At 45.1% G+C, this 56,399-nt stretch carries 67 protein-coding genes and 2 pseudogenes; 12 read left to right on the top strand and 57 right to left on the bottom strand.

Going from position 1 to position 56,399, the window contains the following annotated elements; genetic code table 11:
- Positions 1–201: 201 nt before the first annotated feature.
- The 44 genes from CU635_RS06230 to CU635_RS06020 form a co-directional block, all read right to left on the bottom strand.
- Complete coding sequence (locus CU635_RS06230; protein WP_101576315.1) at positions 202–5,451, bottom strand: LPD38 domain-containing protein; 5,250 nt, start codon at positions 5,449–5,451, stop codon at positions 202–204.
- Between the two features lie 10 nt (positions 5,452–5,461).
- Positions 5,462–6,259: a hypothetical protein gene (locus tag CU635_RS06225; RefSeq protein WP_101576314.1), complete on the bottom strand. Its 798-nt coding sequence runs from the start codon at positions 6,257–6,259 to the stop codon at positions 5,462–5,464.
- Positions 6,260–6,595: a hypothetical protein gene (locus CU635_RS06220; RefSeq protein WP_101576313.1), complete on the bottom strand. Its 336-nt coding sequence runs from the start codon at positions 6,593–6,595 to the stop codon at positions 6,260–6,262. It abuts the gene before it with no gap.
- An 8-nt stretch (positions 6,596–6,603) separates the two neighbouring features.
- A complete protein-coding gene (locus CU635_RS06215) occupies positions 6,604–7,122 on the bottom strand; it encodes a hypothetical protein (RefSeq protein WP_101576312.1) in 519 nt (172 codons plus the stop codon).
- A gap of 14 nt (positions 7,123–7,136) precedes the next feature.
- Positions 7,137–8,399, bottom strand: coding sequence for a hypothetical protein (locus tag CU635_RS06210; protein ID WP_142382804.1), 1,263 nt, complete (start codon positions 8,397–8,399; stop codon positions 7,137–7,139).
- Positions 8,400–8,704: 305 nt separating this feature from the next.
- A complete protein-coding gene (locus CU635_RS06205) occupies positions 8,705–9,280 on the bottom strand; it encodes a phage adaptor protein (RefSeq protein WP_101576310.1) in 576 nt (191 codons plus the stop codon).
- Positions 9,281–9,313: 33 nt separating this feature from the next.
- A complete protein-coding gene (locus CU635_RS06200; protein ID WP_101576309.1) occupies positions 9,314–9,571 on the bottom strand; it encodes a hypothetical protein in 258 nt (85 codons plus the stop codon).
- A gap of 31 nt (positions 9,572–9,602) precedes the next feature.
- Complete coding sequence (locus tag CU635_RS06195; RefSeq protein ID WP_101576308.1) at positions 9,603–10,334, bottom strand: hypothetical protein; 732 nt, start codon at positions 10,332–10,334, stop codon at positions 9,603–9,605.
- Positions 10,318–10,560, bottom strand: a complete 243-nt coding sequence (locus CU635_RS06190) for a hypothetical protein (protein WP_101576307.1) — start codon at positions 10,558–10,560, stop codon at positions 10,318–10,320. Before CU635_RS06190 ends, CU635_RS06195 begins: the two co-directional genes overlap by 17 nt.
- Before the next feature lie 12 nt (positions 10,561–10,572).
- On the bottom strand, positions 10,573–10,965 hold the full coding sequence (locus CU635_RS06185; RefSeq protein ID WP_101576306.1) for a hypothetical protein: 393 nt from the start codon (positions 10,963–10,965) through the stop codon (positions 10,573–10,575).
- A 48-nt stretch (positions 10,966–11,013) separates the two neighbouring features.
- Positions 11,014–12,162 (bottom strand): SU10 major capsid protein, encoded by a 1,149-nt coding sequence (locus CU635_RS06180; protein WP_101576305.1) that lies wholly within the window; start codon positions 12,160–12,162, stop codon positions 11,014–11,016.
- 16 nt (positions 12,163–12,178) lie between these two features.
- Entirely contained in the window at positions 12,179–13,012 is an 834-nt protein-coding gene (locus CU635_RS06175) for a hypothetical protein (RefSeq protein WP_101576304.1), read from the bottom strand.
- Positions 13,013–13,265: 253 nt separating this feature from the next.
- Positions 13,266–13,604, bottom strand: a complete 339-nt coding sequence (locus CU635_RS06170; protein WP_101576303.1) for a RyR domain-containing protein — start codon at positions 13,602–13,604, stop codon at positions 13,266–13,268.
- Between the two features lie 15 nt (positions 13,605–13,619).
- Entirely contained in the window at positions 13,620–13,823 is a 204-nt protein-coding gene (locus tag CU635_RS06165) for an Acb2/Tad1 domain-containing protein (RefSeq protein WP_101576336.1), read from the bottom strand.
- A 7-nt stretch (positions 13,824–13,830) separates the two neighbouring features.
- Positions 13,831–14,040, bottom strand: coding sequence for a hypothetical protein (locus tag CU635_RS06160; RefSeq protein WP_101576302.1), 210 nt, complete (start codon positions 14,038–14,040; stop codon positions 13,831–13,833).
- Positions 14,033–15,892: a portal protein gene (locus CU635_RS06155; protein ID WP_101576301.1), complete on the bottom strand. Its 1,860-nt coding sequence runs from the start codon at positions 15,890–15,892 to the stop codon at positions 14,033–14,035. Before CU635_RS06155 ends, CU635_RS06160 begins: the two co-directional genes overlap by 8 nt.
- A gap of 8 nt (positions 15,893–15,900) precedes the next feature.
- Positions 15,901–16,080, bottom strand: coding sequence for a hypothetical protein (locus tag CU635_RS06150; RefSeq protein ID WP_101576300.1), 180 nt, complete (start codon positions 16,078–16,080; stop codon positions 15,901–15,903).
- Positions 16,073–16,345, bottom strand: a complete 273-nt coding sequence (locus tag CU635_RS06145; RefSeq protein ID WP_101576299.1) for a hypothetical protein — start codon at positions 16,343–16,345, stop codon at positions 16,073–16,075. The genes CU635_RS06150 and CU635_RS06145 overlap by 8 nt, the downstream gene beginning before the upstream one ends.
- A gap of 11 nt (positions 16,346–16,356) precedes the next feature.
- The gene (locus CU635_RS06140; RefSeq protein WP_101576298.1) at positions 16,357–18,168 is read right to left on the bottom strand and encodes a terminase large subunit; all 1,812 of its coding nucleotides are present in this window, start codon (positions 18,166–18,168) and stop codon (positions 16,357–16,359) included.
- Entirely contained in the window at positions 18,165–18,689 is a 525-nt protein-coding gene (locus tag CU635_RS06135; RefSeq protein WP_101576335.1) for a terminase small subunit, read from the bottom strand. Before CU635_RS06135 ends, CU635_RS06140 begins: the two co-directional genes overlap by 4 nt.
- A 165-nt stretch (positions 18,690–18,854) precedes the next feature.
- Complete coding sequence (locus CU635_RS06130) at positions 18,855–19,388, bottom strand: hypothetical protein (protein WP_101576297.1); 534 nt, start codon at positions 19,386–19,388, stop codon at positions 18,855–18,857.
- 22 nt (positions 19,389–19,410) lie between these two features.
- Positions 19,411–20,769: a DEAD/DEAH box helicase gene (locus CU635_RS06125; RefSeq protein WP_101576296.1), complete on the bottom strand. Its 1,359-nt coding sequence runs from the start codon at positions 20,767–20,769 to the stop codon at positions 19,411–19,413.
- Positions 20,759–21,046: a VRR-NUC domain-containing protein gene (locus CU635_RS06120; protein WP_101576295.1), complete on the bottom strand. Its 288-nt coding sequence runs from the start codon at positions 21,044–21,046 to the stop codon at positions 20,759–20,761. Before CU635_RS06120 ends, CU635_RS06125 begins: the two co-directional genes overlap by 11 nt.
- A 398-nt stretch (positions 21,047–21,444) precedes the next feature.
- A complete protein-coding gene (locus tag CU635_RS06115; protein ID WP_101576294.1) occupies positions 21,445–21,651 on the bottom strand; it encodes a hypothetical protein in 207 nt (68 codons plus the stop codon).
- A gap of 27 nt (positions 21,652–21,678) precedes the next feature.
- Positions 21,679–22,440, bottom strand: coding sequence for a phosphoadenosine phosphosulfate reductase domain-containing protein (locus tag CU635_RS06110; protein ID WP_219620124.1), 762 nt, complete (start codon positions 22,438–22,440; stop codon positions 21,679–21,681).
- A gap of 51 nt (positions 22,441–22,491) precedes the next feature.
- Positions 22,492–24,927 carry a virulence-associated E family protein gene (locus CU635_RS06105; protein ID WP_245917344.1) on the bottom strand — a complete coding sequence of 812 codons (2,436 nt, stop codon included), beginning with the start codon at positions 24,925–24,927 and terminating at the stop codon, positions 22,492–22,494.
- 153 nt (positions 24,928–25,080) lie between these two features.
- Positions 25,081–25,302: a hypothetical protein gene (locus CU635_RS06100; protein ID WP_101576292.1), complete on the bottom strand. Its 222-nt coding sequence runs from the start codon at positions 25,300–25,302 to the stop codon at positions 25,081–25,083.
- 15 nt (positions 25,303–25,317) lie between these two features.
- Complete coding sequence (locus CU635_RS06095; RefSeq protein ID WP_101576291.1) at positions 25,318–25,509, bottom strand: hypothetical protein; 192 nt, start codon at positions 25,507–25,509, stop codon at positions 25,318–25,320.
- A 23-nt stretch (positions 25,510–25,532) separates the two neighbouring features.
- A complete protein-coding gene (locus CU635_RS06090) occupies positions 25,533–26,141 on the bottom strand; it encodes an HNH endonuclease signature motif containing protein (RefSeq protein ID WP_101576290.1) in 609 nt (202 codons plus the stop codon).
- Between the two features lie 6 nt (positions 26,142–26,147).
- Complete coding sequence (locus CU635_RS06085) at positions 26,148–26,378, bottom strand: hypothetical protein (RefSeq protein WP_101576289.1); 231 nt, start codon at positions 26,376–26,378, stop codon at positions 26,148–26,150.
- 6 nt (positions 26,379–26,384) lie between these two features.
- Complete coding sequence (locus tag CU635_RS06080) at positions 26,385–26,918, bottom strand: hypothetical protein (RefSeq protein ID WP_101576288.1); 534 nt, start codon at positions 26,916–26,918, stop codon at positions 26,385–26,387.
- Positions 26,919–27,055: 137 nt separating this feature from the next.
- Positions 27,056–27,472 carry a hypothetical protein gene (locus CU635_RS06075; RefSeq protein ID WP_101576287.1) on the bottom strand — a complete coding sequence of 139 codons (417 nt, stop codon included), beginning with the start codon at positions 27,470–27,472 and terminating at the stop codon, positions 27,056–27,058.
- 13 nt (positions 27,473–27,485) lie between these two features.
- Positions 27,486–28,073 carry a beta clamp domain-containing protein gene (locus tag CU635_RS06070; RefSeq protein WP_101576286.1) on the bottom strand — a complete coding sequence of 196 codons (588 nt, stop codon included), beginning with the start codon at positions 28,071–28,073 and terminating at the stop codon, positions 27,486–27,488.
- A gap of 10 nt (positions 28,074–28,083) precedes the next feature.
- Positions 28,084–30,042 (bottom strand): DNA polymerase, encoded by a 1,959-nt coding sequence (locus tag CU635_RS06065; protein WP_101576285.1) that lies wholly within the window; start codon positions 30,040–30,042, stop codon positions 28,084–28,086.
- Positions 30,042–30,407: a YopX family protein gene (locus CU635_RS06060; protein WP_101576284.1), complete on the bottom strand. Its 366-nt coding sequence runs from the start codon at positions 30,405–30,407 to the stop codon at positions 30,042–30,044. Before CU635_RS06060 ends, CU635_RS06065 begins: the two co-directional genes overlap by 1 nt.
- Before the next feature lie 64 nt (positions 30,408–30,471).
- Positions 30,472–31,035 (bottom strand): DUF2815 family protein, encoded by a 564-nt coding sequence (locus tag CU635_RS06055; protein ID WP_101576333.1) that lies wholly within the window; start codon positions 31,033–31,035, stop codon positions 30,472–30,474.
- Between the two features lie 180 nt (positions 31,036–31,215).
- Positions 31,216–32,397, bottom strand: a complete 1,182-nt coding sequence (locus tag CU635_RS06050) for a DUF2800 domain-containing protein (protein WP_101576283.1) — start codon at positions 32,395–32,397, stop codon at positions 31,216–31,218.
- Entirely contained in the window at positions 32,397–32,771 is a 375-nt protein-coding gene (locus CU635_RS06045; RefSeq protein WP_101576282.1) for a hypothetical protein, read from the bottom strand. Before CU635_RS06045 ends, CU635_RS06050 begins: the two co-directional genes overlap by 1 nt.
- A 13-nt stretch (positions 32,772–32,784) precedes the next feature.
- The gene (locus CU635_RS06040) at positions 32,785–33,180 is read right to left on the bottom strand and encodes a hypothetical protein (RefSeq protein ID WP_101576281.1); all 396 of its coding nucleotides are present in this window, start codon (positions 33,178–33,180) and stop codon (positions 32,785–32,787) included.
- A gap of 10 nt (positions 33,181–33,190) precedes the next feature.
- The gene (locus tag CU635_RS24315) at positions 33,191–33,343 is read right to left on the bottom strand and encodes a DUF6906 family protein (protein WP_219620123.1); all 153 of its coding nucleotides are present in this window, start codon (positions 33,341–33,343) and stop codon (positions 33,191–33,193) included.
- Between the two features lie 92 nt (positions 33,344–33,435).
- A complete protein-coding gene (locus CU635_RS06035) occupies positions 33,436–33,702 on the bottom strand; it encodes an AbrB/MazE/SpoVT family DNA-binding domain-containing protein (RefSeq protein WP_101576280.1) in 267 nt (88 codons plus the stop codon).
- Between the two features lie 186 nt (positions 33,703–33,888).
- The gene (locus tag CU635_RS06030; RefSeq protein ID WP_101576279.1) at positions 33,889–34,071 is read right to left on the bottom strand and encodes a hypothetical protein; all 183 of its coding nucleotides are present in this window, start codon (positions 34,069–34,071) and stop codon (positions 33,889–33,891) included.
- A gap of 16 nt (positions 34,072–34,087) precedes the next feature.
- Positions 34,088–34,303: a hypothetical protein gene (locus tag CU635_RS06025; protein ID WP_101576278.1), complete on the bottom strand. Its 216-nt coding sequence runs from the start codon at positions 34,301–34,303 to the stop codon at positions 34,088–34,090.
- A 115-nt stretch (positions 34,304–34,418) separates the two neighbouring features.
- Positions 34,419–34,670: a helix-turn-helix domain-containing protein gene (locus CU635_RS06020; RefSeq protein ID WP_101576277.1), complete on the bottom strand. Its 252-nt coding sequence runs from the start codon at positions 34,668–34,670 to the stop codon at positions 34,419–34,421.
- Between the two features lie 178 nt (positions 34,671–34,848).
- Here CU635_RS06020 and CU635_RS06015 point away from each other — a divergent pair, with 178 nt between their 5' ends.
- Positions 34,849–35,514 carry an XRE family transcriptional regulator gene (locus tag CU635_RS06015; protein WP_101576276.1) on the top strand — a complete coding sequence of 222 codons (666 nt, stop codon included), beginning with the start codon at positions 34,849–34,851 and terminating at the stop codon, positions 35,512–35,514.
- Positions 35,515–35,529: 15 nt separating this feature from the next.
- Positions 35,530–36,972 (top strand): recombinase family protein, encoded by a 1,443-nt coding sequence (locus CU635_RS06010; protein ID WP_101576275.1) that lies wholly within the window; start codon positions 35,530–35,532, stop codon positions 36,970–36,972.
- A 28-nt stretch (positions 36,973–37,000) separates the two neighbouring features.
- On the opposite strand, the gene CU635_RS06005 is transcribed toward CU635_RS06010, so the two are convergent.
- Positions 37,001–37,198 carry a competence protein ComK gene (locus CU635_RS06005; RefSeq protein WP_101576274.1) on the bottom strand — a complete coding sequence of 66 codons (198 nt, stop codon included), beginning with the start codon at positions 37,196–37,198 and terminating at the stop codon, positions 37,001–37,003.
- 193 nt (positions 37,199–37,391) lie between these two features.
- On the opposite strand from CU635_RS06005, the gene CU635_RS06000 reads away from it, so the two are divergent.
- Positions 37,392–37,628 (top strand): IDEAL domain-containing protein, encoded by a 237-nt coding sequence (locus CU635_RS06000; RefSeq protein WP_101576273.1) that lies wholly within the window; start codon positions 37,392–37,394, stop codon positions 37,626–37,628.
- 168 nt (positions 37,629–37,796) lie between these two features.
- On the opposite strand, the gene CU635_RS05995 is transcribed toward CU635_RS06000, so the two are convergent.
- The 3 genes from CU635_RS05995 to CU635_RS05985 form a co-directional block, all read right to left on the bottom strand.
- Positions 37,797–39,077, bottom strand: a complete 1,281-nt coding sequence (locus CU635_RS05995; RefSeq protein WP_101576272.1) for a M48 family metallopeptidase — start codon at positions 39,075–39,077, stop codon at positions 37,797–37,799.
- 175 nt (positions 39,078–39,252) lie between these two features.
- Entirely contained in the window at positions 39,253–39,558 is a 306-nt protein-coding gene (locus tag CU635_RS05990) for an AzlD domain-containing protein (RefSeq protein WP_101576271.1), read from the bottom strand.
- Positions 39,548–40,279 (bottom strand): AzlC family ABC transporter permease, encoded by a 732-nt coding sequence (locus CU635_RS05985; RefSeq protein ID WP_101576270.1) that lies wholly within the window; start codon positions 40,277–40,279, stop codon positions 39,548–39,550. Before CU635_RS05985 ends, CU635_RS05990 begins: the two co-directional genes overlap by 11 nt.
- A gap of 131 nt (positions 40,280–40,410) precedes the next feature.
- Here CU635_RS05985 and CU635_RS05980 point away from each other — a divergent pair, with 131 nt between their 5' ends.
- Entirely contained in the window at positions 40,411–40,962 is a 552-nt protein-coding gene (locus CU635_RS05980) for a helix-turn-helix domain-containing protein (protein ID WP_101576269.1), read from the top strand.
- Positions 40,963–41,040: 78 nt separating this feature from the next.
- Here the strand turns inward: CU635_RS05980 and CU635_RS05975 are convergent, their stop codons facing one another.
- The 5 genes from CU635_RS05975 to CU635_RS05955 all read right to left on the bottom strand — a co-directional run bounded on the left by CU635_RS05975 (position 41,041) and on the right by CU635_RS05955 (position 46,523).
- A complete protein-coding gene (locus CU635_RS05975; protein ID WP_101576332.1) occupies positions 41,041–41,835 on the bottom strand; it encodes an ABC transporter ATP-binding protein in 795 nt (264 codons plus the stop codon).
- Entirely contained in the window at positions 41,810–42,838 is a 1,029-nt protein-coding gene (locus tag CU635_RS05970; protein WP_101576268.1) for an ABC transporter permease, read from the bottom strand. The genes CU635_RS05975 and CU635_RS05970 overlap by 26 nt, the downstream gene beginning before the upstream one ends.
- Before the next feature lie 31 nt (positions 42,839–42,869).
- A complete protein-coding gene (locus tag CU635_RS05965) occupies positions 42,870–43,865 on the bottom strand; it encodes an ABC transporter substrate-binding protein (protein WP_101576267.1) in 996 nt (331 codons plus the stop codon).
- Between the two features lie 468 nt (positions 43,866–44,333).
- The gene (locus tag CU635_RS05960) at positions 44,334–45,110 is read right to left on the bottom strand and encodes an enoyl-CoA hydratase-related protein (protein WP_101576266.1); all 777 of its coding nucleotides are present in this window, start codon (positions 45,108–45,110) and stop codon (positions 44,334–44,336) included.
- 744 nt (positions 45,111–45,854) lie between these two features.
- Positions 45,855–46,523, bottom strand: a complete 669-nt coding sequence (locus CU635_RS05955; RefSeq protein WP_373270831.1) for a class I SAM-dependent methyltransferase — start codon at positions 46,521–46,523, stop codon at positions 45,855–45,857.
- Positions 46,524–46,824: 301 nt separating this feature from the next.
- Between CU635_RS05955 and CU635_RS05950 the strand changes: the two are divergent.
- Positions 46,825–47,037: pseudogene (locus tag CU635_RS05950) on the top strand (hypothetical protein); the annotation flags it as partial.
- Positions 47,038–47,471: 434 nt separating this feature from the next.
- Here CU635_RS05950 and CU635_RS05945 read toward each other — a convergent pair.
- On the bottom strand, positions 47,472–48,377 hold the full coding sequence (locus tag CU635_RS05945; RefSeq protein ID WP_180956466.1) for an endonuclease/exonuclease/phosphatase family protein: 906 nt from the start codon (positions 48,375–48,377) through the stop codon (positions 47,472–47,474).
- A 148-nt stretch (positions 48,378–48,525) separates the two neighbouring features.
- The gene (locus CU635_RS05940; RefSeq protein ID WP_101576264.1) at positions 48,526–48,834 is read right to left on the bottom strand and encodes a sortase domain-containing protein; all 309 of its coding nucleotides are present in this window, start codon (positions 48,832–48,834) and stop codon (positions 48,526–48,528) included.
- A gap of 82 nt (positions 48,835–48,916) precedes the next feature.
- Here CU635_RS05940 and CU635_RS05935 point away from each other — a divergent pair, with 82 nt between their 5' ends.
- Positions 48,917–49,474: a PhzF family phenazine biosynthesis protein gene (locus tag CU635_RS05935; RefSeq protein ID WP_245917340.1), complete on the top strand. Its 558-nt coding sequence runs from the start codon at positions 48,917–48,919 to the stop codon at positions 49,472–49,474.
- Positions 49,475–49,574: 100 nt separating this feature from the next.
- On the opposite strand, the gene CU635_RS05930 is transcribed toward CU635_RS05935, so the two are convergent.
- On the bottom strand, positions 49,575–50,267 hold the full coding sequence (locus tag CU635_RS05930) for a DUF421 domain-containing protein (RefSeq protein WP_101576262.1): 693 nt from the start codon (positions 50,265–50,267) through the stop codon (positions 49,575–49,577).
- 275 nt (positions 50,268–50,542) lie between these two features.
- Between CU635_RS05930 and CU635_RS05925 the strand changes: the two genes are divergently transcribed.
- The 4 genes from CU635_RS05925 to CU635_RS05915 all read left to right on the top strand — a co-directional run bounded on the left by CU635_RS05925 (position 50,543) and on the right by CU635_RS05915 (position 53,376).
- Entirely contained in the window at positions 50,543–50,644 is a 102-nt protein-coding gene (locus CU635_RS05925; protein WP_101576261.1) for a YjcZ family sporulation protein, read from the top strand.
- 306 nt (positions 50,645–50,950) lie between these two features.
- Positions 50,951–51,850 (top strand): VanW family protein, encoded by a 900-nt coding sequence (locus tag CU635_RS05920; protein WP_101576260.1) that lies wholly within the window; start codon positions 50,951–50,953, stop codon positions 51,848–51,850.
- 1,032 nt (positions 51,851–52,882) lie between these two features.
- Entirely contained in the window at positions 52,883–53,017 is a 135-nt protein-coding gene (locus CU635_RS24065) for a hypothetical protein (protein WP_257985631.1), read from the top strand.
- 257 nt (positions 53,018–53,274) lie between these two features.
- On the top strand, positions 53,275–53,376 hold the full coding sequence (locus tag CU635_RS05915) for a YjcZ family sporulation protein (protein WP_101576259.1): 102 nt from the start codon (positions 53,275–53,277) through the stop codon (positions 53,374–53,376).
- A gap of 78 nt (positions 53,377–53,454) precedes the next feature.
- Here CU635_RS05915 and CU635_RS05910 read toward each other — a convergent pair whose 3' ends face one another.
- Positions 53,455–54,897 (bottom strand): aminotransferase-like domain-containing protein, encoded by a 1,443-nt coding sequence (locus CU635_RS05910; RefSeq protein ID WP_101576258.1) that lies wholly within the window; start codon positions 54,895–54,897, stop codon positions 53,455–53,457.
- Between the two features lie 129 nt (positions 54,898–55,026).
- On the opposite strand from CU635_RS05910, the gene CU635_RS05905 reads away from it, so the two are divergent.
- Both CU635_RS05905 and CU635_RS05900 read left to right on the top strand, forming a co-directional pair.
- Complete coding sequence (locus tag CU635_RS05905) at positions 55,027–55,641, top strand: LysE/ArgO family amino acid transporter (protein WP_101576257.1); 615 nt, start codon at positions 55,027–55,029, stop codon at positions 55,639–55,641.
- A 39-nt stretch (positions 55,642–55,680) separates the two neighbouring features.
- Positions 55,681–56,208 (top strand): annotated as a pseudogene (locus CU635_RS05900) (class I SAM-dependent methyltransferase); the annotation flags it as partial.
- Between the last annotated feature and the right edge of the window lie 191 nt (positions 56,209–56,399).

The raw sequence follows: 56,399 nt of genomic DNA, 5'->3' as shown, positions 1-56,399 counted from the left end.
ACGGATCAGTCCTCTCTCGATTTATTCTTATACTTGGGCGGTACTTTCCACACCAGGAAAACGCCAATCCCGATTGATGCCAAACAGGTAAGAAACGCCAATCCGCTAAACACGCTTAAGGGCAGGATGGCGATTAAGAAAAGAGGGAGCAGAATCATGTACATAAAAATGAGATGATACCACCGAAAACCGTCATCAAAGCTACCGTTGTTTTTCGCCAATTTCAATCAGCGCCTCTCTTGCCATTTCATTCATCTGCCGGTCCAATTCGTCCAGTTCTCTCCGCTTCGCTTCAGGACTCATATCAAAACTGCTTTGAATCTCACGATAATCGCTGCGAATCTCGCTAATGTTCCGGCTGATTTTATTCAGGTACTTATAATCCTCGACGCGATCATATTGCACATCGTCACCTTGTTCATAGCCTTCCTGGTTACGCTTCGCCGAGTTGCGTTCTTTCGTCAACCGGTCTAGTGCATCGTAAAAGTCTGTCATGATCTGGCCACCGCCCGTGCTATCCACGGTGAACGCATTGACGACAGGAAGCTCCGACCACTTCTTGGCTTCAGCCGGCGGCAGTTTGCCGGCACCGACCGTCTGAAGACCGGCATCAAGCCCCGATGTAGCATAGCGCCCTAAGCCCGCCCCATAACCTTGGATGAAGTTATCCACCTTGTACGGAGAATAGTTCAGCGCGCCCCCAACGGTTCGTGCGGTTAAGCTCGTATTCACCCCATATTGATCTTCCGGAAGCAGGTCCTGATCCCTTCTTGGCACCACCGGTCCGCCTGTGAAAAACTTATAGTTGGTCCAGTTTTCAATGATTGGTGCCAAACCGGTGAGCATGTGCGGAATGCTGGAAATCTCAGTCGCTTGACGTTTTAAAAACTCACTCCAGGTATCCGGGTCATTTTGCTTTACATAATCAAAGATTTGTTCCACCGGATTCGCGAAGATCGGTGCCAGGTCAAACGGCTTTGGAATTCTGGCCAGTTCGTCGGTGCCCGGAATCGGAATCAGGAAAAACGAATCCTTCAGCCACTTGGGCGCATTATTGTACAGTTCTTTCTGATTTTCATTGCCCATCAGGTCCATCATCAAATAAGCGCCAACCGCCGGCAATGTGACACCTGTTAGAGCTCTTGTCGTCGTCCGAACAGGATTGTGTTTAAAAGCCCTGGCAATCCGGTCTTTCCCCTGGATGTTGGCATTCAGGAAAGCGACCGCACGGTTCCACTGCCGCATATCGGATCCAACACGGCCGAAGTCCATTAAGTCACGGGACTGGAACGCCGCCTCTTCTACAGACGCCCCCTTCCGCAAAGCACGCTTAAACTCTCCTACTTTCGTTGCTTCTTCTGACAGTTCCGAGAAAGCCTGTAAAGTCCGGATCGTTAGATTAAACAATTCTTTCGGATTGGTAATGGTGCGAAACCCTTTTTGATACCAACGGCCTTCTGTTTTAATCGTCTTCAGCGTCTCGCGAAGATAGTTACGGTCCTGGGAAAGGTAGTTCCCGTACCCGCCGCCGTTCATCGCCCACTTCTTGTAGACCTCGGACTTGTTGAAGGCCTTTCCAAGAATCACGTCCCATGCGCCTCGAGGCAAATCAATGAGCGGATTGTACCCATAGTTGGACACCACAAACGCCTGGAACTGGTCGCGGATGGGGTTTCTCAGCATAAATTCAGGTGTGAGCGTAGCACCGGCACGAAGCATTTGGGCGGGATAGGATAGGAACTGGATCACTTTGTTGGTACGGTCCTCATCGAGCTGCTGAATGGCCTCGTATAAATCTTTATCCAGCTGATACTGGACTTTCTCCCCGTTCTCGAAAACGGTGACGATGTTTTCGTTCCGGACCTGCTGCGCGCCGTCCAATCGCTCAATGTATTGCCCTGCCCCTTCAAGGTCGGCCAAACGGGAAAGCTCGAGACCCACTTTGTTTTTCTCGACCGCGTTTACGACCGCAAACGTATTTTTGATCATACTTTCAATCGGATCGATGATGTCGCGAGTAGACCCCTTAAGACGCTTTACCGGGTTGGTCAGGTTGGTGAATCCCTTGTTCCCGCCAAGGCTTGATGCAACGTCTTCATCAAAAAAACGGAAAAACGGAACATAGTTTGGATATTTGTCCTTCATGGCCTCGACCGCTTCTTTGGTGAGCACCTGGCCATCCTGCAGCATCTTCACAAGGGAATCGTTATAGGCGACAATCTGCTGCTGGATCCCTTGCATTTCGGGGGTGTCATATTTGGCATTGACCCGTTGGATTTCATCCAGCGTCATCCCTGACTCGATCCGGTTCGACTCTGCGATCATAAATAGCTGATCCTCAGTTAACTCCAGGTCGTTCCCGCGTTCCAGGGCATAGAATTGATCTTCCGTGAGCTTAATGCCGTTTGCGTTTTCAAAATCCATAATCGCCCGCGCAATGTCTTCCGTGCTTTCCATGCCCTTGATCTTTGTAGAAAGGGTTGCAGCTTCCTCCATCACCTCGTTTGCGACACGCTCTCCCATCTGCTCCAGCTCCAAAGCGTGGACAGCTGCAGCGTAATCGCCAACATCTTTCATGCTATAACCATACTGCTCGATTGGCGCCAATATGCTCTTCAGCTCGACCAACTTTTGTTCGGCAATTTTAGGTGCCCCAACGGACAACCGGGCCTTTTTATAGAGGGACTTCTCGGCCGAATTGAGCTCACCTGTGTTTTCCTTTTCGACTTTCTTCAGCCGGTCAAACTTGTCGACAAATTGGCTGTAAATCTTGTCGATGCGCTCCCCAATCGTCACCTGTTCTTTTCCGGTCCGATCGATCTTCCCGCGCAGGCGGAGCTCCGGGCCCTGTTCAATCCAGCGGTCCATGTCCTTTTGGGCCTTCAGCAAACCGTTTTTCATTTTCTTTGGCAGCACCTGATCAAAATGCTGGCTGAATGCCGGTGCTTGCTGAAGGGCCTGTTCCGGATCCGTGAGTACCAACCGAACGTATTCGGCCAGACCTTCCTGCCGGATTTGTTCTGGCGTATAATCGGCTCCCGACGTTGCCTGACCAAGCTTTAGCAGCTCATTGTCAAACGCTTCACTGCTGGTAAGTGAAAATTGCTTATCCAGGTGATGCCCGATTTCATGGGAAAGGACCTGAACGTCTCCATGCTGCCGGGTACGGATCACTTCCGGATCCACCTTGAAAAACCCTTGCACATTTTCGTCCACATTCCCCAGGCGACCGGTGCGGATCGTGACCCCGAGATTCTTCCGCATGCTGTTCATGAGCTCCCGGCGGGTAATTGGTGTTTCATAGACCTTCGGGCTGCCTGTTGCCTTTTTGAGCCGATTCACGGCGCTCTCCCAGAAGCCCATATCCTTAAACTGTCGGTCACCGGTTGGCTGACGTAGCGGGATCGCTTCACTTCGCATGGCTTGAATGTCTTCGGGCAGGACTTGTTCGGTCGCTGCTGCCGTTTGACGAATCTGTGTTTCTAGGTCAGGCGCTTGCTGTGTCTCTACTCGCGGGTCAAACCTCGTTACTTGCCCCGCTCTACCGGTACCGCTGTATGTGTCGTGAGGATCTAGCAAAATAAGCACACGATGAGGTTTATTTCCTGTTCTTGCTCCACCTGTGTGGGTAATACCGTCATATCCCACCATCTTAAGATTAATAGCGAGATTTTGGAAATCCTCAACAAATTCGCTTGTCGAAATCTGCGCATCATAAGAGAAATCTTTTATTTCATTTCTCAATTTTTGAATGGCTTCTTCTGTGGTTTTTCCTTTCTCAATCATGTTTTTCATCATATTCGTGAAATATTGCGGATCGCCTATTTCTCGTTCATAAGCATGGTCTAAAGCACCCATCGAGTCTAAAAGAGCCTTTTGCGCTTCTGGGGAAGGTGGTTTTTCCGCATCTAGCACTCTATTAACATTCACATTCGCTTCATACACAGCAGGAGTACCCGTTCTTTTTGAACGTGATTTTGCATACCCTTTGGCGATTTCGGGTTCATCCGTTAAATAGATGCCATTTCCAAATAACCCTTCGTGATTACCAACGAAAGGGTCAAGCGTGTCTGCTGTTAATTCATTGGTACCTGTTCCGTGTAACCAAGTCTTTTGATTATAAGATTGTGCAATCGTTTCAGGGGTAACATCATTAAAACCGTGTTCCCTCACGACATCATCTATTTTCGTTGATCTTGGTTTTATTTGTTCTGTCGGTGCTTGTTGAATAGGTTCATTTCTAACCGGTGGTACATTCTGCCCGATAGGTTGAATATCCTCTTGAACAGGTGCTTCGGGTTTTACTGCACCCGGACGATTTTTAATCTGCCCTTTTTGACCGTTCGGCAAGGTGTATTCAGCTGGCCGGACGAGATCGTTTCTACTGATGACTGAAGAAACAGCATCAGCTGTTTGTTGATCAGAAGGAATCACGCTCCGCATGGCCCGCCCGGCTGCTGTCTCCAATCCTTTGTTGATGGCTCTGCCGGCCCCGTACATAACCGGGTCTAAAATGGCTCCTCCTGCCACGCCTAACCCGGTCCTGACCGCGTAATCCCCAATATCGCCAGCTTCAGGGTTGGCAAGCTCATTGGTCGCTGCTATGCCTGCTTCCGTCGCTGCCCCTGCCGCCGCGCCTTTGATCGCCCTTTGCGCAAATGGATTCGTCGTGCGGGCTAACCGTGGAATCTTATTGAACGCGACATCCGCTGCCCTGTAGCCTTGTGCATACGGTGCGACGGTGGCGCCGATCATTCCGACGGTATTCAGGATATCGGTTTCTAAACCTCGATCTTTTTGCGCTGCTTTAATGACTGGATTCTTCACCTGACCAAAACGTTTTTCTTCATTTGCGGCCATTGTTTCAGTGTTTCCCGGCACAAAAAAATCTGTAGCCCCTTTTGAGATAGGAACTACAAATCTATCAACGAATCCCAGAACCCCGTTTCGGTCGTTTTGGTTCACTTGTTTTTTAGGCTTAGGCTGGGAGACTACTTTTTTCGGTTCTTCTGCCTGTTTATTCGAGGCTTCCTCATTTCGCTGCCTAAACCGCTCAGCGCTCTGTTGATTCCTTGCATCCAGCGCACGAAGAATGGCGTCGATGCCTTCACTTTTCGTTTTCGCCGCATCCTCTTTCGAATCCAGGAATGTGCGAAACTCTTTCATTTCGTACGATTTAATGCCTTGTTCGGTCGCCCATTTCTTGAACTTATCGTTATAGCTTCTGCCGTATTTTTTGATAGGCAGCTCTTTTAAGGTGTCCTTTTCCCACTGGTAGCTTTTATCCGACTCACTTTTTCCCTTATAGTACGGATCCTCATATTGGATGGCGCGGACAGGCGTTTTGGGCGCCACATAGTCCGGCTGTTTTCGTCGATCCTGTTCCTGCTTCCACAATTCGTATCCTGACTTCTTTGTAGACCCATACGGTTTAAACGGATTGATTTGCATGTGGCACCCCCTAGAACATCCTCATTTTTTGCCACGGGGTCATGTTTCTGTTCTTACCCGGTGCAGGAATGATGCCAGGAAGAATATCTTCTATCGGACGCATCGCCAATGAGCGCCCTTTATTTAAGGTCGCAGATTGTTGGGAGTAATAGCGATCTAGCGGCGTCTGTGCGCCCGCTGCTTGTTGTTGCCTGAATTGCTGGGCTGCAGGAGCCGGTTGAGCGGCGGCTGTCGTTCTGGCCGCAGTCGTTGCGCCTCCTTTCGGCTGCCGGGCATTGGATAAAGCTAATTGCTGTCGTTGCATATCAAGCGCATGGGCTTCCTGTTGCATCCGCAAGCGCTCTTGTTCCATCTCGAATTCACGAAGGCGGGCCAGCTCCTGGGCGACTAATTCCCGGATTCGGTCCGGTGCCTGCCGCTCCAGGGTGCTGATTTGTTCGGCACCCTGACTGGCCAACAAATTATATTGACCGAGAATCCCTTGATTCTTGTCGTTAATATCCCGCCGAACATTATCCTGGGCGCTCGTCGTATTGCGCAGGTTCTCGGTTAGAGAGTAGTCCAACCCGCCCGAATAAAAACCGCCTCTCCGGTTATGGAGAGCGGTGGTGCGATCATCATTGACAAGCCGATCTGTATTCAGTCTGCTGACCTGTTCGCCCAGGTATTGGTTGTTCCGGTTGATGGTGTTATCAAATTCCCGTTTTTGCATCCCTAGACTATTGTTGATCGATTGCCGTTGCTGGGCGATATCGTTTTCGACTTGCCTTCGATACCGTTCATTGATTTCAGCTTCATTAATGGCCATCTATCCCACCACCTTTAAAACATGAATGTCTGTTTCATTTAGATTTTGATTAGCTGCTAATGAGAACCAGGCCAAACGGTCAACGGGATTTGGTACGATTACATACCCCTGTTCATCGGTGTAGGAATAAAGTCTAATTCCCTCTTTACTTATCCACACTTCATAATGCATAGGCCCGTCAACCGTAAGTAGGGTTTCTTCTTCTGTTGAAATCACAACTTCGCCAGCCTGATAGAACTCCCCGGGCGACACCACAATCTCCAGTCCGTCAAAGGTTAACTCAAAATTATGCAAGCTCGTTTCCTTTGATCCCTGCACAACATGTTCGGTAATCATTCTTTCACCTACTTCCCTATCACTAAGAATTTCATTTTTAATGTCCCAGCACCGAGATTATTAGTGCCATCAGTTTTGACTATCACACCAAATCCACTCGTTGTGAGGGAAGTGTAATGTGGTAATAATAATCTATCTGCATAAGCTACCGTTTGAGTTACTTGCATAGGACTGATGTTCGGAGGGGATGCAAAAGCTGCAGCAAACAATCCTGTGCCGGAAATTGAATTAGATGTTCCGTTCGGCGCGAAAGAGACTTCGATGATTTCAATCCTTTCCCCTGCCCCTCTCACGACTACAGGTTCGAGAACATTCAATCTGGCTCCGTTAATAGGCTCAGCTGCTTGCCCTGGAGTTAAACCGTTCCATGTTCCCTGATGATCTCCTGTTTTATCCGTCTTAGCGGTATCATTTGCGTCTATTACATCGGCCAAATGCGAGATGGAGGATTCTAATTTATTCGGATCCGCTGTCATCCCCATGTTTTGGTCATTGTTTGCTAGAATGCTGCGATCTACTTTCGACATTCATATCACCTTCTTTAATCCCGCGTCATTGGTCTTACTTCATAAGACAGGTTGTAAATCTCAATCGGTTCATCACGGGCATTACTGATCTTGATCTGTGCATATTGCCCTTTCAAGAATGTGCGTAACCGTTTGGCATGGTTCACCATATCAGTGAAATTCGCATTGGCCCATTCCGCTTCGCCCCAGTTGGACACGCCCCAGGTGAAGATCTCGGTTTTCAAAGCGTTCTCCAGCTTCCATTGATTTTTATACACGTTAACCTCAATATCAATCGTGGATTTCACGTTTTGCTGCTTCGCTTCGATAAGAAGGACGTCCCAGAAATGATCGAGGCCCGTGACTTTCGGCGATAGCAGTTTACTATACCAATACATATTGATGGGCGTTCCGATTGTTTTTGCTTTATTAAACCAGTCGCTGTATAGTGTCGGGTCAAACTTCATAATATGGCCATCCGGACCGGCAAAATAGAAATTATCTTCATCGGTATAAAAAGAGGTCGCCTTGATCCCGCCAACCGGGTACCACTGCGAAAAACGAGTATCAAAGACCAGGCCTCGATATTCGTTACCTTTCTTGTAAACAAGCCAGTATTGGCCGTTCCTGAAAACGGCCACAGCATTTTTCCATTCTTCTTTTGTCACGCCAAGGTCCTGCCAGTCAATCTGCTTCACAGTCACAGACCGAGTTGAATATCTGGCCGAACTGTCGAGGGAAAGGGTATCAATTGCATACACCGCATGGACCCCATTGTCAGACACATAAAAGACTTCCTGGTTTCCGTTTGGATAAGTCACCGTCTGCACCGTCTTTGGCGCCAGGCATCCGTCCGTTGTATCCAGGAAGTCTTGTTCCCAGTTATCCCGGTCATGGCCGAACAAGACACCAATATTCCGCCGCATAAATACGATTAAAGCTCCACGATAAGTGACACACGCCTGGACTCCGTCATTCTCTCGAACCCACCGTTGATAGTCTACAGAAGGAAAGTAGTCGTAATATCCAATTTTGGAATGCCATAAGTACTCTGATCCATTCCACACCACCACACGTGTGTTGTGAACGATACAGCCTGTAGGAGCAGCTGCGTTAACCTTTGCGAGGTCATTGGAAGGTAGCGGCGCGGCATCATTCACAGCTGCAGGGATGTCTTTAACCGCCGTTCCGTCATAGAACTTCAACCATCCCCCGCACGCGATGACCAACACTTCTTTTCCGTTGACATCCTTAAACTGGGCGGTATCAATATCGGCACGATCTAACAGCTGTGTCATGGTTTGAGCGACTAGGGCGCCATTCACGAATTTGTACAGTGTACTCCCACTCGTTGCGAGAATGCTATTGTCAGCCCCTTTACGAAGATTGCAGAGCGTACCGATAGCTCCGATTGGAGCGGTCGTCACCGGAATGGAACCGGGTCGTTTGGCTAGGCTTCCCAGTGATCCAGGGAGCGCGTTCAGCATGTCACGGGCTTCGGTGTCTTCTAAATCACTAAAAGCAAGGGCGGTATTGATCCCCTGGAATTTCGGGATGTCCACCGTGACGGTTTTGGGCCGTCGGTTTGGATTACGTCTCAACATTAACCACCCCTTACCCAAGCGGCCTTCTGAATCTTCATGACCTCCAGGTTATATCGATCTTCAAAGTCTTGAGCGCCGGGCTGGTTATTGTTCTCCAGCGCGAGGCCGATCGCTTTGTAACACAGCGCCGTCTCGCCAATGGTCGGCACTTCCGGAACTTGAGAAGAGGCTGCCAGCTTCTCCGGATACCGGATATAGGCAAGCGTATACGTCTGTTCTGCTAGATTGCGAAACTCTATGACGGTTTTGCTGCCCTTATTTTTAATAAGATATCCGGCCGATAAAGACGGGTGAGAATCAATCGAAAACGTGTCAAGGTAATAGGGCTCGACCTCTTCTCCGTCCTGATCCAGCACATACAGCACACTAAAAAAGCCGGTCGGAAGATCTTGTTCTTTAGTGGTTTTGCTGTGGGTGATGGCCGTCTCGGCCTCAATTTTCAGGTCATTCACCATCGACATCAGCGCGATGTTAAAAAAATCAATCCAGACACTGTCGTTGGCCACACCGCTATTGTTATATTCATTCATCGACTTGGCCCGCTGGATCAGCTGGTTCACTGTGGAGATTCCCATGACACCACCTCCAAAATAAAAAGACAGGAGGTGTTACGCTCCTGTCTTGGTTTCTTTCTTCTCTTCTGTTTGGGCTTGTGTGTCTTTTACTTCTTTTTCTTCAAAGATTTCAACACCGAACAACCTATGCTTCTTGAGAAACGAGATTTCGCTCTTATCAGTCGTTTCATATTCCCCGCTATTAAACCGGATATGTTCGCCCGGGATCTGCAGGACAATTCCGTCCTGGACCTGGTTGCGTGCCGGTTTTACACATAACACCTGGTTATCACATTTGCTTCTAAATTTCATAGGGAAATTCCTCCTTATTTATTACTGTTTGCTAGATTACAAACCGTTTTTCTCCCGTCAACAGATCTGTAATCATCCTAACGCTATCTTTTAATTTAACTTCTAAATTAACATAATCTGTTTCAATTTTTGATAGGGTTACACCATCTGATGGTTCGGCAAAGGCTATAAAATGAGCGAAGCCGTTTGCGTCTATCAAATGCTGTATATGGATATTTTCAAAACCTATTGGCGTACGTTGAATAGTAGTGCCGCTTCTTTCCCACGATGGTCCGGTAGCCCAAGCATTTGAAACGGCGTTCCAATATCCAAGTTTTGATTTTGTACTGTTTGGCGCTGACCCTTTACCGTGCCAATTAAAAGTGAAGAAATAGGCATTGGCTTTTAACCAAGCGACTTTATCAGCGACTGTCGAAGCGGGAATCGCGCCGTACTTGCGCTCCACGTGTTCAATAAGGTTGAAGGAGAATAGGGTTTGTGCATTTTTTCCGTTAGCAGTAACATTTGGGTTAGAAAGCGTGCCATCTAATTTTTCAATTCTGCTATATTTTGCAAATCCGTGGGATTCTATATATTCATACCAGTTAGAATCGTTGGGACTTTGTAACTCACCTATATCAATATTGTTGGCTGTCGTGAGAATATACGCCTTATGCGGATTCTCCACCGTACTCCCTGCAACCTTGCCAGCAAAATCTGCTATGGAAATTAGATTCTCCACAGGTTTCCTTACTGTCCATACTCGTTTAGGTGATTTTAGCATCGTCATTACCCATTTCTAGTAACAGCATTTCCACGGTATCACCATTGATCAAGAAAACAGGATTTGCCCGATTATAAGCCACGGTGAGGTAGAACGTATCAGCAGCCGGCTGTTCATCCGATGGTTCGAACGCATCTTTAATCACTTGTAATTTCCCTTTGATATCGCTTGTTTCTAATTCCGTCAATATCATTTGACCGTTTGTATTCGGCGGTTGTTGAGGCATCCATATCCCTCCTTATGCTTTCAAGTAAACCCAGGCGCTCATAGTGTGGGCGACTGTGTCAGAGTTCACAACATTTACTCTTACATACCTTGCACGAATCTCTGTAATTGCTGCTTTTCTTTGTTGTGTACCCGACGGCATAAAATCCGACATATCTCCATGATTACTCACTCCATCATTAGACCATGACAATGTTACATTACTTGAAGTTGAAGCGTCATTTATTAATGTTGCAGCTATTTTATCAAATCCTTGCGTGTCAATCCATGAACTACTAGAAGTAGCACTCGCCCCAACACTCACCGCGTTATGCGTCTGCATCGTGGCCGCATATCGGGCCTGAATATCTACAGGATTCATGATGCTGCTTCCTGAGAGCTCTACAGGCTGTATATCTTTCGCCATCAAATCAACTCCTCAAAAAGAAAACAGGAGGGTACCCCCTCCTATTCCTTAGCTTGTCACCCCAGTGATTACCGCGTGAGTCTTAGGCAATCTTACCTCGAGCCCTGCCTCTGTGATGTACTGGTCTTCTCTTAAATCCTCATCATTTGCCTGGATGTTGGTCTCAAGCTTGGTGTCACGGCCTTTCAATGGGCGATACTTGAAGTTTTCCGGATCAAGCACCATGCCGTATGAACCATACACAGCGCCTTCAAAGAGCGGCTCATGCACTAAATTTAGAGTGCCGAAAGGGGTAACATATTTGACTACAGACAATCCAAAAGTCTTTTCCCCCTGCTCAATTTGAAGCTTACCCATAGCCCAGCCATTAATGACAGACAGCAAGCGAGCGGAAGCCAGCATGAGTTTTTCGCTTGAACCATATTTGAACACAACCTCAGCGATGTTCTGGTCGAATTCTGACTGGGTGAGTGCGCCCCCGGCGTCATATCGGTTAGCCGTTAAAAAAGAAAGCAGCCCACCCGTTGTCCTTTTTGGTTTGTTGCCTGATGTGTCCAGCTTCTTCTCCCCAAACAGGAACGAACGGGACATGTCCATCATGTGCTCGGTCCCTTTTTTCTTCTGCTGGTACGCGAGATCTTTCATGCCGTAGTTGGCTGAAGCGTTCTGGGTATTCGTCACACCGAATGGAGTCTTGAAGATTTGAGTGTAGTTGAACACTTCGATTTCATTGGTCGTCTTGATTTCACGGGTGCCGGAACCCTCCTGGTTGGCATTCCCGATGATCACGATTGGATCGTTGTCGACGATCGCTGCTGCAGCGGTCACCCCATATCCGCGTACAACCGTCAGCGTATTCACGTTTACAGCCGTAACGGCAAGAACCTCACCTGTGCGTGGAACTTTCACTAGATCTCCTACACTGAAGTAATCTCCATTGTCAACGATAATATCAGTGACTCCTGCAGCATAGCCGGCTGCATTGTTAATCGCATCCCAGCGAGCGCCAAGGTCGTCTTCTAACCAGCTGAATTTCGGGTTGTTGGCCGCTTCCGTTTTATTTTTCGCCCTTTTCATGAACGTGATGAAGGGAGTTGCCTCCGGTTGGAGAAGCGCGATCTTCTCCGACATGTCGATTTTCATTTTCGCTTGTTGTACGTTTAACGTGTCGCGAATGCCTTTTACTTGTGGTGGCATAATTGATTCCTCCTACTTATCCAAATAATCCACCTCGAGAACCGGCGTTTACAATGGATTCTGCAATCAGTTCTTCTGGTGTTTTTTCGGTTTGTTTTGGTTTGGTTGTCCGAGTTGAAGCTAATCCTTGCTTGGCACGCCTTGCCTGTTCAGCCTGGCGCTTTCCTTGCTGCTTTCCTTGCTGGTACGCTTGCGTTTTGCTTTCCCCGAATAACTCCTGGGCCGCCATCTTCAGCAACCGTTTGGATGGTTGGGAAGCAAGCGCTGAATTTCCAAAATCGTATTCCGCAATCTCATAAACCTTATCGATGAGCGATTGCATCCCCTGTTCATTGGTGATTTGAGGATACTCTTTCGCTAGGCCATCTATGTCTGTAGCCACACGGCTGTCCGCCTGCTGCTGATAGATTGGCGCCGTTTGATTCTCAACTAAGGCGTTGACAAAATGCTGCATCGTCGCAAACGGGTTTTGGTTAAACTCTTCCCAGAACACCTCATTGATGTCACGCTGAGGCTGCTGTTGCTGGTATGGCGGTTGCGGCTGTTGGTACTGCTGATTTTGTTGCTGGCGGGACTGATGAAACGTTCTTTCTAAACTCTTGTATGCGTTGATCAGATCCCCTTGAGATTTGAACTTCCCGGCGATGAGCTCTTCTTGTCCCGGCTGTTCTTCTTCACCTGGGGGAAGCTCCTCCTCGTCGTCCTCTTCAGCAGATTCAAGTTCCTCCTGAATTTCCTGCTCGTCATCCAAAATCTCTTCTTCCTGGTCTTGCGCATCTTCGGCTGTTTCTACTTCTTGTCCTTCCGGGGAAGCGTCGACAGGTGTCGAAGGTTCGAAAAAGTCTGGCATGGGGGTTCCTCCTTAAAAATAAAGGGCTGAAGAACTCTCATCTCCAGCCCAAAGATTATTAACCTCGTAATCTATTCAATGTTTCCTGCAAGCACGCTTCTAATACACTCAGCAAGCCTCTCACGTGTAGATTCTACCCTTACAATCAGAGGTTCAACAGCACCTCTGTCTGCCATTTCAACCCCTGCGGGCATTGAACTTTTTGGCTCCATTTCACAATAATCACGCTTTCTCGTTTCACTCCGTTCTCAAATTATTTATAAGAATCAACAACAGCTTTAAACAAATAATCCTTTGTCCGCTGCTCCAGTGGAAGTTGGGCATAAGGAACCATGCAAGGGTGTGTTTTCTTTTCCGGATCCTTCACTTCCCCATAAACCCAACCGTCCGCAACTTTGTCCTTCATCCAGTTCTCATGAGACTGTTCCGGGGTAGTTTCATTGTTGAGATGGAATTCTACACCGTTAATAGCGCTGTCCCTCTGCCATTGTGGGGCATCTTCCCACTTCGGTTGAGACTCATCACCCAGGCTCAAACAATAGGCACGATTTACTTCGTGACAGATTTTTGCGATAGCAGCAACATCATTCATATTAATTTTCCTCCTCTAGTTTCTTGCCACAGCTGCATTAGCCCACATCACAGCCGTTTCAAGATTAGTAATCGCCACTGACTTTTCTCGCGAATTCGGGCAAAGCTCATCGATGAGATAAGCAAGATCTTTCGCCTTTTCACGAATAGCCGTATACTTTTCTGGCTGCCCTTCTTTTGGGGCATGATACTTAAAATTGTTTTCAATTTGTGGATTTATTGGCATTTTAATTAACCTCCGAATTCTTTTTTATATAGTCAATCACCAACATTAATGCCTGGTGACGTTCCCTATGTTTCGTGACGTCATCCAGCGGACAGTGAAGCAGTTGCTTCTCGTGATCTTCAATGCGATCCGCTATATATTTCTCTACCAGCTTCCAGCCCTCGGAATCTAGCATGTTGAGAAGAGCTTCTCTCTTCTGGTCTTTATCCATTCATCATCAGCCCCTGTTCCTGAACGGCAGCCGTATTGGCTCCACCGCCTGCAGCTGGAGATACGATAGGCTGTCCTGTCACCGGATCCACTTCGGAATTCACTGTTGGAGTTGGCGGAAACAGCTCTTCATCGGATGGCAGGAGCGTTTCCGTATCCTTGATGTCGAATGCCTCAAGGACTTTCTTCAGCAGGTTACGGCGTTTATCCGGAAACTGAATCATCATCGCATCACCGGCAATGACGTTGTACAACTCAATCATGCGCTGCTTGAACGCTTCTTTGTTGGCCAACGGCTCAACGCTTGTGCCCATGGGCACCAGGTCGAATTCGCCTTGAATTTCTTCCGGACTGATTGTGACCCAATCGTCACCATTCTGACCCGCGACACGCAGGATCTTCTCGTCATCGATAAACTGCTGGTTCAGCTGAATGATGTGCCTGGCAATACCGGTGAGCAATCGGTTCTCGATGCTGGAGATAATATGCTTGAAGCGAACGGAAGCATTATTGTCTTTGGTCATGGTGGTGGTAGCCGTCTCACTGGTGTTGGCTGTACCCATCACGACATCGTGAGCGCCGGATGCATCCTTCATGTCCTGCTTGATCATGTCTTCCTGGCCAAAGCTGGCGCCAATGCCAGCTTCCACTTTGAACTCCTGCACGTCATCCATGTTGTCAACATTGATGATGCCGCCTGGCCGCCACTTCAGCTCGCTGCGGCTGATATCGGAGCCTCGTCGCACCTTGAACATACGCCGAAGCGAGAATGCGCGGTAGTCAATCCGCATATTGCGTTCCGTGTTCAGCTCATCCTGCAGATCTTCCATGATCTCGACTACACCCATGCCATAGAATTCGCCAGGCACTTCGGTATACACGTCTTTGACATAGGGCTTTTTCTTGTGCCAAAACGGATTCTCCCCTTCAAAGGCGACATAGGTTCGGTTGATGATCATGACTTTCTTGTCATCTTCCCAGTAGTGAATCACCTCATAGAGTGCATCCTCGGAATTGATGGATGTGCTGGCAGACGGAAGGCCGACACTGCTCATGCGCTGGTTCTTCGAATCATTGAGCTTATCTTCATTGGAAATTTCATCCCAGTCGAATTTGTGGCCAAGTTCCATCTTCTCGAGATTCTGCAGCTCCTCTTTGGTCATATATTCGATATGGCCACAATAGCGAGCATCGTCAATGTCCTCGGAGTGCGGATCCGTGAAAAACAAAAAAAGATCCAGGAACTTCACTTCCGGATCATCATGTGCGACGATATTCATTTTGACGGGCTGAAGCTCTTGAATCGGCTCGCCTTCTTCATCGGTGAGATACTGGAGGCTGCCATCATACCCGATGATCGGCTCTTCATTCTCATCCACTTCAACCACATCCATCATTTGTTTCCGGATAACCTGCTGTTCTTCATACTTCCATCCCGTGTAGGCCACGCCTGTTCCATAAAGGGTCAGACCCTTTAGTCCAGAAGAAAAAATATCGCGGATATCCATCCGGTCACCGAGCTGCCAGTCGAGAAGGATCTCATGTGCTTTGGCATTCGGTTCATCCATCTTCTCCCGACCTTTGATGGCCACATAAGGCCTTGAAGCAAACAGCCCTTCCACCATTCTCGGCAGGATGGTCTCCACCTGGACGAATGTATACGGGATGGAGATATTGGACCGGTCCTTCACTTCTTTCCTGGTGTTCGGATCAATCAGCTTTTCTTTATGATTGCGCCATCTGCGATAGCAGCGTCTCCAAAGATCCTCGTAGCCCTGGCGAAACTTCTCTGCCGCTTCGATCCGGTTCAGGTATTTCTGCAGATTCTTCTGCGACTCGTCCACTTTTTGCATGTACTCACCTACTTTATCCCCATCTTTTGCAACAAATCCAGTTTCAATCGCATCGCGTTAAGATAATCGCTATGAATCACGGTTGCCCACTTACTGCCGGGTACCTTCGCCGCTTCCTCATCCGCATACTGCAGGAAACTATCAACCTCTTGATAGAGTTTGAGATATTCTTCGTTTGGCTCAGACATCTGGATCACCTAAGTTGGTGAGAACCTTCCCTCTGCCTTCAGCTGTAAACTCTTGCACAACGCCTGCAATGTCGTCATAGATTTTCTTCTCAGATGGCACGATAAAAATCTTGTAGCCGTAAATCCGAATGTCATTCAGCTTATCTTCTGTGGATCCTCGTTTACCAAACGCCATCACTTCGAAATCCTCCCATGCTGCACTTTCATCTTTCGCAGCGAGGATTTCTCCAGGTTCAACCCGATCTAGCATTTCTTGTATATCCATGCCTTGCCCTCCTAATATCCTGTATTCCCGAAGGCTACCTCGTACTCAGGCTCATCTTCCTGATGTGTGATCACCCGCATACTTTGCTGTTCCCTGGCATTATGCGAGATGGCCAGACCCAACACCAGGTCGTCACGCTTTCCATCCTGGGCGACCGGCTTTTTGTTCTCATCCTTCACAAACGTCAGCATTTCATCGAGAGTCTTAATATCATTGATGAGCTCAATATGATCACGGACCACGACCACGAGCTCCGCGATAATGACGGGACGCGTGACGGTCGTCGTGCGGAAACCATATTTATGCTGGCGCTTGTTGCTGATCTCATCCATGACCTCACGGCGATACTGCCTGGCATACCCTAATCGCTGCAGCTCCTTCACCGGATAGGTGGAGAAGTTCACTTCAATCGACAGCAGCGCATAGTTATAATGCTTGCCCAGGCAGTACATCTGCCTGGCATACAGATCCTCATCGTACTGATGGTGTAGGACCGCCACTTGCTCACCGGTGATATTGTCGAGAACGTGACCGGCAAAGAAGTCTGAGCCGTCACCCGCAGTATCACCACCGCCCACATACGGGTACTGAATAAAGTTTCCCTCGCCATCCACTTTTTTCGGTTCTTTGAAGATGGTGATCGCACCTGTTGGATCATCGACCCATTTGATCGTGCGGTCGATGATCTTTTCGTTTTGGTAGTCAAACGCAAAATACCCGACCTTCAGGATCGGGCTGTTTCGCTTGAGCTCTTCTTTACGGGCAATGATCTTCTCTTTATCAAACACGCTGTCACCGGACGCGATAAACGATTCGTCTGCGGTGCAAGGATACTCCTGCTTGATATCATTCCGGTAATCCTTCCACTGGTTGTAGTACCAGTAGATCTGCTCCCACTCGAGGCCAATGAACTCTAGCAGCCACTTGCAGCGATGGTATACCCATTGTTCACTGTTGGCGTCCGATTGTTCCTGGCTGTTCTTAACTCTCTCCTGGAAGGATGCGCGAGCCTCGTCATTTTCAAAGGCTTGTCGATATTCCTGGGTTTTCCACCACTCGTAAAACAAGCCCTGCCAATTGTTATCATCATCCCACAAGTCCTTAAAGGCGTTATGTCCATTCGCGGTACTCTCCAGGATCTGAATACTATCTTTGGTCAAAGCGGGATTGAGTCCTGTCAGGATCCCTTTCAAGTCATCCCAAAAAGCAACCTCTGATCCATGGAAGAAGTTTAAGGTCTTGGAACGACCCACGCCTTTGCTGCCAGCTGTCGCCACACGCCAGCGGCTATTGAGTTTTTCAAAGTGGAGTTCCCTTCGGTTGTTGTATTTTTCGACAGGCTTCAAAGCTTCCGGCAGATTGTCGTATGGGTATTTGGCTTTGTCGGAGAAAATCGTGAACGTATTGTCCTGGTCATCAGCCAGGGTAAAGCCGGCAAAGTTTTTCTGGGTAATGCTGCAGGCGAGCTGATACGCCGTGATAATCGACGTAAAACCTTGCTGCCGACCTTTTAACACGAGAAACTTCAGGTGAAGCCGAATGCCCGCTTTGAAATCCTCTATGGCTTGTTTCAGAGTGGCCAGAAACTCCGCCTGGACGTCGTTTATAAAAAACGGAACGGTCTCCTGAAGTTTGTCGACGATGATAAACGCCATCTCAATCAAGTATTCCGGATGGTCCTGGATCTCTTTTCTGAGAGAATCACCTTCAGGGCTGAGTAGATAATGGGCAATGGCCTGGACAAACTCCTGGTCTTTCTCGATGTCGTGATCAGCGGCCCATAGATCTTTTCTCTTATCGATCAGTTTCTTCGCATTCATCATTCAAAGAACTCTTCCAGTTTGTTTTTGACGGTTATTTTGGCTTCCAGTTTATCTGTGAACATTCCAAGATGGCGGCCGATATCCTGTAGAGCCCTCATCTTGTCATGCAGCTTAAACTTAAGCTGGCCATCTTTCAAGCCAATCTCACTGATCAACGTGCCGTCTATCTCATCGCTGCTTTTCAGGTCAACTACATGGGCATAATCGACAATCTGATTACCCTCTTTGTCTCTGCCCACGATCGTTTTTTCGGTACGGAAAGAAAGAAAATCCTTAATGTCGGCAAAACCAACCTTGGCGAGCTCCTGGAGGACGCGATCCTGTGTGATTTCTGTTCGTTTAGACCGTTTTTCCATCGCTTTGTTTATTTCTTGTTGAATACTAGGTTTTACTAGGAGGTTATGACCATCAACATCAGGATTTTTACTCTTATACCCCGCTCTCTTCATCGCTCTAGACGCATTGAGATCAATCAAGTATTCTTCCACAAATCGTTGTTGTTTCGCCGTAAGTTTTCGCATCACATAATCACCGCCCCCAATAGAAAAGGCACCCGAAAAATCGGATGCCCTGAACTTATTTTAAATAGCCTTTTATGCCAAAAATAAACGTGTTACATTTTTCCACACTATCATTGTAGCACGATTATAGTGTAAATAAAATGCCCTCTTTTTGCCCTGGCATAATCAGTCTGCAAATCGAATGGAATCTATTCCAAAAACCAGTACTGCCAAAGCTTTGCTAGCATTATCCACGTCCTTATAAACCGTACGTAAATTGGTCGAAAGTGCCCGGGCAATTTTTTCGGCCCCTATTTTTTGCTCTGAAATATACAAAAGATAAACGGCCCGGTATCGTCTCCTGTCCTCTTCCTTTCCCGAGACCTCACACATAATTCGATAGACCTCCAGCATCTGGTCCACAAAGCGGATCATCGCAATCGTTCTTTTTTTGCTCTTCTTAATGGATTCAATGGCAAGCGTATCTGTATTAAATTCATCCAGGGCCAGCGCCTCATCCAGTTCGATGATGTCTTCCTTCAACCCTTCACAATGCTTTTTCAGACTTCGATAGTTACGCAAAAGCAATTTAATGTTTCGCAAACGGCGATCCACTTTGTTTTTCTTTTTCGCTTTTTCTTGCTTTTCCAGATATTCGATGGCTGCCTGGACTGCGACTTTTGTTACTTCTTCAACTAGCCTTGGGCTTAATTTTGTCATCGACAGCTCCCTCATTTCCCCGTTAAGTGTTGATTTTCTCTATTCTCGCTTTGACAGCTGCAAGTAGTGCGTCCTGGCCTATCGCTTTGCCCTCGAGGACTTTCATGACATCTTCGTCCACCGTACCTTCTGCCACCAAGTGATGGACGATTACGCGATGCTCCTGTCCCTGCCGATCCAATCTGGCGTTTGCCTGCTGGTAGAGCTCCAGACTCCAGGTTAACCCAAACCAAACGATGATGTGACCGCCAGCCTGGAGATTTAGGCCATGTCCGGCAGAAGCGGGATGGGCTAACAGCATCGGAATTTCCGATTTATTCCAGTCCGCGATGTCCTGGCTATTTTCTAAAAGTTTGGCCTGTTTAAAGTGTTTTTGAATCCTGGCCAAATCATGCTGATAAGTATAAAAAACCAAAATCGGTTTGCCGTTGGCCGCGTCGATGATGTCCTCCAACTTCTTCAGCTTTTCCTGGTGGATCTCTTGGACGGCTTTGTTTTCATCGTACACCGCCCCGTTTGCCAGCTGCAGGAGTTTATTGGATAAGACCGCCGCCGTATCAGCCACGACATCCCCGTCCGTAAACGGAAGAAGCAGATCCCGTTCCATCTGCTTGTATTTTTGTCGGACGGGAGCTGGCAGCGGAATGCGGACAGGGTTGTCAATCCGTTCCGGAAGATCTAGCCAATCCTTTGCCTGCATGCTGATGCAGATATCGGAAATTTTGCTATGAATGGCTTTTTCGGCTTCCGGCCGCAACCTCCAGCTGTACACGATATGGCGGTTACGCTGGTCCGGCTGAAAGTACCGGTCGCGGTAACCGGTGATCGTTTTGCCCAGGCGCTCTCCCCCGTCCAGTAAATACAGCTGCGGCCATAAATCGATCAGACTGTTTGGTGCGGGCGTGCCGGTGAGACCGACAAGTCTTTTGATAAACGGCCGAACCTTCTTCAATGCCCGAAACCTTTTGGCCTTTGAAGATTTAAAACTGCTCAGCTCATCAATCACCACCATGTCAAAAGGCCATTTGCTCTTGTAATAACCCACCAACCACTCAACGTTCTCCCGGTTAATCACATACAGATCGGCAGGGGTCATTACCGCTTGGATCCTTTTCGATTCCGGTCCCAACACTTTTGACACCTTCATGTATCTAGTATGATCCCATTTCTCCGTCTCCCGGCTCCAAGTATCTTCCGCCACTCGCAAAGGCGCGATCACGAGTACCTTTGAAACTTCAAAATAATCGTGAAGGAGATCGGCTACCGCGGTTAAAGTGCTTACGGTTTTGCCCATGCCCATATCCAGGAATAGTCCGACAGCCGGCTGCTCGATGATTCGCCGTATGGCAAAGTCCTGATATAGATGCGGCTTAAATTTCATCTTCGTCCACCCACTTCACGAACTGGTTTATCGTAGCCACGGAATCCAGCACGAACACTTCAAAGCCCAGCTGCCGGAGATTCGTAATTCGTTTTTCCTGTAGAGGTCGCAGAGCTTTGCCCGGGGCTTTCATCTCGATAAACACCAGCCGCCCACCTGGTAGAAGCACCAGACGGTCCGGCACCCCAGAAAATCCGGGTGATTCGAATTTCACCGCTTTGCCCCCCAACTTCTTGACCTCGTTTTTCAGTCGGCGCTCCAATGTGCTCTCCAACATGTTCGCCGTACCTCCCATAAATTTTAAGGCCTGTATCCTTGTATCCGTGAAAAACGGGTTTCACACTTATACGCGTATATAGAATTTATAGATTTTCCTATATTCTATATATCTATATTTCTATATACTCTATAGACTTATAAGGATACAAGGATACAATAAGGGTTAAACCCTTGCCACACAAAGCTTTAAGCTGTATCCATGGGCGTATCCATGCTTTTTTACAAGGATACATTAACCCTATACAGACAGCCTTTATAGAATTTCTCACTCTTCAAGGATACAAGGATACACCTAATAAATGGTAAAGTGTAATTTTACACGGATACATTTAATGGCTCCAAGGATACACCTAAAAGATGGAATTTCTATCACAATCTCTTCGAATAGCGACATAACTATAATTTGTTTTCAACGATAAACTCTCTAATATCTTTGGGAATTTTGTTTAGGTTTTTAGTCCAATAATTTAGATTTATTCCTGTATGCCAAACGTTGTATTTACCGCAACAATCACATTTCATAAGGACTAGCTGATAAAACGGTTTTTCAAAGCCTAACCATCTTTCCTTATGAAAACCGAATAAACATTTTAACTTTTGCACGTTTTCACTCCTTCACATTTTGGTCAACTATGAAATGGTTAATCCTATATGATCCTCTAAAGAAATAGGCTCCTTACCTTTCATAAACATTGTGTGTCCTATTTTCTTCTCAAGTTCCACATATCTTTTAAACAGTTCTGGACGTTGTTCAGCCCCGTGTCTGAGATCATTAACACAGCCCATTATGCAGAAAACACAGCTTAGTCGTTCGTTCCTTTGGTATGCCCAAAAGGGTTTCTGCCCAGCATCAGAAATCGTTTGAAATACTTCTTCTGTGGAAAAGTAGAAAATCGGTAACCAGTTGTAAACGTGCCTTACTACACGACCATTGACGCTCTCTTGTTTGTTATATGAGAATGGAACTTTCTTCGCCCTGGCTGACGATTCTTGAGCTCTTAATCCCATGCAGTTAATAGCAATAGTAGCGCCATGTTGCTTTAAATCATTTCGGATAAACTTAAATATCGGGCCTCGCTTCAAATCGCTAGTACATTGCCTATATGCCGCACTCGGCCACATGCCTCGCTCCTCAACCATTTGAAGAAAAGTCTTAGTCGCCTGAACTACGTTTACCTGGTGACTAGTTGTCGACTTTATATGCTCAATTACTCCTGGCCATTCAACCTCTCCTAGATTGGAGTGAACCACTACCAGTTGATCTGTCGGAATGATTTCTTTCAAAAGAGCGTACATGGCTTGTGAGTCTTTTCCACCTGAATGTGATAAATAGAAGATTGCACCCTGGTCTATTAAGCTTTCAATTTCTCCTGGCTTAAATATATCCGTCACGTTAACCCTCCTTCTCAGCGAAACACGATTACTTTTGAGCATTTCATGGCATCACACTACCTCTTTAATAAATGCTCTCTGTAGCCCGTAAGGGCCGAACCGGAGCTTTCCACTTCCTTCTTTATAAGCCTGCCAGCCCGAAATCCGCCGGAGGATATCATTAATCTCTCTGGACTGCATCGGATTCAACATCTTCGGATCACTCTCAAACAGCTCCACCCATATCTCCATCGCACATACCCGGTCCCGTGTCACCGAGCCTTCTTCTACTTCTCCAAAGTCACTGCCATGGATGTACCGGCGGCGCATGCTGATGTCCATGTCCGACCAATTCTCCGGAAGCAAACGGTTTAAAAACTCTTCAATCAATCCAAACTTTTCACTTTCCTCCGTGTGCTGCAGCTGGCGTTCGATCGCTTCCTCTTCGAGATCCTTGCCAAGATAAAGCGACTCTTTTGCCTTCCAAGCTTCCAGGGCTTCGGCCCATATTTGGTCAATTTCATGCTGGTTCAGATCCTTCCATAGATTCTTCTTCCGCACACCCTCACCCACCGTCACAGGCCAAAAACGGCGGTTTCCCGTTTTGTCTTTCAGAAAGGTGGAATCGTTCGTCGTGCCGAAAAACACACACTGGCGGGGAAATACGGAAATCTGGCGGCCATACGCCACCCGATAGCTATCTTCCTGCTTCGAGATGAAATGCTTCACGGCCTCCGCCTCAGCTTTCCGAGTCGCGGACAACTCCGCCATTTCAATTAGCCAGGCGCCCTGCAGCTGTTCATAGGCTTCCTTCCCCTGAACCGTACTGATCGAATCGGAATGCCATTTTTGCCCCAACAGCTTCACCAAATAGCTCTTCCCGATCCCTTGCGGACCGACCATAACCAGGACATGATCGAATTTGATGCCAGGAGCCATCACTCTGGCTACAGCAGCCAGTAGCATCTTTCGGGTTACGGTTTTTACGTACACGCTCTCTTCAGCGCCCAGGTAGTCGACGAGCAGCGTGTCAATCCGCGGGATCCCGTCCCACTCGAGCTTCGATAAGTATTCCTGGATGGGGTGAAATTTGTTTTTGCCCTGTACCTCCAGGAGCGCATCGTTAATCTTTCCGGCGCCGGAGATGCCGTAAATCGACTCGAGGTAATTCCGAAGGGAAGCGTCATCCCGGTCCTGCCAGTACTCCCCTTCCGACAACTTTCTCCAAGGCACATTGCCCCGTAAGACCGGTCGATAGGCGAAACTGTTATAGGCCATCTTTCCGGATAAATGCGGATCATTCTGCAGAATCAAGATGATATTGTGAGCGGTGCTTAAAAACTCGCCGCGCTTGTTGACGTCAAGCTTCTCCAGCCATTTATCGTCCGTCTCTTCCGGGATCTCCAATCCCTCAAATTCGATTGCTGCATCGGCCAATCGTTCCTGGCCAATCGTTCTCCGGACATTTTTATCATCCTGGGCAAACGAGGTCATGGCCGTATAAGAAGGAAGACGGACAACCGGTGTTCCCGGTTCTGCCTGATCATCCTTCAGCCCAAACTTATGGATCCGCACCAAGTCGAAGGCGTTCACGAGCTGACCGCCAATCGGATCCGTGCCGTGATGGGAGTAGGCAAACTTGTCATCGTCATATAGAATCAATCCGCCGGTCGTGGATCCTTCATTGTAGGTATAGCGCCCATCACCTGCAGGTTCATAGATTCCCTCGAGGAAGTTTTCAATCGCTTCCGGAATCGAATACGTGCGACAGAATGCCCCGACCATGCCTGGCTTATCATGTGGATCTCCTTGCTTGTCGGCCATGCGTTGCCGGGCTTGCTGGATCCGACTTGATTCTGGCCAGTAAGACGGATCCTTCCAGTCGGTATACCGGGCCAGCACCTCGTCCGGATCCAGCCAGGCTTCGTCCTGCAGCTGGAACACAAACTCCCCGTCCTGCGCCGTCGAGGGCCAGTACATCAGCCGGTGCGGCTGATAGGTGGTATCGTCAAAGAAATCAATGCCGATATCCGCAGCCAGACGCCTGGAGACGGCCTGGTATTCATCCGGGGTAATGGGCCGGCTAAGTGGAATGACGAGACGCAAACGCGGGCTGCTGGATCTGTGCTTGTGCGTGCTGTACACGAGACAGGCAAAGTCGAACATCATCTCCACTGAATCCCACAGATCGCCCCTGATAAAGTCCGCATCCAGCGTGATAATTTGCCTCCAGACGACTGCATCCGTCTTCCTCCGGCCACCTTTTAAGGTTCCGCCGACAAAGCCTCCCACGTCCTTGATCTGGTCCTGCTGCGTCTTCGAGAACTTTTTATATTCGGCATAGGTTTCACCGGTTCTCGTCGTCTGGGAGAGGCGCTTGGCCAGTTCTGACCAAAGCATCTCCTTGTTTTTCCACTTCATATCTTTACGGTTACGTCCAACCGAAATCGTGATCGAGCCGTCATATTTGATTTTAGGTAGTAACTGGGACTGTAGCTGTGTGCTCAAACGTGATCACTTCTTTCTACACTTGTTTAGCGAATTTCTTGTCCAACACAAACGTGCAGCCGCAGGTGCAAATGAACTTGTATTTTCCTTTCTGCGGGGACAGCTTTGACGAATAGATGACAAACCTGCATGACGGGCAATAGGCCTGATACATCAGAGCGCCGACCTTAACCCATAATAGGCTTGTTCGAATACTTTTAAGCGCTCCACTTCCTGCGCAAGCTGCAGATTTTCTTCGTACACTTTGAAACGGGTATTCGATTTTAACTCACTGATCGTCGCTCGCTGCTTTTTGATCGTTTGGATCAGCCATTCTTTATCAGCTGCAGACAATTCAAGTACAGGTTTGCTTTCGATTTCTTGCAAATTACCCATAGCTCACAAGTCTCCTTAAAACCATTTATTTTCGTCTATTTGATCGCGGATCCGGAATGAGGCGAGAACGAGCTCATACCTCAACTCCTCGTAATCTAGCTGATCGAGCACAATGCCACCTTGAGAAACGGTGACGCCCATGTCTCTAAGTTCATCCAGGACAAATTTCCGTCTCGCTTCCATCGCTATTTCATAGAGGATTCCCACTTCCCCGCCCCCAATTAAAAGATCTATCTTACTCTTGCGCTTTTCTTTCGTTCACCTATTTTCTGATATAGGTCTGCAATGATAATTCCGGTTTTTGTTAGTTCTGGATTATCTGAAATTAGGTGATTTTGATTTAAGCGTACAAGTTGCGCCTTAGTTATCAAAATCAAGTTTTCTGATGTTAGGTTTTGGGTATTGCCATCTGCAAAAAGGACAACATGTCCAGGAGGAATTGGCCCATGCTCACGTTCCCATATCACCTTGTGTTTATGCATCCACCGTTCGTGCCAAGCGCCTTCATCAGATACCTTAATAAGCACGTAACCATCACGATCGATTCTTTCACTGCCGACTGGTTTGTAATTAAGCGGCCGTTGCCCTTTCTTGAATTGCGTTTCAACGCCACCAGTTACGACACCCTTTTTACCCTTGTTCCATGGACTATGGTTTTTATCAAAACGCCCATCCAATCCACTACTAAATCTATGATTGTGTTTAAATGCTTTGATTTGATTTACACCAAGCTCCAATCCAAAATGAGCGTTAAACCTTTCGGTTAATTCTTTATTTCCAATTCCTGCGACGTTTCTTTCAATAAATGCTTTTTGTTCTGGTGTATATCGATACCCCAAAACTAATCACCCCTCCAACATCTTAGGAACATCTTTATCTGCATCCAGCTTGTTATCCTGAAACTTCATTGCTTCTAACACCAGGGCGCCGTTCGCTATGACCTTTGATGCCACCATTGATATCGTTCTAGCTCTATTAATTTCCTCGACGAGTTTTTCACCGGACAACTCTTCATCGCCTAAGCGCTCCAGCTGCGCGAACAAATGATTGTTCAAATCACCAAGTGTATTTCTCATTGACTACTAAGCCTCCTTTACTTTTTTGGCTATCACCAGTTTCCAGTAATCATCATTGCCCTGCCTAAAAGAGTTATGGGCTTCCTTCGCCCTTTGCAAAGATTCCTCGTTTGACATCACAGGCCTTGAAACAGCATCTTCGATACTCCACCCCAGCACTTTGACCCGGCGCCAGGCGTTTTTGGGAGAAATACCGTTGCGCCTTGCCTCCTCCAGCTGCTCCGGACTAAACACAAACTGTTTTGCCGCATTCATGGCTTTCACCGTGTCAAGCCTGGCCATGGATGGAGTGCCGGCGGCTTCTTTAAAACTCCAGCCTGCCTGCACCCGGTTCAGATACGTACGGTAGGGCACACCGTTCTGCGCCGCCAGGTGTTTGTTCTCTACCCACCCATAAGCATTTCTTTTCGCCAAAGGCGTGGAAATGGCTCGTTTGATACTCCAGCCATGTACGTAAACGCGTTGATACACGGTTTCTTGACTGACCCCTAATTCTTCAGCAGCTGCGTAATCTTCAGGTGTAATGTAATAGTCGCTCAATCTATACACCTCTCTATCGAATCGCTTTCCAGCCGTTCCGGATCCGCGACTCGAGTTCATATTTTTTCAAAGGTTCATAGAGATAAACAGCACGCCCTTCTTCCTCCCGGAACAGAAGGGTCCATCGGGCCTGTCTCTTACGCTTCTTGGCCATGTTTGATTTCCGCAACAGGAATGTTTTGAAAACCAAGAAAGTAGGTACTTATATCGTAGAGCCGCAATACACCTTTCCCTTGATTCAGGGTTCCTGGCTTCCAGTACTGGACCACAATTCCGTCTGGAAGGATGCTGATGCTCGATTGGAACCCTTTCAACTTTTTCGAGAAAGACGCAAACACTTTATAATTGATAATGTGATCGCCGACTTGGACAGGCAGTGTTTTGGAAGCTGAGTACATATTGAGTAAAAATCGGTTTTGATTTAAGGCTTTTTGCAGATCTAGAGGCGACTTTGCATACAGCCTTTCAATTGCTTTTTCCGACATGGTTTTCAGCGCCCGGGCTTCATTCATTTCCGCTTTTATCTTTTCGAAATTTCCTAATACTGTGAGCACAAAAAACCCCTCCTTAGTAGGTACGAATTGGCGAGATCAAAATAGTAAGATTGTTAAACTCTGAAATAACTGGCCTATTGCTGCCATAAAACGATAGCTTAATATCATGACATCCAGCAGCCTTCATCAACTTGAGCGCATCCACTAAATAAGAGGATCTCAAACATGTGCGAATCTCAAACTCTACCGGGACCGTATGCCGATACTTCACCTCGTCAGATTGATAGCGAATTTCATTATCTTTGAATTCAACCGTAGCATCGATATCGTATAAATCACCTAGAGTTTGAACCGTTTCCGCAACATGCAAGCATTCATCCAGGTGTAGGCTGACTGCCTGTTTGGGGTTACCAGACGGAATGACTCGTTTTACATCCGGATAGGTGCCGTCGATGCGCTTTCCTGCTGGTGATAAAATGACTTCATCGTGACGTTCATGAATGCCCCTGGCCACATATAATCGATGCGCGTCAGTCACAATCGCGGATCCGTCTGCTTGATGATAGATGCCACTTATTTGAGGCCTTAATCTCATAGCAGCTGTTTCATTGGCCACAACTTTGGCTGCGTGTTTCATAAAAGTTTCATAGGATAGCGCCATACAATCACCCCTAATCTTTCTTGTAGTAATCGGTGACAAACCCGTCAGCGTTCAATGGCAACTCTTTCGCCCAGCTGATCGGCTGGCCCATGATCTTCTCCATTTCCTCAAGGGATCCCTTACCTTTCGGAACATCGGCCACAATTTCATCGTGAACGTGCATCACGATCGGATAGCCGGCCACGTCCACCCGAATCATCGCTTCAGCCAGGCAATCTCTTGCAACGGCTTGGACAATGTTCTCCACGAGCTTCCCGCCATATGTCGGGATACGCCCCCATCCGCCTTTTCCTTTATCGGTTGCGCCCTCGTATGTAAGGGCCAATTTGTTGAATCGTTCATCGTTCTTCAGCTGCGGTCTCGCGTATGCCAGTTTTCTTCCGGAAGGCAGCTGGATGAACAAAATGCCAGATTCATAGATGAACTTCAATCCGTACTGCAGTTGAACGGTGGTTTTTTCCCGCACCGCTTTGATGGCCGCCCTCTCCACGTCGTACCAGAACTTCACGATGTGTGGATTGGCCAAACGCCAGGCTTTCACGAGAGGCGGCAGCTCCTCTTCCTCTAAACCTTCGTCAAGGGCGCCCATCTGTATGAGCGCTCCCGGTCCACCTTGATACCCTAACGCTAATTCAGCCACTTTTCCGCGTTGCCGGAGCGGATCGCCTTTTTTAATCGATTCCACAGGCACGTTAAACATTTGGGCCGCGGAAGCTTCATAAATCTTGCCGTGCGTGTTAAATACGTCGATTCGCCACTTTTCGCCGGCCAGCCAGGCAATCACCCTTGCCTCGATCGCGGAAAAGTCGGATACGAACAGCTCATGATCTTCAGCGGGAATGAACGCCGTCCGGATGAGCTGGGAAAGCACGAACGGCACTTTATCGAACAAAATCTCCAGCATTTCGTATTCGCCCGTGATTAAAAGCCTGCGGGCGGTATCTAAATCAGGGAGACTAAGTTTGTTTTTTGGAAGGTTCTGAACCTGGACCAACCTTCCCGCCCATCGCCCCGTCCGATTGGCCCCATAAAATTGCAACATCCCACGGAATCGTTGATCGGTACAAATCGCCCTTTCCATGGCCTGATACTTCTTCACGGATGTTTTGCCCAGTTCCTGGCGGATCCGCAAAACTCGCTTGACGGTTTCCCCTTCGGCTTCCGAGATCAAAAGGGGAATCGTGTCCACGGTCAAACTCTCCACCAACAGTCCTTGTTCCGAGAACCAAGCTTTCAGCTGGTCTAGGCTATTCGGGTTTTCAACGCCTGTTAACTTGGCCGCTTCGGATAACAACTTTTCCCTGTACTGTTCATCAATGGTGAGCGCATGTTGAATGAGGTTTGTATCCAGGCGCACGCCGCGATCGTTGATCTCCTGATCCAGCACCCACAGCTGGTTTTCAAAATCAGACAGGGGGTAGCGTGCTAATTTTTTCTTAATCTCTCGTTCCACTTCCACGTCTTTGATGCAGTATGCCTTATATTTCTCCCATTTTTCGGGCGCGTGTTCTGGATAGTTCCGGGTCCGATGTCCGTTTACTTTGGTTGGTTTGCACGGAACGGAAAAGTACTTGATGAGATTCTTACCCGATGTGTCTTTCTGTACGTCCAGCTTCATGGACTTAGCCACGCCATCCAGGTGTCCCGGAAGGCCGAGAGTTAGCGCATGGACCGAAGTGCAGCGCCATTGATCGGCTGGCATATTACACCCGAAGTATTTCGCCAAACAGGTCCGCTCAAAATTGGCATTGTATGCTGTCTTGATAATGTCAGGATGCAGGATCGCTTCTTCGATTTCTTTTGGCAGTTCCTCGTAATTAGCGAGGTCAACGATCTGTACAGGCTCATCGTCAAAGGCATAAGCAAAGAGTAATACTTCAAAATCCGGGGCTTCCGTGTAGGCATAAACCCCACTGGTTTTGAGGTTCACACTTGAAAAGGTCTCGATATCAATGCTGAGTGTCGGCATTACATTAGCTCCGGGTTTTCGTATTTGTTTCCGATAACTTCAATCCTGGTGATTCGGTAATATCTGTCAGCATGATTCATGTCTGAATACAGCTCTCTCAAATCCTCGACAACATAGGGTTTATCTTGCTTGACTCCCATCCAGATTGTACAGACATCCCCTTCGTAAATCTCGACGTCATTATTGTCTTTTAGACCGGTGTATTGCATTAGATGAACCTTTTTTCCATCTATCCAACCTTGACCAACACCAGGACCATAAAATTTAAGACCTTTACCATCCAATCTTGGTCCCATACAGAAATGTAGTTCTGATACGTTGTGCATTAATTCTCCGTCCCATGCCCGAAACTTAATTTCCCTCAATGCTTTCAACCTCTCTTTCTAGTAAGAAAGGAGACTCTTTTCGAATCTCCTCTCCTGTTGTGACTTATCCTAAGAAATCGTCGTCATCGTCACCATTGTCAACGGCATCAAAATCATCTTCAGCACGTGAGCGACCGCCCAGGTAGTCTCCATCTGCCAGCTTCTGAAGGTTGTTCAGTCCGCAGGCAATTCCTTTATTGCCGGCGGTGTTGAACGCATAGAAGTTAATCGATGCACGGCCGTAACATCCGGAATACACTTCCGTTGAGTCCAGGATCGGCTGAACGTTCTGATCAACAACACCTGGCTTCGTTTTGCTGGAGCAGTTAATGAAATAATGGCCAGCGTATTCTTCCTGATCCTCGCGTTCCTCATCCCCGTCACGTAATGGCGTTTTCAGGTTGGCCGGGATCTTCCCACCCCACTTCGAAGCACCGGCTTGTTTCGCCGCTTCCGTGGCGGCTTTGATTTTCTTTAGCGTTTCCTTATCAGACTTCGGGATCAACAAGCAAACAGAGTATTTCGGCTCCTGGCCCTCCTCGATCGCATGAGGCTCGAATACGTGCACATAAGAGAGACGGACCTTGCCTGTAATAACTTTTGTATCGGTGTTTTTGGTAACTGCCATTTTGACATTCTCCTTTTTGGTTGAATTTGTACGGATTTTCCTTGTTTCAAAACGCCACTTACGGGCATCATGACCAATTTTTTTTAAAAAGAGCCTGCCGAGCTTTTCTCTTCGTTGGCTCCTGAATACCAAAGACAAATTGCTTGGAAACCGAGCTATAGATTCCGTACATCTGTCCGATTAACTAAAATCAGCAATGGCCGATTCGGTAGAATTCAACTCTGGACGTTTATCCGATTCCGGAACCAGTGTGGGTTTGCCAACCGGTTTGATAACCAAATCTTTCAGCACCTCGACAAATACCTTTTTACCGATGGCTTTCTCCATGGCGGAAATGCCGTAAAGTGATTTGCTATAAATCTTCTCTTCTTCATAACCTTCCGCCAGCAAGGCTTGAGCCACCAGTTGTTCATCCGTATACTTTCGGTTGCTTCGCCCTTCAACCAGTTTCCAGCCAGGGAACTTCACACCGTGATTCTCAGCCTGGTCTAACGCGTAACCCTGAACATCCTTCGCCCACTTCTGCAGTTCCTCTGCTTTGGCCAAGACTTCCCCGATCTCATCAAAGGAGAGCAGATCCGGTTTCTGGAATTCGAGTTTTGCCATCTCCAGGTTGGCGTCAGCTCGCGCCCTGCAGGTGAAACGGGCCCGGCAGAACCGACAGTGTTCTCCAGCTGCAAATTCCCCCTCTCCTGCAATCGCCATATCGGCACGAGGCTTGACGAAATCATCGGCCCAAAATAATAGGTCATCGGTGCTGATTTCGTCGGTCGAGATGCTGTCCAGGCGGGGCTGAACGATCGTCATTTGCACCCGGTCAAATTCATACAAGACGCCAAACTGATTGATCGCTCCTAAGGCATACATCCGCATTTGCGAATTGTCTTCAGCAGAGACAGGAACGCCTTTGCCGTACTTCAAATCGATAATCTCCATGATGTTATCCGATATAATGACTACGTCACCGGTACCGAAACCTTTTGGTACCCATTCACTGAAATCCAATCGTTGCTCGAGGAGGATCACCGCATCGCTGGATGCTGCCCTTGCCGCGTTGATCCGTTCGATGACGAAATCGACGTATACCTGGACGTAATCCTCCATCTCTTGTGAGTAGAATTCCGCGTTGTCCTTTTTAAACTTGTTGTGCCTGCGGGTGAAAGTAGCCTTGTTGATCAGCTCCAGGTACCTCTGCAGGTAGAGTTCCGAAAGCTCATGGGCACACGTCCCTTCACGGGCAAAGTCACTCGTCGATTCCGGAAACTCTTGTTCCAGCTTGGCGCTAGGCGGGCAACTCAGCCAACGCTTACTACCTGATGCTGAAAGATAAGCATGGGCCCTTTCTGAATGGGCCGTACTCATTACAGCTCCTCCGCTTTTTCCAGAAGTGCTGCATAATGTTTAGCAGGCACGTCGGTCAGCTTCTTCACACCAAAGGACGAGATCAGCTCTTTCACCTGCTTCTGCTTCCCACTTTGAGAGAGAGCAGCCAACTTTTCACGAACGGTTTCCAGGCTGATAGTCGACTCGCCTTCTTCCTCTTCAGTCGCTTCGGCTTCTACCGGATCCGGATTACTCGTTTCAGGCTCTTTTTCGACTTCCTTATTAACCCCCTTGTTTTTTTGGGCAGGTGATCCATTTTGTACCGGTGTGAGTTTACTGCCGGATAAGGCTTCAGCGAGTGCCGTAATGGCCGCTGCCAATTCCGGTGCTTTGATTTCAATTGTGAAATTCATCGTTTAAATCCTCCTATTTACGATTTTGGAAAGCTTCAACATCCTTCTTCTTCGCCTTCCGCTGCTTCAGCCGATAATCTTCTTCCTCGTACTGATATTCTGCGAGTTTCGCAGCGGTTAGCCGCCCCGTCTCAACGAGTCTTGCAATCTTAATGGCATTTAAGCTATTTGCCGGAACCTCTAGATCGCCGGCTAATTTCGACTTATCCAGCTTCTTGGATGTTTTCTTAACGGCTTCCACAATCACAGGAAGGTCGCCTTTGTACATGAGCGTTGGACCGTTCTGGCGAAGATAGGTCACCAGGTGTGCCATGCGATTGTTGATGGCTGCGTTTAGGTTGTTCTTCTCCCGCTTGTTCGTTTGAAGATCCTGAAAAAAGGTATTGGCTTGAGACACACTGTTGATCATGGGTTACACCTCACTTAGTAATGGTTTTTTGTTCTCCGGATTCCCGGTGGACGACTTTCATAGTGGCGAACTCATTTTTAATGACCAACCACTCACTGGGATGAAGGCTAGCTTGGATCATAAGGACTTTTTGTTTAACCGTTGGGCGCTTCCCGTGCTTCATAACCCCTTCCTCCGATTTCCCTGGCCGCCATCATGTGATATAATGACGGCGAATAAGTATTTTTCTCTTGGACTCGTGCTGCGAACACGGGTTTATTTTTGTTTAATGAGATCAATGGCTTTTTGAATGGACTCCTGGGCTTCTGGCGATGTGGCTGGATGCAAAAGAGCCTGCAGCTCGAGTAAGACCTCTGTCGCTTCTTGGTTTGCCGCCCGATACTTCCGGAGGACCATGCCGTCACTCGTCATAAACATTTCCATCGGTGTTCCTTCTGGCCACTCCTGGGACAGCCGGATTTCTTTTGGGATGGTGACGCGGCCTAGATCATCGATCTTTCTGACAATGCCGGTTGCTTTCACGTTTCTCACCTCCCTTCAATTGGGATGAAGACTTCACAGGCAGCAGGTGAATGTCTGGCCTTATCACCATCTCCCTGGGATAACCCATGCGGTTGATTTGCGTGATCAGTGGATGTTCCAAGACGACCCCTCCTTTATGACTAAAATCGTTCTCCAATTTCTGCACTGGTGGTGAAAAGAGAAAGCCTATTTGGCTTTCAAATGATTGTGAATGTTTTCGATACTTTCCTCTGTATAGACCACACCGCGCCAGACTAACGCTTGAATCTCGTTCGGAAGGTTATGGAAGCCTTTTGTTTTTGCCCATTTCTCTATAAAGGATTTTTGGCTTTCCAATTCTTGAAGTCTCTCTTCCCAGTTGTATGCCAATCTGAACACTCCCTTTTTATAGTGATCGTTCTTCTGAAACCGTGCGGTACAGCTGCATGACAGTCGGATGTTGCCGTTCAAACTTTTCGTTTTGCAAAGCCGGAATCTGATAAGTTTGTTCCAAATCGGACATCATAATCGATAGGCTGATATCCTTTGACTCCTGCGTAGCAGGGCTGGATACGATCCGATTGAAGCGTTGGGTGTAACTGAGCATTTCGCCTGTAGTCAACTTGTTTTCACCTCCTTTAATGTCTTAGCCTTGCGCTCCTCGGTTAATATGCGAGGCACGCTGGTCTGAAGGAAGAACTCAATGATTTTTCTTTTGATGTGATCCGGAGGCTGATTCATTGGGCCACCTCATTTTGTTTCGAATTCGAAACTTCAGGATAAACGAAATAGTCATCCGCGCTTATTCCGAAGTGTATACATATGCACCTTACTTCCGAAAGTGAGAAATCCCCACCGGTGCCATTTAAGTTTTGGTTCAATGCAGAAGGAGATTTTTTGAGCATTTTGGCCAGTTGGCTTTGCTTGACACCAACTTCTTCTAAAAATGCTTTGAATTTTGTATACGGGACATGTCGTCGTTCTTTCAATTGAGCAACCCCCTTTCTTGTTTCGTATTCGAAACTTTGTAATTCTTAGTATACTCATATTTGTTTCGAAGTCAATAACTTTCTTTCGTTATTTCTAACTTTTTATTGCGGTTTCGAAACCCGTAATGTATATTGTGTTTAGACATATCTAAATTAATGAAAAGAGGAGTATCGACAAATGCATTATTCGTTCGGAGAGAAATTGAAAAGCCTTCGTATTCAAAGGGGTTTATCGCAAGAAGAGTTAGCGGATAAACTCAACGAAAAATATGATTCGAAAATCAACAAAGCGATGATCTCAAAATGGGAAAACAGCAAAGAAGAACCGAGAATGGAATCGGTGCGAAATATAGCGAACTTTTTTGGCAAGACTCTGGATGAAATGCTCGGCCTGGATACGGATAAGAGTTCAGTAAGCCTTCATGAAACGGCTTCACCGTATGGCGTACATACACGCCAAGTCCCTATCGTTGGATCCATTGCCGCAGGAACCCCCATTTTAGCTGAAGAAAACATCGAAGGATACTTGCCCGTTCTATCATCATTCCTTGGTGATCGGGAGTACTTTTACTTAAAAGTTAAAGGGCATAGTATGAATCTCGAATTTAAGGAAGGCTCGTACGTTTTAGTTGAAAAAACACCAATGGTTGAGAATGGCCAAATTGCCGTCATCCTAATAGATGGGACTGAAGCGACCGTTAAAAAGCTCCTGTTCAAGGGTGACAATTTGGTAACACTGGTACCGATGAGTACGGACCCTACACACGAACCAAAGATTTATGATTTGACTAAGGATAGTGTCCAGATCATAGGCAGAGTTGTGCAAGCCGTAAAGGTGTATTAAGTGTGAGGTGAAATTATGAGAGCGGCTATCTATATTCGAGTCTCTACTGAAGAGCAAGCGAAAGAGGGATATTCGATTTCTGGACAAAAAAAGAGACTTAAAGCTTTCTGTATCGCCCAAGACTGGGAAGTGGCCGGCTTATATGCCGATGAAGGAATTTCCGCAAAGGATATGAACCGTCCGCAGCTGCAGCAAATGATAAAAGATATTAAGGCAGGTAAAATTGATTGCGTGCTAGTTTATCGATTGGACAGGCTGACACGATCCGTTTTAGATTTGTATAAACTGTTAGAAATCTTTGAAAAGCATGATTGTAAATTTAAGTCTGCAACCGAAGTTTATGACACTACGACTGCTATGGGCCGTATGTTTATTACGATTGTTGCCGCCCTCGCTCAATGGGAGCGTGAGAACATGGGCGAAAGGATCAGCTTCGGCTATGCCGAAAAAGTACGCCAGGGAAAGTACGCATTAAACTTTCGCCCAATTGGTTACGATCTTAATCTAAAGACCGGGAAACTTACCATTAAGGAAGACGAGGCAAAGGTAGTTAGACTGATCTACTCTCTTTATCTTCAAGGTCTCGGTGCAAATCGGGTCGCCAGGCATTTGAATGAACAAAATATCACGACGAAAGCTGGCAACAAATGGACGGATATCACCATCATGGATATTTTGAAAAACCCACTATACACCGGGGCTATTCGCTGGCAAGACTTTGTTGTGGAAAATACGCATGAGGCCATCATTTATAAAGAATCTTTTGAACTTGTGCAAACGACAATCGAAAGTAGAAAGTCGAAGGAACCCAGATCCGTATCAAGCGGTTATATTTTTTCAGGGAAGCTGAAGTGTCGAAACTGCGGATACCCGATGGTAGGTTATTATACGTATGGTAAACTCGCGTCCGGAGAGAAAGTAAAATACAAGCAATATCGATGCATGCGTAAAAAGACGGGCGAGTGCAAAGGGCATCGCAGCGTCTCCGAAAGGCACCTGGAAGCCGCCTTTATTGATTACCTGGGCAGAGTTGATTTTAGCGAAGCCATTCAGCAGGCAGCGGCAACGAGTGAGCAGATCGTAAATAAAGAACAGCCCACATCCGAGATTGATGAGGCCGCCCTGCAAAAAGAGCTGGACAAACTGGACCGGCGAAAAAAGAAATGGCAGTATGCCTGGTCGGATGATCTTATGACATATGAAGATTTTAAGAAACGCATGGATGAGACGAATAAGGAAGAACAGGCCATCAAAGCTCAGCTTGAATCCAAATCGATCCCGGAGGACAACACCGCTTTTAATAGGGACGAAATCATAGCAGCACTCAAAAATATTCGAAAAAACTGGAGTGCATTAGAACCTTTAGAAAAGAAAAATCTGGTTAACTCCATAATTGAACAGGTGCATATTGGCTATGAAGGTAAGCAGCTTTATATTGAGAGTATAGACTTCTATTAAGTTTATACTCTTTTAGTAGTACCATAAGCTATAAACCTTCATAGCTTGAACCAAAGTATTCACAGCTTTTCTTGATAATATCGAGCGGCTTGAAAGGGGAAATGTATTCATCCTCCATTTCAATGATCCTTGCATATAGCTTGCTTCCATAAAGGGTCGGCTTAACCATTAATGTACAAGGATTTACTTCATATTCTTCAATCAATGTTCTCCTCTGCTTGTCCATAGGTACATCTCCTTCTGTTAAACTGATCTTATCGTACCATCAACTTCCAGATATTTTACAAAAACAACGAAATATTCGCAAAAAATTCACATTTTAAAAGTGCCAAAAAAATATTTTCTAAAAATTTAAAAAATTTAGTTGATTCAAGAGTGAAAATTCCATATAATATTAAAAAGTGTCAGGGGTGATTTTCATGAACGAAAGGTCCTACACAGAGCTAATGAAATCGAAAGCAATGAGCCGCCAAAATGCAAAAGATGCTTACATGTCAAACCTTTACATTGATATGCTCCTTGATGAAATATTGCTTAACGCTGAGAAACAAAAGTTGTTGAACAAGATTGATCAAGCCATCGATGTTAATGATAAGCCGGCATTTTTGCAATTGACTGAAGAATTAGCTTCCTTAAACAAAAGGTTTGGAACTTAACTTAATTTCTGCGGTTGAAACCTTATTTGGAGACTGACCACAAAGCTTCCATCTTTTATCAAAAAGATCGGGTGACAAGCCAGTGGTGCACAGTCTCTTATTTTTGTTTTAAGGAGTCAAGGTCCTCCTCTTTTAAAATAAAACATGGACCACCAGAGGCGGCCCATTTCAATCAATGTTTTCATTTCGCATCTTTATTTCATATTCTTCAAGAGCAGAAATTCTTTCAAGCATTGTCGGATGGCCGTAGCGGAATATTTTCACCAATAATGGCGGGTTAACCTGGCTAAGCCCGGCACGTGTCAACTCCTGGAATGAAGTAATAGCAGCTTGCGGATCCTTTGTCATCTCAATTGCATAAAGATCAGCCTGGCTTTCCTGGTATCTTGACACAAAATTGGTTAGCGGGCTCGCTGCAAACATAAGCATCGACAGAATCATCAAGAACAGCGGCAATGAGCGTAAGTCCTTGACATGGTCAACCTTAAATTCATTTCCCCAGCGGCTGATTGCCCAATTCATGATTCTCGCGGTTGCGTATAATCCGGCTAATGATAACAGCAGATATCCGGCAATTCCAACATAAATATGCTTCTTAACATAATGGGCCATTTCATGCGCCATTATGAATAAAATTTGATTATCATTTAAACGGTTTAGAGTCGTATCCCAAAGAACGATCCGCGAATTCCCGCCGATGCCGCTCACGTATGCATTTAAAGCATTAGTCTTTTCGGCCATGTCCACTTCAAAAACATGGTCAGCCGGGATGTCCGCTTTGTCTGCAAGTGCTAAAATTTTCTGTTCGAGCTCTTTATCTTTTAACGGATAAAAGTCATTGTATAAAGGATCAATGACGATCGGCTGCAAAAATACCATAATCAAGGTAAACGGGATTGTTAACATCCAGGCATACAGCCACCACCTCTTGCGGCTTTTATTCATCAGCCAATAAAGCACAGAAACGACAATCACCATAATTCCGTAGTTGATCCAGAAGTCAATAAGCTCATCCTTCATCCATGAGGAGAAGGTCTGTGTGGAAATATTGTAGGTCTTCGCCAGAGAGTAGCTGATATAACTCAATGGAAAAGTCGCCACGAATGCAAAGAAAGACAGCCAAATGAAATAGATCGCTGTTTGGAAAAACTTGAATCTAGTTGACTGTTCGGCCCAGCGCTTAAATGCCTTTGAAAGCCCCACCAACAAAATTAATAAATAAAATAGCCATTCAAGCGGTGTAGACAGGAAAAACAACAGATTTCTCACCTTTGAATATTCCTCGCTCAAGCTAAGTTCCCGCGCATTGAGAAAAACGGCCGGGTCAGCCTGTGAACCTTCGTATTCAAACGGCAGGCTTGTATCGGCGAAATAAAAAAGGTACCAGTAAATAAATAGCCCATAAAGAACATAGGCAATAACCGCATAAACCCCGATCTTGCGTGCCAACTTTTTTCACCTCCAATGTACAACCTGTTCTCTTATTAGTTTAATAAAAAATTCCCGAATTAGAACCAGATCTTAACCAAGCTATCAGTTCTCTAAACATAGGATGCACGGTTCCAGCAAAAATCAATGAAAAAATTACTGCCGGTCCACATCAGGAACCGGCAGTCGCGAAAGTTCAAAATAGATAGGAATATAAAGTTAATACCGCAATCGAGCCGAGGACCACGATGATCACATTAGCGCCGAGATAAGCTACAATAAAGGCAGCGGCAGCTCCAAGCAGCCCGTACCATATATCCTCCTGAATGAACAGTATCCCTGGAAAAATAAGCGCCCCTAAAGTGGCATACGGGACATTTCTCAGTACCCCCTGCAAAAAAGCAGGCAGCTCTTTTCCTTGAAACAAGACAAATGGAAGCATTCTCGGGATATAGGTAACAACACCCATTCCGATAATCATCCAGACGATTTCACTGCTCACTTGCGTCACTCCTTTGCTTCCCTTTCATCAGTTCAACCGCTTCAGCGATCACGGCCGAAAGGAGCGTTGCCGATACAATCGCCCATCCAGTTGAAAGCCATCCTGCCAACGTAAAAATTGTATTAAAGGAAGCCGCAAGAGCAGCCAAAAAACCCACTTTAACAGTTTTTTTCATAGATGGGACGAGCAGGCCGATAAACATCGCATACAAAGCGACAGACATGCTTTCCTGCAACGTTTCCGGAAGGCTTGCACCGAGTAAATGTCCAAGTCCGGAATTGACTACCCAGCTTGAATAGGAAACCGCGATCACGCCGAAAATATATCCTGTCGTAACCGTCCCTTCTTTTGTTGCTGCTACCGAGAACGTTTCATCGGTGATTCCAAAAGAATAGATCGCTTTATTGAAAAGATGGTCATCCTCACATTTTTCATTAAGGGAAGCCGCCATCAGAAAGTGGCGGATATTCACGATAAAGGTTGTTAAGATAATTTCAAAAACACCCGTTCCGAGCGTTAATAGACTGAGAGAAATGTATTGCGCCGCGCCTGCAAAAACAATCAGGCTCATCAGCATCGTTTCACCGATTGAAAGCCCTGTTGTTTTTGCCAATAGCCCGAAAGTTACCGCGATCGGAAAATAGCCGATCCCAATGCTGACTCCGGCTTGAATTCCTTTTCTAAACTCGGAAGAATGTTTGCCCAACGTTAATTCTGCCACAGTGCCACCGCCTTTTTCCGGTTTATATTCCGCTAGTTTTATATTAAAATAAACGTATATATTCTCAGGATTATAATTAAACTATATTATACATACGTGCGTTATATTGTACAATTCTTTCGGAGGAAAAAATGGAAAATATCCAAAAAAATATTGGGAAAAATTTAAAAGCAGTTCGGAATAATCGAGGCATAAGCCTTGATCAAACGGCCAGCCTTACCGGCGTCAGCAAAGCGATGCTCGGCCAGATCGAGCGAGGCGAATCCAACCCAACCGTTACCACCCTCTGGAAAATTGCCACCGGGCTCCAGGTGTCTTTTTCTTCGCTTATAAACGACGAGCCTGCAGATATTGCGTTTGTGCCATTGCAAAATGTTTCCCCTGTCATCGAAAATAACGGCGACTACCGCGTTTATTCAATTTTTTCCTTTGATCCTAGAAAAAGGTTTGAAATATTTATTGTTGAAATGGACAGAGGCAGCATCCATACTTCCGAACGCCATAACGAAGGGGTCGAAGAATATATTACCGTCATGAACGGAAGCCTTGAAATGCTTATCGGCGACAATACATACCAAATTGAGGCTGGTGGTTCGATCCGGTTCACAGCAAATAAATCACACACCTATAAAAACTCCGGGGAAGAGATGATCAGGTATCAAGCTGTCATGTATTATCCGTAAAAGCTTGATCCACCGCCCTAAACCTCGTTTAAATCCCGCCAAATAAAAACACATGGTCCACTCCCATGTGTTTTTGTTTTATATCAAGACTGAGCGGTCGCTGTTAATTTTTTCACCGCGGATGCGCTGGAACTCCTGGAGCAATTTATCGACCGTCAAACCGCTTTTTTCACTGGAATTCGCTTCAAAAATGATCTGGCCCTGATCCATCATAATAAGCCGGTTTCCGAGATCGAGAGCCTGCTGCATATTATGGGTAACCATTAACGCCGTCAATTTATGTTCGGATACGATCTGTCCGGTTAAGCTCGTAATCAGCTCTGCCCGGGAAGGATCAAGTGCTGCGGTATGCTCGTCGAGAAGCAGCAGATCGGGCTTCGTGAATGTCGCCATTAACAGGGATAATGCCTGGCGTTCGCCGCCAGAAAGCAAACCGGCTTTTGCCTCGAGCCTGTTTTCCAGCCCGAGCTGGAGCGTCTCAAGCACTTCTTTAAAAAACTGCCTCCGCTTCTTTGATACTCCCCGCCTAAAGCCGCGTAACGCTGTTCTTGCATAGGCAATTGCCAGATTCTCTTCAATTGTCATCCCTGGGGCGGTGCCGGCCATCGGATCCTGGAAAACCCGGCCAATTCGTTTCGCCCTTTTAAATTCCGGTTCATCAGTGACATTATTCCCATGAATATAAACCTCTCCTTCATCAGGTGCATACTTGCCGGAAATAATGTTCATTAACGTCGACTTACCTGCACCATTGCTGCCGATTACTGTCACAAAATCACCAGGGACAAGATGCAGATCGATATGATCGAGAGCAATTTTTTCGTCAAGGGTCCCTTCATTGAACACTTTAAATATCTGATTTAGCTGCAGCAACATGTTCACCACCCTTCTCCACGACGTTAAACTCTGCCTTTCGGCTTTTGATTCGTTGCCTTCTCCGCTGTTTCTCCTTCTGGTTTTCTATCAATCTCGGAAAAACTAGCGCACAAACAACGATAAACGCGGTGATTAATTTCATATCGCCAGTATCTAAAAATTCCACCCTTAAAGCAATCGTTACGATGATCCGGTACAGAATCGCACCGCCAATCACGGCCAAAGTCGCCCTGACAATGTTTTTTGCTCCGAATACCGCTTCACCAATGATGACTGAAGCGAGCCCGACAATGATCATCCCAATTCCCATTCCAACGTCACTATAGCCAGAATACTGGGCAACCAATGCACCTGAAAAAGCGACAAGTGCATTGGAAAGCCCCAATCCTAGTACTTTCAAATAGTCCGTGTTAGCAGAAAAGCTGCGGATCATCATTTCATTATTACCGGTCGCCCTGATCGCCAAGCCGAGATCCGTCCTCAGGAATAAATCAATTCCGAGCTTAACAATAAGAGCCAGCACGATCATAACGATCAAGATTCCCCATGTATTTGGAACAAAGGCAGATAAACCAGCGCTGTTCAGCAAAGTTTGCATGCCATCGTCTATCCCGAGGCTTTTCCAAAAATCCCTGATCGCTGTGATCACCGTAGATTCCGCTAAAAGCGGTACATTGGATTTGCCCATAATTCGCAGATTAATAGAATAGAGGGCAATCATCATTAAAATTCCTGATAACAATGCATTAATTCTCCCTTTTGTGTGCAACAGACCGGTGATGCATCCAGCTAAGAACCCCGCCAGTATCGCAGCGGCCGTTGCCAAAAAGGGATTCGTTCCTGAGACGACCAACACTGCAGCCACAGATGCCCCGGTAACAAAACTTCCGTCAACTGTTAAATCAGGAAAATCCAATATTCTGAAGGACAGATAAACCCCCAAAGCCATAATCGCATAAATAGCACCTGATTCGATCGAACCAAATATGGCTGTAAACATAAAATTCTTCCTCTCTATTTCGTTTAAAATGTTATTTTACGAACTCTGCAGTTTCTTTCCATTCTTCTTTGATTTCAATATTCATGTCTTCAGCAGCTTTCTCATTGATTACGAGCTTCAATTTTTGCGGATATTGAACGGGAATCTCTGCAGGCTTCTTCTCACCTTTCAATATTTGTGCCGCCATCACACCAGCCTCGTGACCGATATCAGCATAATCGAATCCATACGCAGCAAAACCGCCCCGCTGCACGGAATCCAGTTCTCCGACAAATAACGGGATATCATTATCATTCGCGGTTTGAATCACCGATTCAAGTGCCGAAACGACGGTGTTATCTGTAATGATATAAATCATATCAGCCTTGCCGACCAATGATTCAGCCGCCTGTTTGACTTCAGAAGAATTGGACACGGTCGCTTCCGTTAATTTCAAATCGGTATCTTTGAGCGCTTTCTTAACCAAATCGATCTGCGCAACCGAATTTTGCTCACCCGAGTTATAAATGACGCCGACTGTTTCTCCGTCCATCTGCTCGCTCATGAATTTGACCGTATTCGGAATCGCATCCGGGTGTGTATCGGTCGTTCCGGTAATATTTTCCCCAGGCTGATCCATTGCCGCAACCAGCCCTGCACCAACAGGATCAGTCACAGAAGTAAACACAATTGGAATCTCTTTAGTAGCATTTAATGAGCTCAGCGCACTTGGAGTGGAGTTTGCGAAAATTAAATTAACCCCGTCTCCCGTGAAATTATTGGCAATCGTTTGACTATTACTTTGATCACCCTGGGCAATCTGCACATCGTATTCAACCTCGACATCATTCTCTTCAAGCGCCTTTTTAAATCCTTCAAACGCGGCATCAAGGGAAGGATGCTCGACAATTTGCGTAACGCCAACCTTAAAGGCACCATCCCCTTTAGGCTGCTCTCCACTTCCGTTTGTACTTGTAGTGCCGCACCCGCTTAATAACACTAAAGCCAACAATCCGCTAATGCCTCCGTATACCAATCTCTTTTTCATTTTCAGTTCCCCCTCAATCATCACTTTCGCGCTTTTACGCTTTTATGTACTAAATTATATATGTAAGTTTAGCTATTTTACAAGTATTTTCGTGGAATATGCAATAATTTCTATTGGTGGATGTTATTCAGAGGATGGCAAACCACTTTTAGGTGTTAAAGCGACCGCGACTTGAATAAAACCAGCTGCAAATTTGCTTTTTTTTGTCTTTTTAGAATGATATGTTTGAATTTGATAAAATCATAGTTATTAAACGGCGAATTTTCCCTAAATATATCTATTATTTACCACAAAATAACTATTATGGGTAACAGCCCAAAATAATTAAGCGAAAAATCGGGGGAATTAAGCGAAACGACTCGGGAATTAAGCGTTTATTCCAATAATTAAGCGGAAGTCGGCTTTATTTAAGCGAAACCGTTTTTTGCACAGAAATTCCGAATAAAAAACACGACAGAATCGTGTTTTTTATTCTCCCTTGTATTCAGGTTTTCTTTTTTCACTAAACGCCCGTAGCGCTTCGAGCCGATCAGCAGTTGGAATCGTAACTTCATAGGCTTTTCGCTCAATTTGCATTCCGGTTTGCAAATCGGTATTCATGCCGTTTTTGATTGCAAATTTAGCTTGCTGCAAGGCAATCGGGCCGTTGTTAAGCATGCTCTCAGCCATTGCAAGGCAATCCGCCTGCAATTGTTCCCGTTTGGAAATTTTATTTAAAAGGCCATACTCGTATGCTTCCTCTGAAGTGAGGCGGCGTGCCGTTAAAATCAGCTCAAGTGCCTTTGACTGTCCGATCAGGCGGGGAAGCCTTTGCGTTCCACCTGCTCCGGGGATAATGGCCAGGCTTGTTTCCGTCAATCCCATCTGCGTGCCCTCTGCTCCGATTCGGATATCGCAAGCTAAAGCGAGTTCCATCCCACCCCCAAAAGCATAACCGTTGATTGCTGCAATTGTCGGCTGGGGCAGCTGGTCGATCAGGTTGAACACTTCATTGATTTTATACAGATTCCGCTTTACTTGCTGTTCTGTTAATGTTTTACGCTCTTTCAAATCGGCTCCAACAGAAAACGCTTTGTCACCTGCTCCTGTAAAAATCACAACGCGAATCTCTTTATTGACCCGAATTTCTTCCGCTACCATTTGGAGCTCTGCAAGTGTCTCATAATTAAACGCATTTAAAGCATCCTCTCGATTTAATGTCACCACAGCAATATGGCCTTCAGTCGTCATTAACACAGACGGCATAAACAAATTTCCCCCTTCTTTTTCAGTGCTGTAACAAAAATTCGATTCCCCCTATTGAAAACCCTTCCAAAAAATCACAAAAAACAAATGGGTCTTTTATAGCTGTAAACAATGTGTAGACTTTGGAAACAGGCTACCTTTTTACATACGCCATCCTTTTCCTCCTCTATCTTTGACTGACTAAATAAAAAACCTAAGCATATCGTCAAAGAAACAGATGACTAAAATATCGATGATTAATGTAATCAAAATAATTTTTTTGCTTTGTAGAAACCAGGTAAACATCAATAATAAAAAGGATAAAGGAATGTAAAATAAAATCAAACTTGCGCGAAGTCCCTCGAATTGTAATCCAACGGGAACTTCCGGAGAAAAGTGTTGAAAAAAATCATATGTAATTAATCCAAGTATAATTACTCTTATGAAGAACATCAGGAATGTAATTGTTGAAAAAAATCATATGTAATTAATCCAAGTATAATTACTCTTATGAAGAACATCAGGAATGTAATTGCTTTTTTTAATAAATAAAGCTTCTTAAACGGTTTAATATTACCCACCTTCTTTATAAATAACAAGAAAAAACATGATTTGCTGCCGGACTTCATTTCTCAACTAATTTTTTGAAGACTTTTTACTTGAACAAAGTCAGCCTTCCTATTGATGTTTTTCAATATAGTGTTTATATCAAGATTCCCGTCCATTGCCCGAATAAATTGATCTTTTCCGTCAAGGTGAAATACTTCATTTTTTCCTAAATAAAGCTGTCCACAAATCAGAAACACCAAAAAGGGAATTTGGCTGTGTGATTTCCTTCATTTTACGGATTTCAACTGCTTCAAAATCTTTAAAGATCGCTGTTAATTTTTCTTCTGTAAAACCCAGCCCGCCTTTAAGGCTGCGCAACCGGTATACTTCCCAATCTGTGATGTCTGATCCGCCCAACCGACCGCCCTGGACAAAAAACGTAAGGGCAAAGAGACCATTTGGTTTTAGAGCGGTCTTTAACAAATTGATATAGCTCATCCTCCTGTGCGGCGCGATATGATGAAAACAACCTGAATCATATACGAAATCATATGCACCTTCTTCAATCTTCAGTTCGAAGATGTTTTTCAACATGAAATTTATGTCAAGATTCCTTTCTTTCGCCCGTTCGGCTCCCCACTCAAGTCCCTCTTGTGAAAGGTCTACCGCATCAACAGAACAACCTTTTTCAGCCATATAAATGGCATTCCTGCCAGGACCGCAGCCAAGTTCAAGCACTTTCCCGGGACCAATCAGATTTTTTTCAAAATAACTTACTAAATTTTCATCAGGACAATTCACAAAAAACGGTATGCCTCGCTCCCGCTCAGAATAAAAAGTATCCCAATTAAAACGAGATTCTTCTTTTAATAGAGCATCAAGCATTTCCAACACATCATCAAAGTTATCAATAGATTCTCTCAAAAATATCGCCTTCTTTACAATTATATTTTCATCAATATAATTGTACTAAAAATTACCATCATTTTTGTTGCAATAGTATTAAAAAACTCCGGTTGAATTCCCCCGCAGAGATGCTGCTTCATGTTATATTTTTATTTCAATTATTAGCTAATAAGGAATTGTTCCTGAACAGTGGTAAGGAGCTTGTAAAGCCCTTAAAAGCTGTAAGAAATTTTGATTCCACCAAAGATTATTACAAATATTACGATTATGTAACAAAAATCATCTACCAAAGTTCCTCTTAGTTCATGCCTTAGCTTATCTGATAGGTGCGGGACTTTTACTCGGAATGATTTATTTTATAAACGATCCGTCCCGGACCGAAGCATTAAATGGAATATTAAAAATCTGGACGGTTGTGTTAAGTGTTGATTTCCTCATTTCAGTCAGCAATTTTATTTGCCCAAAAAGAGAAAAAGCTAAAATCGGCGCTTAAGTTTTCGACTACTGCTGACTTTCAATTTTCTATTCCTGGGAGTAATAACACTTGAAAGTAGTACACATTACAAAAAAACGCCCTGAAGCCGGACACCAATGGTCCATGCAGTAAAAGTTTCAAAGGTGTCGATAATCCACCACCGAGCGCGTAAACTCAAGTGTGGATTTTTTTCCGGTTATATGACTGGCTCTTCTTTAGTAAATGACAAACTTCAAACACCTAAACATTGTTTCCAGCAACATTCCCTTTCCGCCGTTGCCTCAGATATGGATATACGGATGCCCTACGGGCGATCTTGCGATTGGACTTTACCGCAATGCACGGTGAAGGAGATTAGGAACCAGAAGTAATGTTTTCCTCATTAAATGAATTTTTAGAGTATGTATCACGAAAAAATCCCCGGTGATGGCACCGGGGAATCGTCGTTTTATTTACTTGTACTCCAATGTCAGGTTGCTGATGACTGGGTAATGGTCACTCGGAAATTGGCCGTTCTTTTGATAATCAATGATTTCTGTTGAGTGGGTAATTACATTTCCTTTTGTTAAGATCCAGTCAATGCGGTTTTTACCACCTGTCGGATCACGGAAACCGTTGAATGTGCCGAGATGGTCGTTGATTTTCTGCTCGGCGGACTCCATCGTATCTACAAATGGGCCTTCGTCTGTCAGGATTTGATGAGGTCTCGTATCAGGGGCAGTATTAAAATCTCCTGTCAACACAACCGGCAATGCAGGATCGAACGCTTTGATTTTTTCCACAATCAAGCTGGCGCTTTTCTCTCTTGCTTCTACGGAACGATGGTCAAAGTGTGTGTTCACAAAGTAGAATTGCTTGTCCGTTTTTGTATCAGGGAACTTTACCCAAGTCACCATACGAGGAATCGTGTTGCCCCATGACTTGGAACCAATCACTTCCGGAGTGTCTGAAAGCCAGAAGTGGTCGTATTCTAATGGTGTAAAGCGGTTTTTGTTATAATAGATTGCCATGAATTCACCTTTGCTGCCACCTTCGCGGCCAAGGCCAATCCATTCATATTTAGGCAGATCATCTGCGACTTCAGCAACCTGTTGATATAGAGCCTCCTGAGTCCCAAAGATATCCGGCTGCTCCATGCGGATCAACTGTCGAACGGTCGGTCGTCTTTCATCCCATGTGTGAGGTGACGGATCGATAGTGTTTTCATACCTAAGGTTATACGTCATCACCCGCAAATTCATTTCTTCAGCTTCACCCTCGCTGGCAGATGCCTGTCTTCCCGGAGCAGCTGAGAGCGTGCTTCCGACAAGAAGTAACGCAAAAGACAACAAGAAAACCAATCTTACAGCTTTTTTCACTGTTTTTCCCTCCTTGTTTTGTAATTGGTACAAAACAAGGGTAACGAATGAATGTAAATTTAAAGATACATTGGTATAAATATAGTTTTAATGATTGTTAAGAGATTCTATAAATCACAGAAACTACTAATCAAAAGCAAAAGAACACCTATGGCATGATAGGAAGGTGTTCTTCATTTGTAGATTCTCTTTGCTTGTATGATGTAGCGATCCGGTGCATCCCCCAAATAATCGAGCGGGTAACAGTGGTCAAGGTCAACTGTTCCGTTTCGGTTGGAACGATCACGCTTTGGTCTTCCGTATGGGTGATCCACTTTTTTTCTACGGCGTACACATACAGTGTTTTGTTGAATTCGACGACAATCTCATCTCCCGCAGACAAATCCAGTCCATCGAAAACCGTATCCCTGTGCCCGCTTAAAACAACATGCCCTTTTTCCCTGGAATAACGGTGTATCGCTTATCAGAATACATTCCGACGCCTTTCTTTAAACTATCTTCGTCGGTGCCCCAGTAAACAGGGAATTTCTTATTCATCTTTGGAATCATTAATACCGCGATTTGCTCGCCCTTCAAAAGACCAGCAAGCAAATTTCTATACAAAGAGTGGACTTCTTACAGCGACAAAGAATGGCTCATGGATTCAACTGAATTTCCCTGCGGAGCCTATAATTGAAAGTGAGTATCCTTCGGAACTGATTGAAGCTTTAAATATCAGTCCTATTTATGTGGGTCGAAATCGGTTTGACTATTTTATTAAAATCGAGTCCGAAAATGTAATCAAGAATTTAAGTCCTAACTTCTCTTTGTTGGGGACGATTCAAACCAGAGGGATTATTGTCACAAGCAAGTCAAATGAATTCGACTTTATTTCGAGATGCTTTTTCCCAGCAGCAGGGGTCAATGAAGATCCCGTTACTGGCTCAGCTCACTGTGGTCTTGCTCCTTATTGGAGCAGAAAATTAAACAAAACTGAAATGTATGCTTATCAGGCTTCTGCAAGAGGTGGCGTGCTTAAAATCAATTTGCAAAACGACAGGGTTGTAATGGCAGGACAAGCAGCTACCGTTATGAAAAGTGAACTATTAATCGTTTAAAAGCAAAGCTTATTAGCCATTGGCTTTGCGAAAATGACTAACCAATTGCCCCATCTGGCCTCCGTTAGTTTCGTGCGTATACCCCTAACTTTCCTGTGACTTAACCAACTTTAATAGGGCTTATATGAATGCCTTCACGGTCGTCCCAGTCGGCGTAGAAGATATCTTTTTCACTGTCATATCCTTGCGCAGTTATTTGCTTATGTAGCCATTGTTGATCAAATCCGCGTTCGTGTAGATTATCCCATATTATTTCCCCGTCAATAATCAAGGTGGTTGGGAGGTCTACTAGGCTATCGGGAAGATTGAGATCTTGCCTGTCCGGTTTTTGGTACTTGGATTTTAATAAGGTGCTTATATGGCCGTTTGGTTCCAGTATTCCATATTTCACTTCACGTACTGAAAAAATATTGGCTTGACGCAGCAAGCTCGACAACTGATTCACATCCAATTTATTCTTTTTAAGCATTTTTCGATCGATAATCCCATCGCGAACAATAATGTCAGGATTGCCTTCAAACACAGAGCGGGATGATTTCTTTTTTAAAGTGATATACTCCACAGCCAACATGAGCAGTGTCCACAATCCGACAGCATAAAAAAAATAGAAGATCCCAATGCGGTCTTCATAAATAGTGTCTCCTAAAAAATCCCCGAGCAGTAATACAAAAACGAAGTGAAAAGGAGTTAATTGATAAATGGATGTTCTGCCTGTTATGAAAATGATAAAAAATAAGGTAACAAAGCCGATGACGACTTTGGTTGTCAGCAAAACAATATTAACTTCTCCCACGTTGTTTCCCTCCACTTTTGATTCAGAGTTATCAAACATATTATGGCTAACATGTGGAAAGATATACCTCTAAATGAACTCACGTTTGATAACTAAACACCAGACATTTAACCCAATATCCATTTTATTAGCGGTTAAGCTATGTCCACAGTGCAAGTCCTGAAGTCCCCTACAAGTATGAAAGCCCTTTTTAATTCTTTGTTCAGAAATTGTCCAACCCGCGACGTTTCTCTTCCCATACAATGTAGTATTCAAATCAAGGAGGTGGACTTAATATGGGTGAAAGTTATGGATACGGAGCAGGTTTTGCTCTCATCGTCGTTCTGTTTATCCTTCTAATCATTGTTGGTGTTGCGTTTGTTGGTGGTGGATATTAATGCACTGCCTATTTCCTAAGTGCACAACGAAGGATAGTCGAATAGGCTATCCTTCGTTGTTTTGCATCCAATTTATTCGGTTTTTCAAAATAACAATAAATAAACGAAATGTGGGAAATATTAAAAAAGAGTTTTTTAATGACACAAATGGCTAAAGACATTCTGTCGGTATCATAAACTTACAACATAAGGATAAATCCAGTTATATATAGCTATACGCAAGGATACTCCGCAGAGACTTAAGGTTTAGGGGAAATAATACCGGTGCATTATAAAAAAATATGAGTTGGAGAGGTATCCTTAATTATGAAATTCATATGGTTTACCAAACTGTTACTAATCGCACAACTTGTCAATTTTCCTGATAACCTAATGATCACCCAGCAAGGCCAGACGATTTTCACTGTTAACCGAAATGAGTTTGTGATCCCCACTGCTGGTCAGCCGATGATTGATAGTTACAAATACCTTCAATTTATCGAAAAATTAGACCGACGAGTTTATCAGGAGCCAGAAAATGCAAAAATCGATGTTCAAGAAAATATTGTGTCAGAACAGATCGGATATAAATTGAACCAACAAGAATTCACAAATCAATTTTTGATTTATGTTTTCGGTAATGGCCCAGCTAAGATAGAAGTTCCGACCCTTTCCATATACCCAAAAGTGGACAGTGAATTGCTTTCGTACATAAGAGAACAACAGATAGGCCAATACCAGACTTATTTTAATAGCAACAACAAAAATCGTGCGCATAATATCTCCCTTGCCGTAGAAGCTCTAAACAATCATATATTATTCCCGGGGGAGATGTTTTCATTTAATCACGTCGTTGGCAAGAGAACCACCAAACGGGGGTATTTAAAAGCACGAGTCATCGTCAAAGGCGAATTTTCCGAAGGAATTGGGGGCGGAATTTGTCAAGTCTCTTCGACGTTATTCAACGCAGTAGATAAGGCTGGAATGGAAATTGTTCAACGCTATTCCCATAGCAGGCGAGTTCCCTATGTTCCACCAGGAAGAGACGCAACAGTAAGTTGGTATGGTCCTGATTTTCAATTCAAAAACAAGTATAACCAGCCCATCCTGATCCGTGCTAAGGCACAAGGAGGCACGGTTGTTATTAAGATTTATTCCTCAGATGCAATTAATGATGACCCGGAAAGTCACCCTGCTTTAGCCATTAATTTGCAAAAGATGAAATAACTTTTCCGCAGTTAATATGAAGCTACCTTGAGAAAACAGTTAAAAACAACCTGATTCCTTAAGGGAACAGGTTGTTTTACGATTAACATTTAGACTTACATATACCGTTAATATCCCCAGCATATAGTACCAATGATTATCAATAGAATAAAAGATCATATTGGAAGCTCCATAAAAAAATTTTCCAGCACTAGAAGGTTTAAAGTAGATATTTTCGCTAAAGCCATGAATATCATCATTTTCGATATACCGTTACATTTTTATTCATTGAGTGATTTAACACAATCATCGATTCCATTTTTTCATATATTATAAGAAGATAATCAACAAAAGTTGTGATATTAAGACATGAGCGATTTGAATAATATTTTGGCTGGCGAAGCTTCAGTTACTAAATTGTTGATACTTTGATATTGGTTACCGTAGATAATACGATTCTAAGGATGTAAGTGATTAGAACGAGTGAGTTTTGTTCACATGCAAGTGTCTTTATACTCCTGTCAGTAAGTAAGCAATACGGTTATTATATTGGAGGTGAATACATGCCATTTTATCCACCTAATGCAAGACGAAGGGTAACCAATAGAAGGAATTCTGGCCCGTTTCAAAACTATATACCGCATTCAAATCCCAGACCGAGACATGGTTCTTATTCAACACAGGGTCTCCCGGCAGGTATAAATAAAATAATGTCGCATGCTGGGAAAATAAGAAACGGTATGAATATGGTGAATCAAGTTCGTTCTATATTATCGTTTTTTAAGTAATGGATGGTTAGAATTATACTGTTAGAAGGCACTTAAACCTTTGCAAATATTTGCAAAGGTTTAAACAGTTCTTGCTCATCTAGTCTACATTTATACGTGATATTCATACAGGAAATTTTAGATGAGGAAATTTTAAATGGCTGTTAGTCGTCTATGCCTAAAAATATAATTACCTATCCAAATGCTCCGATTATGAGTACAGTCATCAAGATTCGTTCTTTTAAAAACAAGGAATTAAACCCAAAAGACTTTTGAGTTTTGGAGTGTGGAAGCGATTAAGAAATGCGTGATGTGTGGCCTCGGGATTGCACTGCTGCCATCGATTACGGTCCAATCAGAGTTAAAAGAAAAAAAGCTGCATGGAATGTTAACAGATAAAGCACGGATTGCACGCAAGTAGCCTACCATAAAAACAAATATCTCTCGCCAGCGATGACAAAGCTGTTAGCTCTTGTCCGGGAGCATGCTGCGAGATGGAAATGATATATGCCCATATGTTCTCCACTTTAACCAGGCTGGATTTTTTATTTCTTTTTTTCGAAAAGGGTGCTATTTCCTTAGTTAAACAGCCTTTTTCCCTATTCTTAAACAGATGTCCAACCCTCTAAGCTTCTTTTCCATACAATATACTATTCGAGCTAAGGAGGTGGGCATACTATGAGTGGTGGCGGTGGATATGGAGCAGGTTTTGCTCTAATCGTCGTTTTGTTTATCCTTTTAATCATCGTTGGTGTTGCTTTTGTTGGAGGAGGATACTAAACATTAGTTATCAAACTACCTATTGGCAATTCCAAAAGAGGATAGTCAATCTGACTATCCTTTTTCTGCTTGAAAATCTTATATTAGACCTTTAATCAGCTCCGAAAGCCTTATTAATCCCTTTTGTAATTCATTGAGCGGTGCATACGAATAGGACAGCCGCAGATGTTGCTGGTCATTTCTGTCGTAAACATTTCCCGGGTTTAGCAAAATCCCTTCTTTCAAGGCCTCTTCAAATAATTTTCGGTATGAAATGGGGAGTTTGATCGAAAGCCATATGTAAAACCCGCCTTTGGGAATAGTCCAGCTTGCCAATTCATGAAAATGTTTATTTAAAATATCAATTGTCAAATCCCGGCGGAATTTTAATTCGGCCCTTATTTGCTCAACATGTTCCTCATATAAACCACTTGATAACCATTCTGCTACTGCAAATTGGGATAAGGAACTTGATCCATAATCTGTTTGCATTTTAATATCGGCTAAACGATCGATGACAGGCTCAGGGCCAACAACCCAGCCAATTCTTAAGCCAGGCCCGAGCGTCTTTGACATGCTTCCCATATACAGGACAAGCCCTTGTTTGTCACTTGCTTTTAACGGGCTGGGCGGAGGACTATCAAACCATAAATCTCCATATACATCATCTTCAAGAATCGGCAGCCTTTCTTTCTGGCAAACGTTCAATAGATCATTTCGCCTTATTTCCGACATCACGATCCCGGTTGGATTGTGGAAGGTTGGGATCGTATAAAGCAATGCCCCGTTATGCTGCCTCTTCAATTTCCCAAGCGAATCTATGATCATTCCATCGTTATTCATAGGTATCCCGAATAAATTCATGCCCGATGACTGGAACACCTGGATTGAGTTAAGGTATGAAGGAGTCTCTAGGAAAATCGTCGAACCGCGGTGCAATAGTCCGAGCGAGATCAATTGCAAACCCTGCAGCCCTCCAGATACAATCAGGATTGATGAAGGCGAAGCCTCAATCCCCTTTTTCTTTAAATATCGGCTGATCATTTCTCTTAAGTATAAATTGCCTTTTGGTTCAGAGTATCCTAACGAGAATGTACTCGACGAATTGAAAATATCCTTCATCCGCTCAGAAGGCAACAATTGCGGAGCCAGCTCACCTGTACCAAGCCGGATCAAGTTCGGGTTTTTTTCGGCTTCATTAATTTCCTGGATGGTCCTGATGTTGGGGTGATAAGCTCCCGACTGTACATAGCTATTCCAATCAGGCGGCGGAACAGAAGCGAGCAAATTCCAGCTATTATTGATCACGACCGTACCTTTGCCTACTTTAGATTCGAGTAATCCATCTGCCGCTAACTCGCCCAGAGCAAACACAACGGTACTTCGATTCACTTTGAACTTATTTGCCAGGGTTCGCTGTGGCGGTATCTTCGTACCAACCGTCCATTCGCCAGCCATTATTTTTCGTTTCATATATTCGTATATTTGTTGATGGAGCGGGATTAACGAAGCTTTAACGGGCAGCCACTCTTCATCAGGCATAACAGACACACTCCTGTAGTTTTTTATCATTATAAGCGATTGGTTGGATAAAATACCATCCAATTGGTTGGAGACATCAGTAAAGCAATCTACTAAAATAAAACCATTAACAACCAGGAGGCGCAGGCAATGACAGCTGCAATAATTCATGGAATGATTTTAGCATTTGGCTTAATTCTCCCTTTAGGAGTACAAAATGTTTTCGTGCTTAATCAAGGAGCCGTTCAGCCAAATTTTATAAGAGTATTACCAGTCATCATTACTGCATCCATATGCGATACTTTATTAATTTCATTAGCGGTTTTAGGGATATCCGTTGTGGTGTTCGGATCATTTTGGTTGGAAATGATCCTGCTTACTGTCGGTATTGTTTTTCTGATCTACATGGGATTTGTTACGTGGAGAAGCAAACCAGGCAGCGACCAGTTGGAAGCGTCGCAATCCTTTTCAGCGAAGAAGCAAATTGTCTTTGCGATGTCAGTGTCGCTGTTGAATCCCCATGCCATACTCGATACCATCGGTGTGATCGGAACCAATTCGTTACAATACGCCGGAGTTGAAAAAATGGTGTTCACATTGGCATGCATAACGATCTCATGGCTATGGTTTTTCGGCCTCGGCATCGCTGGCCGGCTGACAGGCAAACTAGCGAAATCAGGTCGTTTTCTGGTCATTATCAACAAAGTTTCAGCCTGTGTGATTTGGGGGACAGCGGTTTATTTAGGCATTTCTCTTATAAAATAATCACTGAAACTGGACATTATAAACATTTGTTTTGGCCAACGATGCCGGGAACGAGGGCTAAAAGCCAATTTATACGAATCCGGCTTACAGGAGCTATCTTTGCCGTATAAATATGAGTCTATCATTATTCCAGGCGGTTCATTTTTATTGATTGAAAAACGCGATGGATCAATTAAAGCGTTAAGGCAGCTTTATCACCATCTAGAGTGTGGCGGACGCCTAATTGTTGATATCTTTCTGCCTGATAACGATTTTGAAATAGGCAAATTGAGAACGACAACGATAGACTGCCCAAATGGTGACACGATTACAATGGAAGAGAAACTGGTTGAAGTTGATTTTTTCAACCAATATAAAGTCTCTTATTTGAAGTATGAAAAGTGGCGTGACGGCCGGCTCATCCAAACTGAATTGCAACGATTTGCATTGCGCTGGTATGGGATAGAAGAATTCCGGCTCATTTTAGAAAGCATTGGTTTTTCAAAAGTGAGCGTGATTGCTGACTTTGAGTCTGAAAAAGAGCCAAATAATGCTTGCAAAAGCTTTTTGTTTAATGCAACAAAATAATTAGGGATTGAGTTAAATCTCTTTTATCTGTAAAAAGTTCTCTTCACTAATTTCATGCTGATCTGACGCAAGTACCGATTGAAATCTCTTGTATAGCTCTTGGATTTCTTTTTGCTCATTTATAATGGAAATCACTAGCGTTGCATTAAATAAAAGCGAATTTGTCAAGCTCAAATCAAATAAATTTATTT

Origin of the sequence: Bacillus canaveralius, assembly GCF_002860125.1 — a bacterium.
In the GTDB taxonomy this organism is placed as follows: Bacteria; Bacillota; Bacilli; order Bacillales; family Cytobacillaceae; genus Bacillus_BJ; species Bacillus_BJ canaveralius.
The sequence above is the reverse complement of the archived record's forward strand: the minus strand, read 5'-3'. Positions and strand labels throughout refer to the sequence as shown.

Excerpts from the sequence above, each read along its gene's own strand:
- CU635_RS06120 (WP_101576295.1), bottom strand. The coding sequence starts at position 21,046 with ATGTTGGAGAGCACATTGGAGCGCCGACTGAAAAACGAGGTCAAGAAG.
- CU635_RS06150 (WP_101576300.1), bottom strand. The coding sequence starts at position 16,080 with ATGTCTGAGCCAAACGAAGAATATCTCAAACTCTATCAAGAGGTTGAT.
- CU635_RS06200 (WP_101576309.1), bottom strand. The coding sequence starts at position 9,571 with ATGAAATTTAGAAGCAAATGTGATAACCAGGTGTTATGTGTAAAACCG.
- CU635_RS05905 (WP_101576257.1), top strand. The coding sequence starts at position 55,027 with ATGACAGCTGCAATAATTCATGGAATGATTTTAGCATTTGGCTTAATT.
- CU635_RS05965 (WP_101576267.1), bottom strand. The coding sequence starts at position 43,865 with ATGAAAAAGAGATTGGTATACGGAGGCATTAGCGGATTGTTGGCTTTA.
- CU635_RS06155 (WP_101576301.1), bottom strand. The coding sequence starts at position 15,892 with ATGCAAAAAGTGGACGAGTCGCAGAAGAATCTGCAGAAATACCTGAAC.
- CU635_RS06210 (WP_142382804.1), bottom strand. The coding sequence starts at position 8,399 with ATGACACAGCTGTTAGATCGTGCCGATATTGATACCGCCCAGTTTAAG.
- CU635_RS06085 (WP_101576289.1), bottom strand. The coding sequence starts at position 26,378 with ATGAGAAATACACTTGGTGATTTGAACAATCATTTGTTCGCGCAGCTG.
- CU635_RS05925 (WP_101576261.1), top strand. The coding sequence starts at position 50,543 with ATGGGTGAAAGTTATGGATACGGAGCAGGTTTTGCTCTCATCGTCGTT.
- CU635_RS06130 (WP_101576297.1), bottom strand. The coding sequence starts at position 19,388 with ATGACAAAATTAAGCCCAAGGCTAGTTGAAGAAGTAACAAAAGTCGCA.
- CU635_RS06050 (WP_101576283.1), bottom strand. The coding sequence starts at position 32,397 with ATGAGTACGGCCCATTCAGAAAGGGCCCATGCTTATCTTTCAGCATCA.
- CU635_RS06225 (WP_101576314.1), bottom strand. The coding sequence starts at position 6,259 with ATGGCCATTAATGAAGCTGAAATCAATGAACGGTATCGAAGGCAAGTC.
- CU635_RS06140 (WP_101576298.1), bottom strand. The coding sequence starts at position 18,168 with ATGATGAATGCGAAGAAACTGATCGATAAGAGAAAAGATCTATGGGCC.
- CU635_RS06170 (WP_101576303.1), bottom strand. The coding sequence starts at position 13,604 with ATGAATGATGTTGCTGCTATCGCAAAAATCTGTCACGAAGTAAATCGT.
- CU635_RS24315 (WP_219620123.1), bottom strand. The coding sequence starts at position 33,343 with ATGAAGCACGGGAAGCGCCCAACGGTTAAACAAAAAGTCCTTATGATC.
- CU635_RS06190 (WP_101576307.1), bottom strand. The coding sequence starts at position 10,560 with ATGCCTCAACAACCGCCGAATACAAACGGTCAAATGATATTGACGGAA.
- CU635_RS06145 (WP_101576299.1), bottom strand. The coding sequence starts at position 16,345 with ATGGATATACAAGAAATGCTAGATCGGGTTGAACCTGGAGAAATCCTC.
- CU635_RS06070 (WP_101576286.1), bottom strand. The coding sequence starts at position 28,073 with ATGGCGCTATCCTATGAAACTTTTATGAAACACGCAGCCAAAGTTGTG.
- CU635_RS06005 (WP_101576274.1), bottom strand. The coding sequence starts at position 37,198 with ATGGACAAGCAGAGGAGAACATTGATTGAAGAATATGAAGTAAATCCT.
- CU635_RS06015 (WP_101576276.1), top strand. The coding sequence starts at position 34,849 with ATGCATTATTCGTTCGGAGAGAAATTGAAAAGCCTTCGTATTCAAAGG.
- CU635_RS06220 (WP_101576313.1), bottom strand. The coding sequence starts at position 6,595 with ATGATTACCGAACATGTTGTGCAGGGATCAAAGGAAACGAGCTTGCAT.
- CU635_RS06045 (WP_101576282.1), bottom strand. The coding sequence starts at position 32,771 with ATGAATTTCACAATTGAAATCAAAGCACCGGAATTGGCAGCGGCCATT.
- CU635_RS05970 (WP_101576268.1), bottom strand. The coding sequence starts at position 42,838 with ATGTTTACAGCCATATTTGGTTCGATCGAATCAGGTGCTATTTATGCG.
- CU635_RS06205 (WP_101576310.1), bottom strand. The coding sequence starts at position 9,280 with ATGGGAATCTCCACAGTGAACCAGCTGATCCAGCGGGCCAAGTCGATG.
- CU635_RS06135 (WP_101576335.1), bottom strand. The coding sequence starts at position 18,689 with ATGCGAAAACTTACGGCGAAACAACAACGATTTGTGGAAGAATACTTG.
- CU635_RS06195 (WP_101576308.1), bottom strand. The coding sequence starts at position 10,334 with ATGCTAAAATCACCTAAACGAGTATGGACAGTAAGGAAACCTGTGGAG.
- CU635_RS05915 (WP_101576259.1), top strand. The coding sequence starts at position 53,275 with ATGAGTGGTGGCGGTGGATATGGAGCAGGTTTTGCTCTAATCGTCGTT.
- CU635_RS06055 (WP_101576333.1), bottom strand. The coding sequence starts at position 31,035 with ATGGCAGTTACCAAAAACACCGATACAAAAGTTATTACAGGCAAGGTC.
- CU635_RS06175 (WP_101576304.1), bottom strand. The coding sequence starts at position 13,012 with ATGCCAGACTTTTTCGAACCTTCGACACCTGTCGACGCTTCCCCGGAA.
- CU635_RS05955 (WP_373270831.1), bottom strand. The coding sequence starts at position 46,523 with ATGCTTGATGCTCTATTAAAAGAAGAATCTCGTTTTAATTGGGATACT.
- CU635_RS05980 (WP_101576269.1), top strand. The coding sequence starts at position 40,411 with ATGGAAAATATCCAAAAAAATATTGGGAAAAATTTAAAAGCAGTTCGG.
- CU635_RS05960 (WP_101576266.1), bottom strand. The coding sequence starts at position 45,110 with ATGCCGTCTGTGTTAATGACGACTGAAGGCCATATTGCTGTGGTGACA.
- CU635_RS06160 (WP_101576302.1), bottom strand. The coding sequence starts at position 14,040 with ATGGATAAAGACCAGAAGAGAGAAGCTCTTCTCAACATGCTAGATTCC.
- CU635_RS06230 (WP_101576315.1), bottom strand. The coding sequence starts at position 5,451 with ATGCAAATCAATCCGTTTAAACCGTATGGGTCTACAAAGAAGTCAGGA.
- CU635_RS05910 (WP_101576258.1), bottom strand. The coding sequence starts at position 54,897 with ATGCCTGATGAAGAGTGGCTGCCCGTTAAAGCTTCGTTAATCCCGCTC.
- CU635_RS06100 (WP_101576292.1), bottom strand. The coding sequence starts at position 25,302 with ATGGGTAATTTGCAAGAAATCGAAAGCAAACCTGTACTTGAATTGTCT.
- CU635_RS06180 (WP_101576305.1), bottom strand. The coding sequence starts at position 12,162 with ATGCCACCACAAGTAAAAGGCATTCGCGACACGTTAAACGTACAACAA.
- CU635_RS06185 (WP_101576306.1), bottom strand. The coding sequence starts at position 10,965 with ATGGCGAAAGATATACAGCCTGTAGAGCTCTCAGGAAGCAGCATCATG.
- CU635_RS05920 (WP_101576260.1), top strand. The coding sequence starts at position 50,951 with ATGAAATTCATATGGTTTACCAAACTGTTACTAATCGCACAACTTGTC.
- CU635_RS06040 (WP_101576281.1), bottom strand. The coding sequence starts at position 33,180 with ATGATCAACAGTGTGTCTCAAGCCAATACCTTTTTTCAGGATCTTCAA.
- CU635_RS06065 (WP_101576285.1), bottom strand. The coding sequence starts at position 30,042 with ATGCCGACACTCAGCATTGATATCGAGACCTTTTCAAGTGTGAACCTC.
- CU635_RS06125 (WP_101576296.1), bottom strand. The coding sequence starts at position 20,769 with ATGAAATTTAAGCCGCATCTATATCAGGACTTTGCCATACGGCGAATC.
- CU635_RS06010 (WP_101576275.1), top strand. The coding sequence starts at position 35,530 with ATGAGAGCGGCTATCTATATTCGAGTCTCTACTGAAGAGCAAGCGAAA.
- CU635_RS06000 (WP_101576273.1), top strand. The coding sequence starts at position 37,392 with ATGAACGAAAGGTCCTACACAGAGCTAATGAAATCGAAAGCAATGAGC.
- CU635_RS06215 (WP_101576312.1), bottom strand. The coding sequence starts at position 7,122 with ATGTCGAAAGTAGATCGCAGCATTCTAGCAAACAATGACCAAAACATG.